The sequence below is a fragment of the Mannheimia bovis genome (assembly GCF_014541205.1).
Classification (GTDB): domain Bacteria; phylum Pseudomonadota; class Gammaproteobacteria; order Enterobacterales; family Pasteurellaceae; genus Mannheimia; species Mannheimia bovis.
The window spans coordinates 169,939-227,609 of record NZ_CP061280.1 but is presented as its reverse complement, the minus strand read 5'-3'; the positions used below and the strand labels follow the sequence as shown (position 1 = coordinate 227,609).

57 protein-coding genes (2 of these 57 only partly in view) are annotated in these 57,671 nt (G+C 38.0%); 38 read left to right on the top strand and 19 right to left on the bottom strand.

Features of this window, described 5'->3' with window-relative positions; all coding sequences use genetic code 11:
- Window positions 1-705, bottom strand: partial view of a ferrochelatase gene (hemH, locus tag ICJ55_RS01235; protein WP_188156988.1) — the 5' portion only. 255 nt of this gene lie to the left of the window's left edge; only the first 705 of its 960 coding nucleotides appear in the window; it begins with the start codon at window positions 703-705; the stop codon falls past the left edge of the window.
- 245 nt (window positions 706-950) lie between these two features.
- Here hemH and rpmH point away from each other — a divergent pair, with 245 nt between their 5' ends.
- The 3 genes from rpmH to yidD are packed head-to-tail and all read left to right on the top strand — an operon-like array spanning window position 951 to window position 1,771.
- Entirely contained in the window at window positions 951-1,085 is a 135-nt protein-coding gene (rpmH, locus tag ICJ55_RS01230; RefSeq protein ID WP_005599701.1) for a 50S ribosomal protein L34, read from the top strand.
- Window positions 1,086-1,121: 36 nt separating this feature from the next.
- On the top strand, window positions 1,122-1,496 hold the full coding sequence (gene rnpA, locus ICJ55_RS01225) for a ribonuclease P protein component (protein WP_188156987.1): 375 nt from the start codon (window positions 1,122-1,124) through the stop codon (window positions 1,494-1,496).
- On the top strand, window positions 1,445-1,771 hold the full coding sequence (yidD, locus tag ICJ55_RS01220; protein ID WP_188156986.1) for a membrane protein insertion efficiency factor YidD: 327 nt from the start codon (window positions 1,445-1,447) through the stop codon (window positions 1,769-1,771). Before rnpA ends, yidD begins: the two co-directional genes overlap by 52 nt.
- A gap of 56 nt (window positions 1,772-1,827) precedes the next feature.
- Here the strand turns inward: yidD and erpA are convergent, their stop codons facing one another.
- A complete protein-coding gene (gene erpA / locus ICJ55_RS01215; protein WP_188156985.1) occupies window positions 1,828-2,169 on the bottom strand; it encodes an iron-sulfur cluster insertion protein ErpA in 342 nt (113 codons plus the stop codon).
- A 186-nt stretch (window positions 2,170-2,355) separates the two neighbouring features.
- Here erpA and ICJ55_RS01210 point away from each other — a divergent pair, with 186 nt between their 5' ends.
- The 11 genes from ICJ55_RS01210 to ICJ55_RS01160 are packed head-to-tail and all read left to right on the top strand — an operon-like array spanning window position 2,356 to window position 14,523.
- Window positions 2,356-3,471: an LPS O-antigen chain length determinant protein WzzB gene (locus tag ICJ55_RS01210; RefSeq protein ID WP_188156984.1), complete on the top strand. Its 1,116-nt coding sequence runs from the start codon at window positions 2,356-2,358 to the stop codon at window positions 3,469-3,471.
- Window positions 3,472-3,487: 16 nt separating this feature from the next.
- Window positions 3,488-4,561: a dTDP-glucose 4,6-dehydratase gene (gene rfbB / locus ICJ55_RS01205; protein WP_188156983.1), complete on the top strand. Its 1,074-nt coding sequence runs from the start codon at window positions 3,488-3,490 to the stop codon at window positions 4,559-4,561.
- A 59-nt stretch (window positions 4,562-4,620) separates the two neighbouring features.
- Complete coding sequence (locus ICJ55_RS01200; protein ID WP_188156982.1) at window positions 4,621-5,892, top strand: oligosaccharide flippase family protein; 1,272 nt, start codon at window positions 4,621-4,623, stop codon at window positions 5,890-5,892.
- Window positions 5,868-6,971 (top strand): UDP-galactopyranose mutase, encoded by a 1,104-nt coding sequence (gene glf / locus ICJ55_RS01195; RefSeq protein WP_188156981.1) that lies wholly within the window; start codon window positions 5,868-5,870, stop codon window positions 6,969-6,971. Before ICJ55_RS01200 ends, glf begins: the two co-directional genes overlap by 25 nt.
- Before the next feature lie 13 nt (window positions 6,972-6,984).
- Window positions 6,985-8,052: a glycosyltransferase gene (locus tag ICJ55_RS01190; RefSeq protein ID WP_188156980.1), complete on the top strand. Its 1,068-nt coding sequence runs from the start codon at window positions 6,985-6,987 to the stop codon at window positions 8,050-8,052.
- Between the two features lie 6 nt (window positions 8,053-8,058).
- A complete protein-coding gene (locus ICJ55_RS01185; protein ID WP_188156979.1) occupies window positions 8,059-9,159 on the top strand; it encodes a glycosyltransferase in 1,101 nt (366 codons plus the stop codon).
- Between the two features lie 44 nt (window positions 9,160-9,203).
- Window positions 9,204-10,328 carry a non-hydrolyzing UDP-N-acetylglucosamine 2-epimerase gene (gene wecB, locus ICJ55_RS01180; RefSeq protein WP_188156978.1) on the top strand — a complete coding sequence of 375 codons (1,125 nt, stop codon included), beginning with the start codon at window positions 9,204-9,206 and terminating at the stop codon, window positions 10,326-10,328.
- Window positions 10,329-10,367: 39 nt separating this feature from the next.
- A complete protein-coding gene (locus ICJ55_RS01175; protein ID WP_188156977.1) occupies window positions 10,368-11,351 on the top strand; it encodes an EpsG family protein in 984 nt (327 codons plus the stop codon).
- 25 nt (window positions 11,352-11,376) lie between these two features.
- A complete protein-coding gene (locus ICJ55_RS01170) occupies window positions 11,377-12,477 on the top strand; it encodes a glycosyltransferase (RefSeq protein ID WP_188156976.1) in 1,101 nt (366 codons plus the stop codon).
- 15 nt (window positions 12,478-12,492) lie between these two features.
- A complete protein-coding gene (locus ICJ55_RS01165) occupies window positions 12,493-13,242 on the top strand; it encodes a glycosyltransferase family 2 protein (RefSeq protein ID WP_188156975.1) in 750 nt (249 codons plus the stop codon).
- A 9-nt stretch (window positions 13,243-13,251) separates the two neighbouring features.
- Window positions 13,252-14,523: a sugar transferase gene (locus ICJ55_RS01160; RefSeq protein ID WP_188156974.1), complete on the top strand. Its 1,272-nt coding sequence runs from the start codon at window positions 13,252-13,254 to the stop codon at window positions 14,521-14,523.
- A gap of 301 nt (window positions 14,524-14,824) precedes the next feature.
- Here the strand turns inward: ICJ55_RS01160 and ICJ55_RS01155 are convergent, their stop codons facing one another.
- Window positions 14,825-16,084: an O-antigen ligase family protein gene (locus ICJ55_RS01155; protein WP_188156973.1), complete on the bottom strand. Its 1,260-nt coding sequence runs from the start codon at window positions 16,082-16,084 to the stop codon at window positions 14,825-14,827.
- A 247-nt stretch (window positions 16,085-16,331) separates the two neighbouring features.
- Here ICJ55_RS01155 and rpsU point away from each other — a divergent pair, with 247 nt between their 5' ends.
- From rpsU to ICJ55_RS01130, 5 genes are all read left to right on the top strand, one after another.
- Complete coding sequence (gene rpsU, locus ICJ55_RS01150) at window positions 16,332-16,547, top strand: 30S ribosomal protein S21 (RefSeq protein WP_006252283.1); 216 nt, start codon at window positions 16,332-16,334, stop codon at window positions 16,545-16,547.
- A gap of 155 nt (window positions 16,548-16,702) precedes the next feature.
- Entirely contained in the window at window positions 16,703-18,451 is a 1,749-nt protein-coding gene (gene dnaG, locus ICJ55_RS01145) for a DNA primase (protein ID WP_188156972.1), read from the top strand.
- Between the two features lie 208 nt (window positions 18,452-18,659).
- Entirely contained in the window at window positions 18,660-20,531 is a 1,872-nt protein-coding gene (rpoD, locus tag ICJ55_RS01140; protein WP_188156971.1) for an RNA polymerase sigma factor RpoD, read from the top strand.
- 93 nt (window positions 20,532-20,624) lie between these two features.
- Complete coding sequence (locus tag ICJ55_RS01135; protein WP_188156970.1) at window positions 20,625-21,599, top strand: DUF3298 domain-containing protein; 975 nt, start codon at window positions 20,625-20,627, stop codon at window positions 21,597-21,599.
- 67 nt (window positions 21,600-21,666) lie between these two features.
- Entirely contained in the window at window positions 21,667-21,975 is a 309-nt protein-coding gene (locus tag ICJ55_RS01130; RefSeq protein WP_188156969.1) for a DUF3144 domain-containing protein, read from the top strand.
- 18 nt (window positions 21,976-21,993) lie between these two features.
- Here ICJ55_RS01130 and ICJ55_RS01125 read toward each other — a convergent pair whose 3' ends face one another.
- A complete protein-coding gene (locus ICJ55_RS01125) occupies window positions 21,994-22,533 on the bottom strand; it encodes a KdsC family phosphatase (protein ID WP_188156968.1) in 540 nt (179 codons plus the stop codon).
- Window positions 22,534-22,602: 69 nt separating this feature from the next.
- Here ICJ55_RS01125 and ICJ55_RS01120 point away from each other — a divergent pair, with 69 nt between their 5' ends.
- From ICJ55_RS01120 to rpoH, 6 genes are all read left to right on the top strand, one after another.
- Entirely contained in the window at window positions 22,603-23,280 is a 678-nt protein-coding gene (locus ICJ55_RS01120; RefSeq protein ID WP_188156967.1) for a YggS family pyridoxal phosphate-dependent enzyme, read from the top strand.
- A 206-nt stretch (window positions 23,281-23,486) separates the two neighbouring features.
- The gene (locus ICJ55_RS01115) at window positions 23,487-24,896 is read left to right on the top strand and encodes a hypothetical protein (RefSeq protein WP_188156966.1); all 1,410 of its coding nucleotides are present in this window, start codon (window positions 23,487-23,489) and stop codon (window positions 24,894-24,896) included.
- A gap of 69 nt (window positions 24,897-24,965) precedes the next feature.
- On the top strand, window positions 24,966-26,411 hold the full coding sequence (locus tag ICJ55_RS01110; RefSeq protein WP_188156965.1) for a surface lipoprotein assembly modifier: 1,446 nt from the start codon (window positions 24,966-24,968) through the stop codon (window positions 26,409-26,411).
- Between the two features lie 117 nt (window positions 26,412-26,528).
- Entirely contained in the window at window positions 26,529-26,846 is a 318-nt protein-coding gene (locus ICJ55_RS01105) for a hypothetical protein (protein ID WP_188156964.1), read from the top strand.
- A gap of 168 nt (window positions 26,847-27,014) precedes the next feature.
- Window positions 27,015-28,862 (top strand): translational GTPase TypA, encoded by a 1,848-nt coding sequence (typA, locus tag ICJ55_RS01100; protein ID WP_188156963.1) that lies wholly within the window; start codon window positions 27,015-27,017, stop codon window positions 28,860-28,862.
- A gap of 128 nt (window positions 28,863-28,990) precedes the next feature.
- Window positions 28,991-29,947: an RNA polymerase sigma factor RpoH gene (rpoH, locus tag ICJ55_RS01095; RefSeq protein ID WP_188156962.1), complete on the top strand. Its 957-nt coding sequence runs from the start codon at window positions 28,991-28,993 to the stop codon at window positions 29,945-29,947.
- Window positions 29,948-30,028: 81 nt separating this feature from the next.
- On the opposite strand, the gene ICJ55_RS01090 is transcribed toward rpoH, so the two are convergent.
- Complete coding sequence (locus ICJ55_RS01090) at window positions 30,029-30,937, bottom strand: 1,4-dihydroxy-2-naphthoate polyprenyltransferase (protein ID WP_188156961.1); 909 nt, start codon at window positions 30,935-30,937, stop codon at window positions 30,029-30,031.
- Between the two features lie 59 nt (window positions 30,938-30,996).
- Here ICJ55_RS01090 and tsaA point away from each other — a divergent pair, with 59 nt between their 5' ends.
- From tsaA to serA, 8 genes are all read left to right on the top strand, one after another.
- Complete coding sequence (gene tsaA / locus ICJ55_RS01085) at window positions 30,997-31,734, top strand: tRNA (N6-threonylcarbamoyladenosine(37)-N6)-methyltransferase TrmO (RefSeq protein ID WP_188156960.1); 738 nt, start codon at window positions 30,997-30,999, stop codon at window positions 31,732-31,734.
- Between the two features lie 60 nt (window positions 31,735-31,794).
- Window positions 31,795-32,547 carry an SIMPL domain-containing protein gene (locus ICJ55_RS01080; protein WP_188156959.1) on the top strand — a complete coding sequence of 251 codons (753 nt, stop codon included), beginning with the start codon at window positions 31,795-31,797 and terminating at the stop codon, window positions 32,545-32,547.
- Between the two features lie 186 nt (window positions 32,548-32,733).
- Window positions 32,734-32,874: a hypothetical protein gene (locus tag ICJ55_RS01075; RefSeq protein ID WP_188156958.1), complete on the top strand. Its 141-nt coding sequence runs from the start codon at window positions 32,734-32,736 to the stop codon at window positions 32,872-32,874.
- A 102-nt stretch (window positions 32,875-32,976) separates the two neighbouring features.
- Window positions 32,977-33,567, top strand: a complete 591-nt coding sequence (slyD, locus tag ICJ55_RS01070; RefSeq protein WP_188156957.1) for a peptidylprolyl isomerase — start codon at window positions 32,977-32,979, stop codon at window positions 33,565-33,567.
- 139 nt (window positions 33,568-33,706) lie between these two features.
- On the top strand, window positions 33,707-35,233 hold the full coding sequence (ilvA, locus tag ICJ55_RS01065) for a threonine ammonia-lyase, biosynthetic (protein WP_425168890.1): 1,527 nt from the start codon (window positions 33,707-33,709) through the stop codon (window positions 35,231-35,233).
- A gap of 15 nt (window positions 35,234-35,248) precedes the next feature.
- A complete protein-coding gene (gene glmM, locus ICJ55_RS01060; RefSeq protein WP_188156955.1) occupies window positions 35,249-36,583 on the top strand; it encodes a phosphoglucosamine mutase in 1,335 nt (444 codons plus the stop codon).
- A 68-nt stretch (window positions 36,584-36,651) separates the two neighbouring features.
- A complete protein-coding gene (gene rpiA / locus ICJ55_RS01055; RefSeq protein ID WP_188156954.1) occupies window positions 36,652-37,311 on the top strand; it encodes a ribose-5-phosphate isomerase RpiA in 660 nt (219 codons plus the stop codon).
- Between the two features lie 36 nt (window positions 37,312-37,347).
- A complete protein-coding gene (serA, locus tag ICJ55_RS01050; RefSeq protein WP_188156953.1) occupies window positions 37,348-38,577 on the top strand; it encodes a phosphoglycerate dehydrogenase in 1,230 nt (409 codons plus the stop codon).
- Window positions 38,578-38,663: 86 nt separating this feature from the next.
- On the opposite strand, the gene ICJ55_RS01045 is transcribed toward serA, so the two are convergent.
- The 4 genes from ICJ55_RS01045 to nadR all read right to left on the bottom strand — a co-directional run bounded on the left by ICJ55_RS01045 (window position 38,664) and on the right by nadR (window position 42,026).
- On the bottom strand, window positions 38,664-39,182 hold the full coding sequence (locus ICJ55_RS01045; RefSeq protein WP_188156952.1) for a porin family protein: 519 nt from the start codon (window positions 39,180-39,182) through the stop codon (window positions 38,664-38,666).
- Window positions 39,183-39,199: 17 nt separating this feature from the next.
- Complete coding sequence (gene arcA / locus ICJ55_RS01040) at window positions 39,200-39,916, bottom strand: two-component system response regulator ArcA (RefSeq protein WP_188156951.1); 717 nt, start codon at window positions 39,914-39,916, stop codon at window positions 39,200-39,202.
- 131 nt (window positions 39,917-40,047) lie between these two features.
- A complete protein-coding gene (locus ICJ55_RS01035) occupies window positions 40,048-40,740 on the bottom strand; it encodes a metallophosphoesterase family protein (protein WP_188156950.1) in 693 nt (230 codons plus the stop codon).
- Between the two features lie 17 nt (window positions 40,741-40,757).
- Window positions 40,758-42,026, bottom strand: a complete 1,269-nt coding sequence (gene nadR / locus ICJ55_RS01030; protein WP_188156949.1) for a multifunctional transcriptional regulator/nicotinamide-nucleotide adenylyltransferase/ribosylnicotinamide kinase NadR — start codon at window positions 42,024-42,026, stop codon at window positions 40,758-40,760.
- Between the two features lie 189 nt (window positions 42,027-42,215).
- On the opposite strand from nadR, the gene ribF reads away from it, so the two are divergent.
- Window positions 42,216-43,172 (top strand): bifunctional riboflavin kinase/FAD synthetase, encoded by a 957-nt coding sequence (gene ribF / locus ICJ55_RS01025; RefSeq protein ID WP_188156948.1) that lies wholly within the window; start codon window positions 42,216-42,218, stop codon window positions 43,170-43,172.
- A 49-nt stretch (window positions 43,173-43,221) separates the two neighbouring features.
- Window positions 43,222-46,032, top strand: coding sequence for an isoleucine--tRNA ligase (gene ileS, locus ICJ55_RS01020; protein ID WP_188156947.1), 2,811 nt, complete (start codon window positions 43,222-43,224; stop codon window positions 46,030-46,032).
- A 180-nt stretch (window positions 46,033-46,212) separates the two neighbouring features.
- Here ileS and ICJ55_RS10705 read toward each other — a convergent pair whose 3' ends face one another.
- Window positions 46,213-46,407 (bottom strand): hypothetical protein, encoded by a 195-nt coding sequence (locus ICJ55_RS10705; protein ID WP_244141781.1) that lies wholly within the window; start codon window positions 46,405-46,407, stop codon window positions 46,213-46,215.
- On the opposite strand from ICJ55_RS10705, the gene ICJ55_RS10700 reads away from it, so the two are divergent.
- From ICJ55_RS10700 to rlmB, 3 genes are read left to right on the top strand one after another with little or no spacing between them, the layout of a single operon-like run.
- Window positions 46,407-46,643: a tannase/feruloyl esterase family alpha/beta hydrolase gene (locus ICJ55_RS10700; RefSeq protein ID WP_244141780.1), complete on the top strand. Its 237-nt coding sequence runs from the start codon at window positions 46,407-46,409 to the stop codon at window positions 46,641-46,643. The genes ICJ55_RS10705 and ICJ55_RS10700 overlap by 1 nt on opposite strands.
- Before the next feature lie 49 nt (window positions 46,644-46,692).
- Entirely contained in the window at window positions 46,693-48,060 is a 1,368-nt protein-coding gene (pssA, locus tag ICJ55_RS01010; RefSeq protein ID WP_188156946.1) for a CDP-diacylglycerol--serine O-phosphatidyltransferase, read from the top strand.
- 53 nt (window positions 48,061-48,113) lie between these two features.
- Entirely contained in the window at window positions 48,114-48,857 is a 744-nt protein-coding gene (gene rlmB / locus ICJ55_RS01005) for a 23S rRNA (guanosine(2251)-2'-O)-methyltransferase RlmB (protein WP_188156945.1), read from the top strand.
- 83 nt (window positions 48,858-48,940) lie between these two features.
- Here rlmB and cysE read toward each other — a convergent pair whose 3' ends face one another.
- From cysE to rpsL, 9 genes are all read right to left on the bottom strand, one after another.
- Window positions 48,941-49,756, bottom strand: a complete 816-nt coding sequence (gene cysE / locus ICJ55_RS01000; RefSeq protein WP_025248209.1) for a serine O-acetyltransferase — start codon at window positions 49,754-49,756, stop codon at window positions 48,941-48,943.
- A gap of 1 nt (window position 49,757) precedes the next feature.
- Window positions 49,758-50,768 (bottom strand): NAD(P)H-dependent glycerol-3-phosphate dehydrogenase, encoded by a 1,011-nt coding sequence (gpsA, locus tag ICJ55_RS00995; RefSeq protein WP_025235281.1) that lies wholly within the window; start codon window positions 50,766-50,768, stop codon window positions 49,758-49,760.
- Window positions 50,769-50,863: 95 nt separating this feature from the next.
- Window positions 50,864-51,367: a protein-export chaperone SecB gene (gene secB, locus ICJ55_RS00990; protein WP_188156944.1), complete on the bottom strand. Its 504-nt coding sequence runs from the start codon at window positions 51,365-51,367 to the stop codon at window positions 50,864-50,866.
- Window positions 51,368-51,388: 21 nt separating this feature from the next.
- Window positions 51,389-51,841, bottom strand: a complete 453-nt coding sequence (locus tag ICJ55_RS00985) for a rhodanese-like domain-containing protein (RefSeq protein ID WP_188156943.1) — start codon at window positions 51,839-51,841, stop codon at window positions 51,389-51,391.
- A gap of 89 nt (window positions 51,842-51,930) precedes the next feature.
- Window positions 51,931-53,229: a trigger factor gene (gene tig / locus ICJ55_RS00980; RefSeq protein ID WP_188156942.1), complete on the bottom strand. Its 1,299-nt coding sequence runs from the start codon at window positions 53,227-53,229 to the stop codon at window positions 51,931-51,933.
- A 299-nt stretch (window positions 53,230-53,528) separates the two neighbouring features.
- The gene (tuf, locus tag ICJ55_RS00975; RefSeq protein WP_027073920.1) at window positions 53,529-54,713 is read right to left on the bottom strand and encodes an elongation factor Tu; all 1,185 of its coding nucleotides are present in this window, start codon (window positions 54,711-54,713) and stop codon (window positions 53,529-53,531) included.
- 59 nt (window positions 54,714-54,772) lie between these two features.
- Window positions 54,773-56,875: an elongation factor G gene (gene fusA, locus ICJ55_RS00970; protein WP_188156941.1), complete on the bottom strand. Its 2,103-nt coding sequence runs from the start codon at window positions 56,873-56,875 to the stop codon at window positions 54,773-54,775.
- Between the two features lie 94 nt (window positions 56,876-56,969).
- Window positions 56,970-57,440 carry a 30S ribosomal protein S7 gene (gene rpsG, locus ICJ55_RS00965; RefSeq protein ID WP_159629043.1) on the bottom strand — a complete coding sequence of 157 codons (471 nt, stop codon included), beginning with the start codon at window positions 57,438-57,440 and terminating at the stop codon, window positions 56,970-56,972.
- A 130-nt stretch (window positions 57,441-57,570) separates the two neighbouring features.
- Window positions 57,571-57,671 carry the end of a 30S ribosomal protein S12 gene (rpsL, locus tag ICJ55_RS00960; RefSeq protein WP_005708967.1) on the bottom strand. Its footprint extends 274 nt past the window's final position, so only the last 101 of its 375 coding nucleotides appear in the window; its start codon lies off the right edge, out of view; it ends in the stop codon at window positions 57,571-57,573.

Genomic DNA, 57,671 nt, shown 5'->3' with positions numbered 1-57,671 from the left:
ACGTGATTGGAAAGATAAAAGCCATTTATGCTTTGGTAAACCTAATTTTTCTGCCACTAATTCAGCGGTTTCATAGCAATGTCTTGAGTAAAAATCACCTTCATCTTCATAACGTTTTGGAATACCGTGAAAGGAGAAAAGTAACAGCTCATCTTGTTTCACATCAATAGAGTTAGCCAATGCTTGAATATAAAGTGGATCGTTATGATAGCTATGAATAAAATCAAACGGCACAATCTTACGCTGTGCTTTTAAACCGTTTGCGAAAGCATCAAATACCGACGCAGTTGTCGTGCTGCTATACTGTGGATAAAGAGGAAGCACGATAATTCGCTCAACGCCTTGTTTGATTAAGTTGTCTGTCGCACTTTCGATGCTTGGATTACCGTAAGACATCCCCAATTCCACCACTACATTTTTACCTTTTGCATCAAAATAACGTTGAACGGAACGTTGTTGCTCACGAGAAATAACCAATAACGGCGAGCCTTCTTCACTCCAAACCGATTGGTATAATTTTGCAACTTTTGGCGAGCGTTTTGGTAACACTATAAAATTTAAAATCGCCTGCCATTTTACTTTGGGTAAGTCGATAACACGAGGATCGCTTAAAAACTGTTTCAGATAACGCTTAACAGCAGGAGCAGTAGGTTCGTCCGGTGTGCCTAAGTTGGCTAATAAAATACCGATTTTTTGCTGGTTCATAGTATATTCCCAAAATTTATAACTAAATGAGTATGAAGCGATTATGCCATAAAGAAATATAAATTTCTGCGATTATTACAAGCGGTCGTATTTTTCAAAAACTTTGCAAACAATCTGATTTGTACTTAGATTGATTCTTGCTTTTTGTTTTGTTTGCCTGTAGAATTGCAACTCTTTTTTATGGTCCTTGTTTGGCAGAAACATTTTGTATGCCAACTTTTTAAATATATTTAGGTAGATAAGCAATGAAACGTACATTTCAACCATCAGTATTAAAACGTGCTCGTACACACGGTTTCCGTGCTCGTATGGCTACTAAAAACGGTCGTCAAGTATTAGCACGTCGTCGTGCTAAAGGTCGTAAATCTTTATCTGCATAATTGCAGAACTCAGCCAAAACACCTTTCTAATTAAGTGTGAAGAAGCTAAATTTCTCTCGGGAGCTGCGTTTGTTAGCTCCCATTCAATTTAAAGCGGTGTTTGAAGAACCTCTTCGAGCCAGCACCCCTCAAATGACCCTTCTTGCGAGAGAGAATACATTAGATAATCCTCGTCTAGGTTTAACTGTTGCTAAAAAACATCTAAAACGAGCTCACAATCGCAATCGCATTAAACGCATTGTAAGAGAAAGTTTTCGCTTACAACAGCACGAATTACCCAATTTTGATTTTGTATTTGTGGCAAAAGGCGGAATTGGCAAATTAGACAACGCAACGCTTTTCGAGACACTGGAAAAACTATGGGCAAGGCACATCCGTCTGAGCAAAAAGCCTGCTCAGAGCAATCAATAAGCGAGCCAAAACGCATCAGTTTATTGGCAAGATTACTCTTGCTGCCTATCTATTTCTATCGCTATGCAATCAGCCCATTGATTGGACCTCGCTGCCGATTTTATCCGACTTGCTCAACTTATGCCGTTGAAGCAATTAAAATTCACGGAGCAATCAAAGGGGGGTATCTCGCTTTTAAACGGATTTTACGTTGTAACCCAATGAGTGAGGGAGGAGAAGATCCTGTTCCGCCTTGTTGTTGCCAATGTCAAAACAACAAAAAACAGCCTAAATAATTGCTATTTAGGCGGTTTTCGTTTGATACAGGCGGTCAAATTTAGCGGTTTTTTTATTAGATACTAAAAGAAGAGCCGCAACCACAAGTTGAACTCGCATTTGGATTAGTAACCACAAAGCGAGAACCATCTAAGCCTTCGGTATAATCCACCGTGCCACCGATTAAATATTGCAAGCTCATCGGATCAACTACTAAGCCCACATTCTGGTTTTCAATAGTGAGATCGCCTTCATTTACCTGATCATCAAAGGTAAACCCATACTGAAACCCACTACAGCCCCCACCCGTAATATAAACACGCAAACGAAGATTAGGGTTCTCTTCGCCCTCAATTAAGGTTTTCACTTTACGAGCTGCTGCATCAGTAAAGATTAAAGGAATTTGGATATCGTTCATTTTGTTTTAGATCAAAGTTTTTGATGATTGGGTATTATCTAATAATTACATTGCAAGTGCAATCTCAAAAAAAGAGTAATATTTTAGATAGATAGATAGATAGATAGATAGATAGATAGATAGATAGATACATAGATAGATATGATGTATAATCAGCACAAAAATTTTACGAATTCAGAGGACGTTATGGCAGATTTACCAAAAACAGTTGAACAACATTCAGATGAGATCGATTTAACTGAGATTATCCGTGCTTTATGGGACAAGAAAATTTGGATTATTTTAACTACTTTTGTTACTACCTTACTAGCGGGTATTTATGCTTTTACTGCAAAAGAGCAATGGACTTCTAAGGCTACTGTTATTGCCCCGACATCAGTAGAGCTGGGTGATTACTTGAATATTCGCCGAGAATATAACCGTATATTACGTCAAGAAACTATAGAGCCAAAAAGCTTGTCTGAAAGTTTATTTAATAGTTTTAATCGTTTAGCACAATCTTCAGATATTAGAAATGATTTTTTCACAGGATCTGCAGTTTATAAAAAATTAACTCAAGGTAAAGATGAGCAAGCTCAACGATTAATTTTATCTAAGTTAAGTTCTGAGCTTACTAATTTCAAAGCACCAGATACAAAGAAAGATCCAAATGCTATTGGTAATACAATTACTTTTTCAGCAGATAACCCCATTGATGCTCAAGATACGTTAAAAGAGTTGATTGAGTTTATTAATACTAAAGCTTTGAAAATGGAATTAGATGATTTTCTAGTGGATTTTCAGAATTTATTGATATCACTAAAGTATGAAAGAACCCTTATTCAAGAAGATTTATCAGTTAATAAATCTGTAAAATTAGATAATTTAAATAAAGCGTATGAAACTGCGATAAAAGCAGGGATTAAGGAATATTCTAAAATATTGAATGATGATTCTAGAAATATTGTAGCAGCTTTAAGTGATACTAAAATCCCTCTTTCTGATTCACAATTAGCAGATAGTTCCTATTTGTTTATGCTAGGGGAAAAGTATTTAAAAGCCCAAATTGATGTCGCAAATGAAAAAGATGTTGTTTATCCTCCTCGTTATTATCAAATTGATTATCAAATTGAACAATTAGAGCTTTTACTCGAGAAAGTAAAGACTGTAACGACAAAAGCATATCGTTACCAGGCTTCTCCAGATTACCCTATAAATAAAGATAAACCTAAGACAGTAATTATTTTATTATTAGGTGTTATTGTTGGCTGTGTATTAGGATGCTTATTTGTATTATTTAATTCTCTTTTCAGAAAAGGTTAATAAGTAAGAAAAATTGATGTTAAGTAATAAATCAATTCTTATTACAGGTGGGGCAGGCTTTATCGGTTCTGCTGTTGTTAGGCATATTATTAATAGCACACAAGATAGTGTTATTAATGTAGATAAGCTAACTTATGCAGGAAACTTAGAATCTCTAATAGAGATTGAAGATAATTCAAGATATGTTTTTGAGCAGGTAGATATTTGCGATAGAAAAACACTAGAGCAGATATTTGATAAATATCAGCCAGATGCATTAATGCACTTAGCTGCAGAAAGCCATGTAGATCGCTCTATTGATAGTGCAGGTGAATTTATTCAGACTAATATCATTGGTACTTATACCTTATTAGAGGTTGCTCGTACTTATTGGAATGGATTATCTGAAAAGAAAAAAGCAGCGTTCCGTTTTCACCATATTTCAACAGATGAAGTTTATGGGGATTTGGAAGGAACAACCGCACTTTTTATAGAAACTACGCCTTACTCACCATCTAGCCCTTATTCTGCATCAAAAGCAGCAAGTGATCATTTAGTTCGTGCTTGGTTAAGAACATACGGATTACCAACCATAGTGACGAACTGTTCAAATAACTATGGTCCTTATCACTTTCCTGAAAAGCTTATTCCGCTAATGATATTAAATGCTTTGGAAGGTAAAAGTTTGCCAGTTTATGGTAATGGGCAGCAAATTCGTGATTGGCTATTTGTGGAAGATCATGCTCGTGCTTTATATAAGGTCGTAACAGAAGGGAAAGTGGGAGAAACTTATAATATTGGTGGACACAATGAAAAAGCCAATATAGAGGTTGTTAGAACGATTTGCCGTTTACTTGAAGAGCTTGTACCAAACAAACCTGTGGGCATTTCCAAATATGAGGATTTGATCACATTTGTAACCGACCGACCGGGGCATGATGTTCGCTATGCAATTGATGCAAGTAAAATTGAGCGTGAATTAGGTTGGAAGCCACAAGAAAGTTTTGAAAGTGGCATTCGTAAGACCGTAGAGTGGTATTTGAATAATAAAAAATGGTGGAGCAGAGTATTAGACGGCTCTTATAATCGTGAATGCTTAGGTGTTAAATAATAAGCGGTCGATTTTTTATAAAATTTTACAAAATAAGTAAACAATAGTTACTACAGAAAATGAAAAACTTATCTAATAAAATAAAAAATCTGATAGAGGGTAATAAAACGTTATTATCCAATTTTTCTTATTTATCTATTTTGCAAATTTCTTTATTATTTATGCCTTTGATTGCTTATCCATATTTAATTAGAGTGCTGGGTAAGGAACTTTATGGCTTAGTAATCTTTACTACGGTGATTGCTGGATATTTTACTATATTCATTTCTTTTGGATTTTCGATGACCGGGGCAAAAGAGGTAAGCATACATAGGGATAATTTCCAGAAACTTTCTGAAATAGTAAGTGCCATCTTAATTATAAAGTCAGTACTTTTATTAGTATGTTTTTTAGTTTTATATGGATACTTTATTCTTTACCCCAGCCCCTACCAAGTTTTATATTATTTAGCATTTGGAGCCTGTCTGTTAGATGTTATATTCCCCCAATGGTTTTTCCAAGGGATAGAAAAAATGAAATTTATTACAATGATTTCCTTGGGAGCAAGATTGGTTTTTTTAGGGCTTATCTTTGTCTTTGTTGAAGAACAAAGCGATGTTTTATGGTTTCCATTGGCAAATTTAGTTGCTACAGTAATTTCGGGGACGGCCTCTTTTTATCTGATTAAAAAGGAAGGGGTGAGATTTGTTACTCCTTCATTTTTAACTATAAAACACTATATTAAAGAGTCCTACCACTTTTTTCTGTCTAATGTATTGATACAGATTTATGTTAACTCGAACAAAGCAATTATCGGAACCTTTTTAGGAATGGGAGCTGTTGCGTATTACGATTTAGCGGAAAAAATAGTAAATTTAATTCGTATACCACAAGGGATTATTTCTCAGGTTTCTTTTCCAAGGATTAGCTCTACAAAAAGCACTTCTTTCATAAAGAAAATTTTTAGGGTTTCTCTTGTTATTAATATATTTTTATACATTCTTTTATTCTTCACAGCTGAGTATATTGTTCTGTTATTAGGTGGAAAAGAAATGCTTTCAGCAGTACCTATTGTGCAGATTTTAGGGCTTTTAGCTCCTGTAGTAGCGGTGAGCAATACAATGGGGATATTAACACTAGTTCCTTTTGGATTTAATAAACTTTTTACTAAAATGATAGGTTTTTCGGTAGTTAGTTATTTGGCAATGTTCGTTGCTGTTTGGGGGCTAGATATCATTTCTGTCTATTCTCTGAGTGTGGTTAATGTGCTGACAGAGGTTATAGTAACAATTATTTCAATTTATTTTGTTTATAAAACGGGTGTATTATGGAAAAAAAATACGATTATTTAATAGTGGGTAGTGGTTTGTTTGGTTCAATTTTTGCTTGTGAAATGACTAAAAAAGGCAAGAAATGCTTGGTTTTGGAGAGAAGAAATCACATAGCAGGGAATATTTATACTGAAGAGCAAGAAGGTATACAGGTACATAAATATGGTGCGCATATTTTCCATACAAGCAATAAAGAAGTATGGGATTATGTAAACTCTTTTGTAGAGTTTAACCGCTATACCAATACACCTATTGCTAATTACAAGGGGGAGTTATATAACTTGCCTTTTAATATGAATACTTTTTATCAGCTTTGGGGAGTAAAGACACCAGCCGAAGCCAAAGCAAAAATAGAAGAGCAAAAATTAGAATATAAACATATCACTGAGCCTAAAAATTTGGAAGAGCAAGCATTAATTTTAGGTGGAAAAGATATTTATGAAAAACTAATTAAAGGATATACTGAAAAGCAATGGGGAAGACCTGCTACAGAGATTCCGGCATTTATTATTCGCCGATTACCATTCCGTTTTACCTTTGACAATAATTATTTTAATGATTTATATCAAGGTGTCCCTATTGGAGGATACACTTTACTTATTGAAAAAATGCTCGAAGGAATTGAAGTACGACTCAATACTGATTATTTAAAAGATAAAGAGTATTGGGATAATTTAGCAGAAAAGATTGTTTATACAGGAAAAATTGATGAGTTTTTTGATCTACAATATGGAAGTTTAGATTATAGAAGCTTAAATTTTGAAACTGAGGTTTTGGATACAGAAAATTACCAAGGCAACGCCGTAGTAAATTATACAGAAAGAGAAATTCCTTATACAAGAATTATTGAGCATAAGCATTTTGAGTTCGGAACTCAACCTAAAACGATTATTACACGTGAGTATCCCGCTGACTTTTCTAAGGATAATGAAGCGTATTACCCTATTAATGATGATAAAAATCAAGTTATTTATCAAAAATATAAAACCCTTGCTGATCAAAACTCCAATGTTATCTTTGGTGGGCGGTTAGCCGAATATAAATACTACGATATGCACCAAGTAGTTGAGAAAGCGTTAGATGTAGTCAAGAATTTTTAATAAGGAAAGAAAAATGATAAAAGATAAAATTTTAATATTTGCTCCATATAAATATGATATCAATGCAGGTGGACCCTCTGGGTTTATTGCTCATAATTTAGTAAATAAACCAAATGATTTTTTTGTATTATCTCACAATATTTCCGATTCTTTCTTGGAAAGATTACAAAGAAAAATTTATTCTATAATAAGTAAGGATGAATATTTTTCTTTTTACTATAGAATGTTAAATGCACACAAATATAAATTTATCTATTTTCATGATTGTGTTTGTTTACAGCACTGCCTCAAATGGATTCCTAAAAATCAGGTAGTTATTTTGCAATCTCATAGCCCAGAGTTACCTTCACAAGAGTATCAAAGTGCTTTCCCTGAAAAAATAGAGTATATCAATTTTCTGAAAAAAGCTGAAAAAAACGCTTTTGAAAGAGCTGATATTGTGGTATTTCCTAACGAAGGTTGTATACCTTTATATAAAGAGGTTATTACACCAAATAATGAAATTAAGTTTATATTAAGTGGTGCCCAAAAAGGCTATTCAAAAGGTGATGTGCCTTCCGAAAATATTATTAAAAGTGATAAAATCAATCTAATGTATATTGGAAGAAGAAATGAAATAAAAGGTTTTGATATTGTGCTAAATACTTATCGAGAAGTCTATCAACAAAGAAAAGATCTTAATTTGATTATTATTGGCAAAGGTGAAAAAATATCAGAAGATGGAATTTGTGATATTGGTTTCTCAAATAATCCAGTGGGATGGTATAACTCGATAGATTATTTGATCAATGCTAATCGCCAAAGTTATTTTGATTTATCTATTATTGAAGCCCTTTCAACAGGGGTTCCAATTATAATGTCTGACAACTATGGTCATAAATATTATGAGAATAAAAGCCCTTTAATTCATACTTATGATGTTCAAAACCTAAATGCATTAAAAAATATTTTATTGGGCGAGTTGCGAAAAAGAGATTTTAATAGAAAAGATAATCAAGAATTATATCTAAATCACCTCACTGATGGGGATTATTATAATAGACTCAGGGACTTTACTCTATCTTTAATGAGGGGATTATAAAATTTTATGAAAAAGATTTTAATAATTGTTGAGGATTATACAAAATTTGGTGGTGTAGAAAAAGTGACAGCTAATATGTCATCAATGTTTGTAAATAATGATTTTCCAATATGGGGGGTGCTTTCTTTACATAAGGAAAATGATATTAGTCTAATTGATTATAATAAAAATTTAAATATAGAAGTTGTGAAAAGACAGAATGTTACTAACTTTATAGAAAGTAAAGGTATTACTGATGTAATTTTACAGATTGGTTCATTAAAAGAAGCCAGCTGTATTGTAAATAAATTATATGGGAAAGTAGCCATAATATCTATATTGCATAGCACACCTTATGCATATACTAAATATATTTTAGAAAAGTCGACTTGGAAAGACTGGCTGAGTTTTTTTAAAAAAGAACTTTTAGTGAGGTTTATTAATATTTTCTTTTTCAAAAATATAATTAAAAAGTCTAAATTCTTTCTTACCGTTAGTAAGAAGGGAGTAAAAGAGCTTGAAGATATTTTAAATAATTCTTATAAAAATGTGGATTATATCTATAATCTTATTCCTAATGTTTACACATCTTTAAAAAAATTCGGAGAAAAGGAAAATATCATTTTGTATGGCGGAAGATTAGATAAAAATAAAAGAGTCTTTGAAACTGTAAAGTATTTGTCTTCTCTATTAAAAAAGAGAGCTGCTTGGGAATATTATATTCTGGGTGATGGTGATGAATATGAAGAGATTCAAGAGTATATAACAAATAATAGTATAGAAAATATAAAGCTAATTGGTTTTAAAAAGAATATTTATGAGTATTTATCTAAATCTAAAATATGTTTATTGTACTCCTTGTATGAGGGGCTGCCTACAATTCTAGTGGAGGCAGGAATGTATAAAAATGTATTAATATCATACAACTCAACAAGTGGAGTTTCTGATATTATTTTAAATAATGAGAATGGTTTTATAGTTAATAATGAAAAAGAACTTATAGAAAAAATAGAATTATTAATGGATAATGAGGATTTGCTAAATAGAATGGCAGAAAGTAATTATATAAATGAGAATTTTCATTGCGATAAAATTCTAGATAAATGGAAAAAAATCCTTGATTTATAATATTTAAGTGATGATTAATTTTTACAATTCAAGAGATTAAAACTATGAAAAAAATCCTTATAATTTTTGGCACACGCCCAGAAGCAATAAAAATGGCACCTTTGGTAAAAGCGTTTCAAAAGGAAACTTCTTTTTTCGAAACTAAAGTCTGTGTAACTGCGCAGCATCGCCAAATGTTAGATCAAGTATTAGATTTTTTTGAAATCCAGCCAGATTATGACTTGGATTTAATGAAGCCAAATCAAAACCTCTATACACTTACGGCAGATATTATCACTGAGCTTAAAAATGTATTAGATGATTTTAAGCCTGATTTTGTATTTGTTCACGGTGATACAACGACGACGATGGCATCAAGTATCGCAGGGTTTTATTCAGGAGCAAAAGTATGTCATATTGAAGCTGGACTACGAACTTTTGATAAATATTCTCCATTTCCTGAAGAAATTAACCGAAAAGTGACCGGTTGTATTGCAGACTATCACTTTGCACCAACACAAAAATCCAAGGAAAATTTATTAGCAGAGCATGTTGCTGAAGAAAGCATTCTAGTCACAGGAAACACTGTCATTGATGCCCTGATATTTAGTTCTGAAAAAGTGAAAAATATTCATAATAATGAGATTGAAATACTCAAAAATATTGTAGAGAAAGATAAAAATAAAAAGCTAATTTTAGTAACTGGACATAGACGCGAAAATCATGGACAAGGTTTTATTAATATTTGTGAAGCTTTGAAAGAGATTGCGATAAGAAATACTGATGTACAAATCGTATATCCTGTGCATTTAAATCCGAATGTGAAAGAGCCTGTGTATAAGATCTTATCAGAAATTAGTAATGTTAAATTAATCGATCCATTGAGTTATCCTGCCTTTGTATGGCTAATGAATGAATCATTTATGATTATTACTGATAGTGGTGGTGTACAGGAAGAGGCTCCAAGTTTAGGTAAACCTGTATTGGTAATGAGGGATACTACTGAGAGACCAGAAGCGGTAGAAGTAGGAACAGTGATTTTGGTTGGTACGAATAAAGAAAGAATTGTTTCTGAGTGTGAGAGATTACTCCAAGATGAAACAGAATATAGAAAGATGAGTACTTTGCATAATCCGTATGGTGATGGTAAGGCATGTCAGCGTATTATTGAATTTATTAAAGGGAAGTAGTTCTATTCTTTTTACGAGTAGACTAATCAAAAAGAAATTATGGTATCATTGTACGCTTTTGCATCTCTTGCATTTATAACATTTTTTATTGCTCTCTTTAAGAAGCAGAGAAAAGTATTATATTGGATAGCTCTTTTTTCACTACTTTTATTTTCTTTTATATTAAGGGATAGTGGTTTTATAGGAGACTTTTTAGTTTATAAGGATGCGCTTAAAAGTGATATAAAAGAAATGTTGAACTCTCCATATTACTTAAGGGAAATAGGATATTGGGGAGGTAGTACTCTTTTTTATCAAGTTTTACAAGATGAAGTACTAACTTTTTTATTTATAGATTTTCTATTTTTCGCATTTTTTACTTGCTTTTGTTATAAAAATAAAATACCTGCTTATTATGTATTACTATTTTTTATTATATTTCCTTCCATTTTAGGAATACAAAATGTATATAGACAACATTTAGCAACTATTTTAATTGTAATCTCTATTTTTTCACAAATGAAAATTCCCTATAAGTTGTTGTTAATGTTTTTTGCTTCATTATTACATAATGTAACAATATTATTTTTGCCTTTTGTTTTTATTTTAAGAAAAAAATATCTATATGCTTTAGTTACATCTTTAGGTGTCTTATATATACTATTTTTTTTAGGTGGGGAGAAATCAAATCAAGAAACGGGTGAGTTTCCTCCAATATTATATATGGTTTTTATATTTGGTCTTTTCTTTTCTTTTCTTTTATTACACAAGCTAAAAATTAGATTATCTGAACTTAATAAGATATATTTTTACTTATATGCAGTAATTTTGCTCTCTTTATCATTAATTACGATGGGGGGAGGGCAAAGTAAACGGGTAGGTATGATGTTGTTTTTAATTCTTTTAACTGATATTATTTTTTTAGTAGAGAAAAAATCTAAGAATATACAAACCTTGAGACTACTAAGGAGTGCACTTGTTATTTTAGGAACTTTAAGTACTATTATACTGCCGGCATCGTATAATATGTTAATTATTGTATGATTGAAGTAAATTATGAGAGCATAGAATGAAAAAAATTTTAATTATAGATACTACTTGGCCTATAAATTCTAGAACGCAAAGATTTAAGAATAGCTTGGACTCTATTTTTAGAACGGTCGTTGTTGCTTGGAGTCGTAATGGAATTCTAGAAAATATCCCTCGGGATCATTATATATTAGAGGGTAATATAGGCTATGGAAAGCAACTAAAGAAGTTACTTTATCTTCCTATTTTTATATATTATACATATAAGGTTTCGTGTAAAGAAAAACCTAATGCTATATTTGCTAGTCATTGGGATTCGTTGATTTGTGCAACTTTTATTAGATTATTTATTAAAGGAAATACTAAGGTTATCTATGATTGTCTTGATCTACCAACCACATCAAACAGATGTTTAAAATTTATCTTGGATAAAGTAGAAAAATTTTGTTTACGCTATGTAGATTTAACTATTTTTGCTTCACGATATTTTAAGCTACTTTATTCGAATCACTTAAATAGCTATGTATTTGAAAATTATCCTTCACTAAATTCATTTCAAAAAAAAATTAATGAGCCTGAGTTTTTCAAACAGCATAAAGAAATTGATTTTAACAATATAAGAAGTGTTTCTTGGATTGGGGTTGTTCGCTATTTTGATGTTATCGAAAATATCCTGTTGGCAATAAAAAGTACTGATATTTATCTTCTTGTATTTGGTGATGGTCCAGAGCTGGATAAGTTGAAGAAAGCCGTTGACAAGCATCACTTGAATGCTCAGGTATTATTTTTTGGTAGATATAACCACTCAGAGCTTCCTTCTATATACAATATCTCTCAATGTATTTGGGCAGCCTACCCAACTAATGATTTTAATGCTGTGTATGCTATTTCAAATAAATATTTTGAGTGCTCGTTTTTTGAAAAAGATATTGTTTTATCTCAAAAAACAAAGATGGCGAAATCATTATATAATCATAAAAATGTATTACTAGTTGATGAATATTCAGTCTCTGATATAAGAGATAAATTAATGAAGTTCATTGAAAAAGGTAAAGGAAAGTATAGTAAGTATGAGCCTGATATTTTTTGGGAAGATAAAGAGAAAGAGATGTTACAGATAATCTCAGAAATAGTTGATTGATATAGGTATGTATTTATGAAAGTTAGTATAATCACACCTGCATATAATGCAGAGAATTTTCTACATAGAATCTATGACTCTTTAAAATTACAAACATTTAAGGATTTTGAGTGGATTATAATTGATGATTTTTCTCAAGATAAAACAGTTTCGATCATAGAAGACTTTATTTCAAAAAAAGAATTAAATATCATTTTCCTAGAAAATAAGGCTAATCAAGGTGTTGCTTATAGTCGAAATAGAGGTTTAGATATGGCTAACGGAGAATATATTTGTTTTTTAGATGTTGATGATACTTGGGAGCCAGATAAACTAAGTATACAGAAAGAGTTTATGGAAAAGAGTAGGGTTTTTCTATCATATATGGATTATAACCAAGTAAATGAAAAAGGTGACTTATTAAAGACTATCAAGGCACCAGATGAATGTGATTATAAAAGCTTATTAAGTTCTAATGTATTAGGTAACTTAACTTGTATGGTTGATAGAAAAGTTATCTCTAATATAAGATTTATAAAGCATGGCCATGAAGATTATATTTTTTGGTTGAATGTTTTATCCAAAATACCTAGGGCAATTAAAGTAAGTAGTGATCTTGTACATTGTAATTATATGATATCAAGTAATTCTATCTCATCTAATAAATTAAAAACTGCCATATGGCAATGGAAGATTTATAGGAATATTTTGAGGTTAAATTTCTTTGATAGTGTTGCTTATTTTATAAGTTACACTTTAAAGGGTTTAAAGAAGCATAAATTTTAGGTGGATAGCATGATTTTTAAAGATAAGAAACGCCATTCTCGTTGGTACGAACGACTATTTTTTAATACTCTGATACAAGGTGTTTTGGGTATTATCCTTACAAGTCTATTCCCAGCTTTTTATCTTTGGGGAAGCGAGTTTACTTTGCTCAATACTCGTTATAATACAATTATTGCGGCAGCTTTGGCTTTTGTAATGATTGCAATTAGTTTAAGGATGTTAATGAAATACCCAGGAAATAAATCAGCCAGTTTTGTAGTTTCTACTGTGGTTGCTTGGTATTTTATTGTACTTATAATATTAACGCTGTTCCGTTTAGACTATTCAAATATTCTGTTAGGAACAAGCTTTTCGTTAACAATGCTATTTTGCTTTATTGGTTATTTTCTATCAAGAAGGTGGATTATTCCTAAAATTGCATTTATTCCGTTTGGGCGTGCTGCTGACTTAAATAAAATTAAAAATGTAGAATGGGTTGAAATAAGAGAGCTTCAGTTAGGCAAGCAAAGAATTAATGCGATTGCAGTTGATCTTCATTATCCTGGATTATCTCCGGAGTGGAATAAATTTTTAGCTAAATGCACCTTAAATGGTATACCTGTTTATAATGTTCGTCAGTTACAGGAATCCTTAACTGGGCGTGTAAAAATTCATCATATGTATGAGAATGATTTAGGCTCATTATTGCCTTCTCCGATTTATTCTCTTATAAAACGAGTGATTGATATCTCACTTATTATACTAACTTTCCCAATAACCCTACCAATTATGGCAATTACTGCGATTGCGATTCGCCTAGAAAGTGAAGGTGGGGCTATGTTTATTCAAAATCGTGTTGGTCAAGGTGGTAAAGAGTTCCGTATCTATAAATTTAGAAGTATGTGTAAAGATTCGGAAAAAGATGGTGCACAATTTGCTTCAAGCGGAGATATGCGTGTAACCCGTATCGGGAAATTTATCCGTAAAACCCGTATTGATGAATTACCTCAATTCTTTAATGTATTAAAAGGAGATATGAGCTTAATTGGCCCTCGTCCTGAACAGAAAGCCTTTGTAGATAAATTTGAGGAAGAAATTCCATTCTACAATTATCGCCATATCGTGAAGCCGGGGATTTCCGGTTGGGCGCAAGTTGTGCATGGCTATGCAGCGGATGTTGATGATACGCGTGTGAAAGTTGAACACGACTTCTATTACATTAAAAATTTTTCTCTGTGGTTGGATATTTTAATTATTTTCAAAACATTAAAAACAATGTTAACAGGGTTTGGTGCAAGGTAAAATTCAGGTTTCTAGTCAAATCGTAAGCGATAATTTCGTCATTAGATAAGTTTTGTGATGTGTAAATTTTCTGCTATTTTTTACAGACTTTCCCTTGATACTAAAGTTTTAGTGTCGGCTCTACAAGCTGAAAATGCTGATGGGTCAGGTCAATAAATGATTTTTCCCATTTCGAAGATCAAAGTTTATCACTTATTATTTGGAAGATGAGTTGTATTTAGTCATACTAATCTGCACCTTAATTAGTTGGTTGTTTAGTCCAGCTTTTGGGGTGCAGATCAATATATATAGTGTTTTTTGATTATTTGGTATTTTCCTCTTTCTGCTTTATTAAGTGGTATAATACAATCAAAGTAAAACAGTAAAATATTGAACCTGAATTATGGGCTAGGAAAGATTGTGTTAAGAAAAAAATCATATGTGATATGATATGAATAACTCCTAATATAGCTATGCATTTTACTGCATCATTTTTGCTTTTTAGACGTCGTGCAAAAATAATTAATGGAATAAATAAAACAGCAATTAATGCAGAAAATCCGATAATACCTCGTTTAACAAAGGCTTCTAAATATTGGCTATGCAAACTGTTATAGTTTAATGTTGTTGGAGCCATCTGTTGAGACTCTACTTGTTTCTTTTGGAATTGAGTGTAACCTGAACTTCCATGTCCGAAAATTGGCTTTTCGCTTATTGCAATGAGGGCGTTTTCCCACATATCTAAACGACCACCTTGAGATGAATCTTTGATTCCTTTTTCTATATAATTTGTTATATCTGATCTGGCTGATAAGTATCTCTGTTCTAACTCAAATTCAGGCCTTGTTATAAATAATGAAATAGTGGCAATAAATATTGTACTAATTAATAAGAATATTTTTTTATTAAGCTCTTTATAGTAACAGCTCAAAATAAATAAGATGCAGAATGGAAAAGAAATCCATCCTCCTCTAGCACCTGAAAGAATACTGGCAGTTAGTCCGAATATTGCAAATATTATGTATAGAATGGCGATTCTATTTTTAGATTGATTAAACCAATAGATTGAAATAACTAAACTAAGCATAGCTAACGTAATGGAGATATCTCCTGCTTGAATACTGAATATTTCTGGAAATGGTCTATATAAGCCGAGCGCAAATCTCTGATAAACGGCTAAAACTCCTACAACTAATGCCCCAATCGGCACAAAGTGGAAAAGAGTAATTTTCTTAATTGGGTAACGTGAGAAGAAAAAAATCAACGGAATAAAAAGCAAAATTCTACTTGGATTATCAATTTCACGGAAACCATCTCCATTAAAAACTGCTGACATTACAAATGTGAGGAAATAGGCAATAAGCGAAAATACAAAAAATTTATCTTCTTTATCAAGCAACCAGCGTTGTTTTAATTTAAAGTGATAAAATAAGAAACTAAGTGTAGCGATAATACCCAATGCCATTGGTACATAGCTATAACCTTTTTTAAAGGTTAAAACAGTAACAAAAAATGTAGCGACTAGTACATTGCAGAAAAGAGTAATGTGTGATCTGTCTATTTTTTTTAAGTTAAGATGCATTGAAATATCCTAAAAAATGAAAAAATTTTTGTCATTCTACACTAAGGGCATTATGCCATCTATCTATTTTGGGTAGAAAATACTAAAATTCTGATTAGGTTGAGCATTTACAAACGAGGGTTTCAGGGTGCAAATCTGCTCTTTACTTTAATTTTTAGTTAAGGTAGAATGCACTACCTTTTTTGTTCTATGCCGCCAAAATTGTGTGCGGTTAATAATTTAATCTATTTTTCTGAGGTGATGGCACATGCCAGTAATTAAAGTTCGTGAAAATGAATCATTTGACGTTGCATTACGTCGTTTCAAACGCTCTTGCGAGAAAGCAGGTATCTTAGCAGAAGTTCGTGCTCGTGAATTCTACGAAAAACCAACTACAATTCGTAAACGTGAAAAAGCATCACTTGCTAAACGCCACGCTAAACGTAATTTCCGTGAGAACGCACGCAACACACGTTTATACTAATTAGTTCGCTAATTGGCACAAATATATCGAAACCGTGATTCCTATTTGGTTCACGGTTTTGGTGTTTTTAACGTTTCTATTTCAAGCGGTCATATTTTGGTAAAATTTTACGATAAATTATCCGCTTGTATCATTCAAAGAGCAGGAGGCAATCAATGAAAGGCACAATTCCACGTTCGTTTATTGATGATCTCATCGCTCGTACCGATATTGTTGAGGTCATCAACAGTCGGGTCAAGCTCAAAAAAGCAGGACGAGATTATCAAGCCTGTTGTCCTTTTCATCACGAGAAAACCCCTTCATTTTCGGTAAGCCAATCGAAACAGTTTTATCACTGCTTTGGTTGTGGCGTTCACGGTAATGTCATCACTTTTTTGATGGATTACGACAAATTAGAATTTCCGGAGGCAATTGAAGAGCTTGCGGCTATGCACGGGCTAGAAGTGCCGAGAGAAAATATCATTAGTCGTGATGGTAAACCGCAAGCGAATTTTAAAACCAAGCGTAACCTCTATGAGTTAATGGAGGCGGTAGCGAAGTTTTATCAGCAAAATCTTACCCATCAAATTGAGCCACAAAGTTATTTGCAACAGCGTGGTTTATCGGCGGAGATTATCGAACGTTTTGAAATTGGTTTTGCCCCTAATGCCTTTGATGCTGCATTACGCACTTTTGGGCAATCGCCTGAAGAAACACAAAAATTGCTCGATACGGGGATCTTAACCAAAAATGATAGCGGTCGAATTTACGATAAATTTCGCAATCGGGTAATGTTCCCTATTCGGGATAAGCGTGGACGTGTGATCGCTTTTGGTGGTCGAGTGTTGCCAAATGATGAGCAAGGGGCGAAGTATATGAACTCGCCTGAAACGGTAATTTACCATAAAGGTAGTGAGCTGTACGGTTTATATCAAGCACTCAAAGTGAATGAAAACCCCGATTATCTCTTTGTAGTGGAAGGCTATATGGACGTAGTGGCTCTGGCTCAATTTGGAGTAGATAATGCTGTGGCTTCATTAGGTACAGCCACCACAGGTGAGCAAATTCAGCAAATGTTCCGCTGCACTGAGCAGATTATCTGTTGCTATGATGGCGACAGAGCAGGGCGAGATGCAGCGTGGCGAGCGTTAGAAAATGCCTTACCTTACCTGCAAGATGGTCGTCAGCTCAAATTTATTTTCTTGCCTGATGGCGAAGATCCGGATACTTTCATTCGTTCACAAGGTAAAGCGGGATTTGAGCAGTATTTAGCGAAGAATGCCAAATCACTAAGCGATTTCTTGTTTGATAGTTTGCTTGCTGATGTCGATCTCTCCTCAAAAGAAGGAAAATCAAAACTGGCAGCTTTAGCGGTGCCGCTAATTAACCGCATTCCGGGTGAAATGCTGCGTGTTTATTTACGCAATATTTTAGGGCAGAAGTTAGGTATTCTCGACCCAACACAGATAGAAGCCTTATTGCCGAATAAAAAAGCGGAGGAGAGAGCGGCTCATCAAGCGGTTAAAATTAAACGAACCCCAATGCGATTACTGATAGCGTTATTATTGCAAAACCCATATTTAGTCAAATTTGTGCCTGATGTGAGTTCTCTGAACGCATTAAAAGAACCGGGTTTTGAATTATTAACGGATATTGTGGCAATTTGCCAGCAAAATGCCGGTATTAGTATGGGAGGGCTACTTGAACATTACCGAGAGAGTCCCCAATATAAAATAGTTGAAACACTCGCAAGTTGGGAACATTTAGTGTTGCCGGAAAATGTTGAAACTACCTTTATTGAAACGCTCGATTTTCTCTATGCAAAATTAGTGGAATTAAGAAAAGAAGAGTTAATTGCCAAAGACCGAACGGTGGGTTTAACTGACGATGAGAAAAAAGAGTACGTTTTATTAATGTTTCAATAGTAGGAATACACTGAGTGAGCCCACAACAAGCGGTCAAAAAAAGCATTGCTTTTTAAACGTTGGCTTTGCCAACGGCAGCGAAGCTGCGAACAATCCTTACAAGGATTGTGAGTAAAATTCATAAATTTTTTGCAAATTTACCAAGCCAAGCTGAATTTAGTGATATAATCCATTACTATTTTTTGCTCGCATAATAAACGGATAAACTATGGAACACCAAGCAGATCAACAATTAGAACAGCAATCCCAATTAGAACTTCTGATTACACAAGGGCGTGAACAAGGTTATTTAACGCTTTCTGAGGTGCACGATCATTTACCTGAAGAATTAGTCGATGCAGAGCAGATCGAAGATATTATTCAGATGATCAACGATATGGGAATCCAAGTATTAGAGGTTGCCCCTGATGCGGATGATTTATTACTTGCTGAAAATATCGCTGATGAAGATGTGGTAGAAGAAGCCACTAAAGTGCTTTCAACCGTAGAATCAGAGTTAGGTAGAACGACTGATCCTGTGCGTATGTATATGCGTGAAATGGGTACGGTAGAGCTTTTAACTCGTGAAGGTGAGATCGATATTGCAAAACGTATTGAAGACGGTATTAACGAAGTACAGTGTGCGATTGCTGAGTACCCGGAAGCCTTAGTTGGGCTTTTAGAATGCTACAGCCAAGTAGAAACGGGCGAAATGCGTATTTCTGATTTAGTTACAGCCTTTGTTGATCCGAATGCATCAGAGCAAGTTACGGAAGAATTAGAGGTAGATCTCGATGATGACGAAGAATCGGATACTGTAGCTGATGTTGAAGATGACGAAAATGAAGACGAAGAAAGTGATAGCAGCTCAGACAGCAGCGATGACAGCTCTATCGATCCTGAATTAGCACGGGAAAAATTTGAAGCTCTGCGTAACCAGCACGAAAAAGTGGTATTAGCAATTCAAAAACACGGTAGAACCAGCAAAAAATCAAGAGAGCAGATTGAAATTTTATCGAATATTTTCCGTGAGTTCCGCTTAGTACCGAAACAGTTTGATTTATTAGTTGCTACTATGCAAAAACTAATGAAGCAAGTGCGTGCGGAAGAACGTCAAATTCAGCGTTATGCGGTTGAATATTCGGGTATGAAGAAAACCGATTTCTTAAAAGCATTCCAAGGGCACGAATTAAGCGAAGCGTGGATTGAAAAAGCGATTAATGCGAAGAAAAACGCCGCACCAAAATTAGCTAATTATATTGATAACATTCGTGTCAATATTGCTAATTTACAGCAATTGGAACAAACTTCAGGCTTAACCATTGCTCAAATTCGTGAAATTGGCGGTCGTATTTCTAACGGTGAGCTAAAAGCACGCCGTGCGAAAAAAGAGATGGTTGAAGCTAACTTACGTTTGGTTATCTCCATTGCGAAAAAATATACCAACCGTGGTTTACAGTTCTTGGATTTAATCCAAGAAGGGAATATCGGCTTGATGAAAGCGGTAGATAAATTTGAATATCGCCGTGGTTACAAATTCTCAACCTATGCAACTTGGTGGATCCGTCAGGCAATTACCCGTTCGATTGCGGATCAGGCTCGTACTATCCGTATTCCGGTGCATATGATTGAAACCATTAACAAACTTAACCGTATTTCCCGCCAATGCTTGCAGGAAATGGGGCGTGAAGCTACACCGGAAGAGTTGGCAGAACGTATGGGAATGCCGGAAGATAAAATTCGTAAAGTATTGAAGATTGCCAAAGAGCCGATCTCAATGGAAACCCCAATCGGTGACGACGATGATTCACATTTAGGCGATTTCATTCAAGACGAAAGCCTTGAATTACCACTTGATTCCGCAACTGCTGAGAGCCTACGTATGGCAACCAATGAAGTGTTGGAGGGTTTAACCCCGCGTGAAGCGAAGGTGTTGCGTATGCGTTTTGGGATTGATATGAACACCGACCACACCCTCGAGGAAGTAGGTAAACAATTTGATGTAACCCGTGAGCGTATTCGTCAGATTGAGGCAAAAGCGTTGCGTAAACTTCGCCACCCAAGCCGTTCAGAAACTTTACGCAGTTTCCTAGATGATTAATGATTTCCCCTGTGCCTTGTGGTACAGGGGTTTTTGTCTTAAGATGAACAACAAGCGGTTGTTTTTCTTAAATTTTTTACAAGAGGGAGAGATATGAAGAAATCACTATTAGCACTTTTAATTAGCTCAGTATTTGTGATTGCGGGTTGTGAAGACGGTAAAATGACACAAACGGTATTAGAAGCTGAAAAACAAATTGTTCATTTAGGCACAGAATTAAAAAATGCTCAGTCGGAATTGGCAAAAAAAGAAGCCGAAGTTGCCGAGCTTTCAGGCGTGAAAGCGGAGAATGAAAAATTAAAAGCAGAACTAGAGAAAGCCCAACAAAACACCGCATTAAACGTTGAGATTGTGAAAATCTTCGATAAGAAAGAAGTGATTAAACACAAGGTTGATCCAAAAGAAGAATTTGCAATTGAAGAAAGTACAGTGAGTTCGATTGTTACGCTTCCAAAAACAAATTTTGATTGGCTCAATCAGCTGTTGATTAATCAGGCGTATGATTACAATGAAGAGCAAGGTAGAAAGCTGAAAAACCCAACCGAAGATGAGTTTAAAAAGCACAGTGAAGAAGTTTATCAAGGTTTAGTTGAAAGTGTGAAAGCAGAGCCTACAATTGGCTATGATGAACATATTCATAGTACGTTTATGGGACAACGCAATAATATTGCTACTTTTTTGATGACGCACTATAGCTACACAGGCGGTGCTCACGGTATGCACTATACCCAATATATCAATGTGGATTTAGCTAAAAAAGCAGCCATTGGCTTGAATGATTTAATCAGCCAAAAAAATCAAGCTCAATTGAAAGAAATCCTTTGGGAAAATTACAGCCGTGAGCGAGTTGATGAAAATGGCAAATATAATGGATTTGGAGATAAGAAAGCGTTCCGTATTTCTGACCAATTCTATTTCACCCCTGAAGGGATTATCTTTGTTTATCCTCCATACGAATTGGGTGCTTATGCAGAAGGCGAGATAGAGATTGAAGCTGATTGGCATAGTATCAATAAGTTACTAAACTCAGATTATCAACGTGGTGAAAAAGATGGGTTCGACCTATAGTTCTAGCTTTCGGAAATTATACAACACAGGAATAACAATTAACTAATTAGCAAGGATTGAAAATGTTATGATTAATATTTCAGACAAACAAATCGACCCTACTTTTTACCAACGTGCGGATGGCTTTATCAATATCGCCAACGCTCATTTGCAAAACATCGCCCCAACTCAAGTGAGCAATGCAATGCTGTTTGCCTGTGCCCGATTCAACGCCTATGTTGCCGCCAGCAAAGCAGAATACAAGCAACAACTTGCCGATTCCAGAGAAGAGGTGATTAATTATTTTGTTGAACAATACAAAGAAATGCTGACCGCCAATTTAGACGAATACATCCACCATTTCGAGCGTTATATTGAACGGAAAAAGGCGGATTAACCGCCTTTGTTTTTTTGACTACTGTGCCATTTTCTCTGCAATTTTCAAAAATCCGTCAGCGGTTTTAAAAATTTCGTCAAAGCCTTGGGCTTCTAAAATTTTGTCAGACACTTCACGGAATGCCCCCTCACCACCGGCTTTTTCTAACACCCAATCAGCTTGGGCTTTGATGTAATCGTGAGCGTTGCGAGGGGCGATGGCTAAACCACATACCTCAAAAGCGGGCAAATCTAAGGTATCGTCCCCGATGTAGGCAGTTTGTTCCGGCGTAACGCCTGCTTTTTCCATCAGTTCAAAACAGGCGGAACGTTTTTCCATTTTGCCGAGTAGAGCTAAATCAATTTTCAACACCTCTAAGCGTTTACGAAGTAGTGCGGTATCGCCCCCTGAAAGCACTGCCACTTTAATGCCGCAACTTTGCAACATTTTCACCCCTAAGCCATCGTGAACGTGGAAGCGTTTCATCACTTCGCCTTGGTCGGTATAGTACATTCCGCCATCGGTTAAAACGCCATCAACATCGGTAATTACGAATTTAATCTTGGTTAGGTCTAACATTTTTTTGCCTCAAATATGGTATGATTTTGCCATTATAGCGTTTTGCTTTTAGTTTACAAAGGAACGGAAATGTCGATTTCAGCGAATTTAACGCAAATTCATCAAAAAATTCAGCAAATTTCAAGCGAATATCAACGAGAAAATGTCCGATTATTGGCGGTGTCAAAAACCAAACCTGTTACGGCAATTCAAGAGGCGATTGAGGCAGGTCAGCTTGCCTTTGGCGAAAATTACGTGCAGGAAGCGGTCGAAAAAATCGAATTTTTTGCAAATCGCCCTGAATTGGAGTGGCATTTTATCGGGCCATTGCAATCGAATAAAACCAAGCTAGTGGCAACGCATTTTGATTGGATTCAAACGGTGGACAGGCTCAAAATTGCCGAGCGTTTAAACGAGCAACGCCCAGTGGATAAAGCTCCGCTCAATGTGTTGATTCAAATTAATATCAGCGATGAAAATTCCAAATCGGGCATTCAGCCTGAAGAAATGTTGCCACTTGCCCAAGCGATTTCGCAATTACCGAATTTGAAACTGCGTGGATTAATGGCGATTCCTAAGCCGGAAAGCGAGCCGGAGAAACAAAAAATCGCCCTTCGCAAAATGCAGCAACTTTTTAACCGCTTGCAAACGGAATTTGACGGCATTGATACGCTTTCAATGGGAATGTCAGACGATATGCAATCGGCAATTGAATGTGGCTCGACAATGGTGCGAATTGGCACTGCAATTTTTGGGGCGAGAAGTTAGCTACTGAACTTTTACAATAACACTATACAAGCGGTCATAATTTGTAAAAAATTTGCAAATTATGACCGCTTGTTTATTTTCTAAACAATTAAATGTAATCGTTTGCTTATTGCTCGACAATCGTTTTTTTTTTGTACAATTACGCTGTGTTTTTACACGATATTATCTATTTGATTTTCCATTCATACTATAAATAGAGGTCTAATATGAAACCAGTATTTAAAACAACCGCATTAGCGATTTTAGTTGGGTTAGGGGTTACTGCTTGTAAAAGTAATGATGAGCATAAGCCTGCCCCAACTCCAAGTTCCGCGAATCAACAGGCGAACCAAAGCCAAGTAAATCAAACTCAAACTAATAACGGTAATGTAGAAAAAGAGAAAGCGGAATCTGAAAAAAAAGCAAAAGAAGCTGCTGAGTTAAAAGCGAAAGAAGAAGCTGAAAAAGCTCGCTTAGAGGCGGAAAAGAAGGCGAAAGAAGCAGAGAAAGCTCGTTTAGACGCTGAGCAAAAAGCGAAAGAAGAGGCAGAGAAAGCTCGCTTAGCTAAAGAAAAAGAAGAGAATAAATGGCGTGGAGAAGTAGATACGCCTAATAATTGGGTTGAAAATACGGGTGTGGTTGGATTGACATATAAAGTAGGTGATATAACTTCTCCTGCACCAAAAGCGATATTAGATAGCGGCAAAAGTCTTTGGGATTTACAAGATGGTAGAGAGAAATTACATAAAGAAATTTCTATAGTTACTGATGAAGTATATGTTGATGGTTACTCTGGTAATAAAGAGAGGGCTCCAATATCTCATAATAACAATGGGAATTATAAGTTAGATTACTATAAATTAGCAGTTGAAGATGCAAATAACCCCTCTCTTTTAGGTCTTCATCAAGGTGAAATAAAATCTGGTGGGATTAATGGTTCTGTTATCTCTTCTTTAACCGAAGATGGAAAAATTGCAGAAAGAACTTATTTAGAGAAAGTGGATTATATTTTTAAAAATACGCCATATTCAACTTATGGTGCAGTTTATAATCCTCACGAGACAAAATTATTTGTATCTTCAGAAAAAGGTGTTGTTATTGGTGGTGTTCCTGATGGAAAAGATAGCCATCTGTTTGGTATTGGTGAATATGAAGTGGTTGATGGGAATGTAACCACTAAAATTAAGTATACTGATGCAGTAAAAGGTTCAGCTACTTATAAAGGGGAGATAATTGCTCAATTACAAGAGATTAAAGAGCCTGGAGAATTGGTATATAGAAAGGTTAATAAAGGAACACCTTTTGTAGATGGAACAATTCAATTTGATGTTAATTTTGGAGAACGTGCAGAGCAAAACTATGCTTCTGCTGTATTAGATAGTAAAACGGTAGGAAAATTAGAGTTTGCTCAAGAAGCATTTGATGTTAAAAACTTTAATATTAAACGAGGTCCAGTAAATATATATGACGAAAATAATGATAAAGTGGGCTTTTATAGTTTAAATGCAAATGTTGTTGGTAAAGAGGCAAGTGAAGTTGCTGGTTCTGTTATTTATGAAAAAAGTAAAGGTGCATATGGATATGATGGAACTTTAATTTATAACGCCGTCTTCGCAGCCGAAAAACAACCTAAATAATCACCTTTAATTTCCTTTTAAAGCCATTGCTTCGGCAATGGCTTTTTAATAATAGATCTCAAATAATCAATGAAACACCCTATTATTTTACTTTTAGCCCTTTTCCCTGTGTTGGTTTTTGCAGAAGCCTTTAATCAGCCAATCACCGAACGCACTACGCTTGAACCATCATTAAAAGTAGCACAACCCGTCGCACCTGCACCTGTGGTGGTCATTCGTAATCAAGAAAACCAACCGATTGAGCTTTCGGAAGCACAGTTAAAAGCCAATCCTGCACTCACTCAGCAACTACTCAGCCAAGCAATTTACGCTCGTAATCCAGAGATTATTAGTAAGCTATTGGCAGTGTACCAAACTTTTCCCCATACTGACCCGATTTTAATTCAGTTTGCTCAAGGCAAAATGTTTGCCTTAACCGGTGAGCCTAGTAAAGCGGTAGAGCAGTACCGCTCGATTTTGTCTAAACATCCTGAACTTAACCCCGTTCGTTTTGAGCTTGCCACTTCGCTATTTTACGACAAGCAACTTTCTGCCGCAGAAGATCAGTTTAACAAAGTGAAAACCGACCCGAATATGCCTGCTAGAGTGCAACAAATGGCAGATACTTACCTTGAAAATATTCAAAAAAGTAGCGAGTGGCATTTTAGTGCGAGTAGCCATTATGTGCGGGATAGTAATGTCAATAATGTCTCCAGTAGTCGCAATATTGAAAATACTGGCTATGTGAAAAATGACAATATGATGCCTGAATCAGCACAGGGAATCGCATATAGTCTTAATTTCGGTAAAGATTTCAACCTGTTTGGCAGACATTACCTCGCTTTTGATAATGACCTTTACGGCAAAATTTATTGGAGCAATCACGATTATGACGATATGAATAACCGCACCTCGTTAGGTTATCGTTATAAAACCGCAAAATCGACATTAAGCTTGCTGCCTTTTTACGAAAAGCGTTGGTATGGAGATGAAAGTTATCAATGGCGTAATGGCGTGCGTGCGGAGTTATCCCATTGGCTTAGTAGCAACTGGCAAATGGTAACGGCGTTAGAACATAGCAAACAACGCTATTTTGACAGCACTGCTCAAAATGGTAATAGTAAACTTGCCTCTCTGACTTTAGTGTGGCTACGTAATCCAAACCAATTTTTTACTTTAGGGGCTGATTTTAATCGGGAACGTACTTGGGTGAAGCAATACAGTGCCGATACCAAAGGCTTACGCCTAAGCTGGGGGCAAGAGTGGGAGCTTGGCGGTATTTCCAGCCGTTTAAGTTTCGGTATTTCCGAACGCCAATATAAAGACCAAGCCAGATTAGGTGGGTTTTTAGCTCTCGGTAAAATCAGACAAGATAAAATCTACTCCGCCGCTTTAACTCTTTGGAAGCGTGATTGGCATTTATGGGGCATTACACCGAAATTACAACTGAGTTGGCGGAAAAACGACAGTAATTTGCCGACAATGTACTCTTATAACCGTAAAAATGCGAACGTGATTTTTGAAAAGACGTTTTAGTTTCTAATACAGGGGGTAAAGTATTTCTTTAATGAGTCATTAGAATTTAATGGCTTGTTTTGAAATAAGTTAAGTTATTTAACTTGAATTTATTAACTCATCTCTTAAGGATTTTTTATGAAAAAATTAATTTTAAGTGCAATTTGTGCATCAGTGTTATCTGGTTGTGTTGCTGTAGATAGAAATGTAGCTATTGTAAAATTACAAGCTCATACAGCCAATATGATCGGTTTAAGTTCTTCAGATGAAGTAACATTATCGAATGTAAACTTTGGAGAAAGTAATCCACTAACGGGTCAAGAGGTTACTTATAAAGCAACAACTGCAAAAGGTCGCACATTCCAATGTAATGCACGCATTGTTGATGGTACGATTTTAAGTGAAGCTCAAATTAAGTTGCCAAGCTGTAAGCCATTAAGTGTCTATAAAAAATAATTTTAATCATACCCAAGCGGTGTAATTTGCAAAAACTTTTACAAATTACACCGTTTGTTTTGTAGTCAAATTCGGAAAAAGTCTGTATAATTCGACCTCCAATTTCTAGACTCTCGCCAGTTTTGATGGGCGGGAGTTTTTATTTTCACTTAACTTAAAGATATTCAAATGCAAAATGTAGATATTAATAAATTGCGTAACATCGCAATTATTGCACACGTTGACCACGGTAAAACCACGCTGGTAGATAAACTTTTACAACAATCAGGCACTTTTGAATCAACTCGTGGTGATGTTGATGAGCGTGTAATGGACTCAAACGATCTTGAAAAAGAGCGTGGCATTACCATTCTTGCGAAAAATACCGCAATTAACTGGAACGGCTACCACATCAATATCGTAGATACTCCGGGGCACGCAGACTTCGGTGGTGAAGTTGAGCGTGTACTTTCAATGGTGGATTCTGTTTTATTAGTGGTAGATGCTTTTGACGGCCCAATGCCACAAACCCGTTTCGTAACCCAAAAAGCATTCGCACACGGTTTAAAACCGATTGTGGTCATCAACAAAGTTGACCGTCCGGGTGCTCGCCCTGATTGGGTGGTGGATCAAGTGTTTGACTTATTCGTGAACTTAGGTGCTACCGATGAGCAGTTAGATTTCCCGATTATCTACGCATCAGCGTTAAACGGTGTTGCCGGTTTAGAACACGAAGAGTTGGCGGCAGATATGACCCCGCTTTACGAAGCGATTGTTAAACACGTTCAGCCACCGCAAGTGGAATTAGATGCACCATTCCAAATGCAGATTTCGCAATTAGATTACAATAACTATGTGGGCGTTATCGGTATCGGTCGTATCAAACGTGGTTCGGTTAAACCAAACCAAGCGGTAACGGTTGTGGATAGTGAAGGCAAAACCCGCCAAGGTCGTATCGGTCAAGTTTTAGGGCATTTAGGTTTACAACGTTTTGAAGCAACAGAAGCCTTTGCGGGTGATATTATTGCAATTACCGGTTTGGGCGAATTAAATATCTCGGACACTATCTGTGATATTAATGCGGTGGAGGCTTTACCTGCATTAAGCGTTGATGAACCAACTGTAACAATGTTCTTCTGTGTAAACACCTCGCCATTCTGCGGTCAAGAAGGTAAATTTGTAACCTCTCGCCAAATTCTTGAGCGTTTAAACAAAGAGTTAGTACATAACGTAGCATTGCGTGTGGAAGAAACCCCTAACCCGGACGAGTTCCGTGTATCTGGTCGTGGTGAACTACATTTATCAGTATTAATCGAAAATATGCGTCGTGAAGGTTACGAATTAGCGGTATCTCGCCCGAAAGTAATTTACAAAGAAGAGAACGGTAAAAAACAAGAGCCGTTTGAACAAGTAACCATTGATATTGAAGAACAGCACCAAGGTTCAGTGATGGAAGCACTTGGTATGCGTAAAGGCGAAGTACGTGATATGATCCCGGACGGCAAAGGTCGTACCCGTTTAGAGTATGTGATCCCAAGCCGTGGCTTAATTGGTTTCCGTAACGAATTTATGACAATGACTTCAGGTACAGGTTTACTTTACTCAACATTCAGCCACTATGATGATGTGAAACCGGGTGAAATCGGTCAGCGTAAAAACGGTGTGTTAATTTCTAATGCGACAGGTAAAGCTCTCGCTTATGCGTTATTCGGCTTACAAGAGCGTGGTAAGTTAATGATCGACCACGGTGTGGATGTTTACGAAGGTCAAATTATCGGTATTCACAGCCGTTCAAACGACCTAACGGTAAACTGCTTGCAAGGTAAAAAATTAACCAACATTCGTGCTTCAGGTAAAGACGATGCGATCGTATTAACGACACCGGTACGTTTCACTTTAGAGCAAGCATTAGAGTTTATTGATGACGATGAGTTAGTGGAAGTAACACCACAATCTATCCGTATCCGTAAACGCTTATTAACGGAAAACGACCGTAAACGTGCAAGTCGTACTACGACAAGTACCAGCACTCAATAGCCTGAATTAGATATTGACTAAAAAGTTGAGTTTCTTACGGAACTCAACTTTTTTATTTTCCTCTAATAAAAGACCTAGCGTAACACTGTTATAATGGACAAATTGGCTTAGGGATTGAGAGAAATAGAATGAAAAAATTTGATGAAAACGAAATTGAAGATGCAGAAATTGTAGATGCTGAGCCGATAGAAGCAGATGATATAGAAGAAATATCAACACTAGAGGCAATGCACCCTGCGTTAGTGTCGGGCTCAATGCCTGTACCACAAGGGAATTTGGACAGCTATATCCGAATGGCGAACCAATATCCGATTCTAACTGCAGAACAGGAAAAAGAGCTTGCAGAGCGTTATTACTATGATGAAGATGTTGAGGCAGCAAAACAGCTCATTCTTTCTCATATGCGGTTTGTGATTCATATTGCACGTGGTTATTTAGGTTATGGTTTGCCATTAGCGGACTTGATTCAAGAAGGTAATATTGGTTTGATGAAAGCGGTAAAACGCTTTGATCCGAATGTTGGCGTGCGTTTAGTTTCTTTTGCAGTGCATTGGGTAAAAGCAGAAATTCACGAATATGTATTAAAAAACTGGCGAATTGTGAAAGTGGCAACGACCAAAGCCCAGCGGAAATTATTCTTTAATCTACGCAAAAATAAAAACCGTTTAGCGTGGTTTAATGAAGAAGAAATCAAAAAAGTAGCAGATGATTTAGGCGTTTCGGTAGCAGAAGTGAGAGAAATGGAATCTCGTATGACGGGGCAGGACTTAGGCTTTGATCTGCCGGCAGGAGACGATGATGAAGATAGCTACGCTCCTTCAATGTACATTGAAGATGATAGTTCTAACTTTGCGGATGATCTGGAAGATGAACAACACAATGGGCAGGCGACTGCTCAGCTTGCGTATGCCTTAGCCACGCTTGATGAACGCAGCCAAGATATCATTAAAACCCGCTGGTTAGATGATAATAAAGCGACATTACAAGATTTGGCGGAAAAATATAATATTTCGGCAGAGCGTGTACGCCAGCTTGAAAATGCTGCACTTAAGAAAATCAAAGAGGCAATTTCAATCGAAGACTAAGTGCAACAAGCGGTTGTTTTTTAATAAAATTTTGCAACTATAAAAAGGGCTTGTGATCTTATAGATCGCAAGCCCTTGCTATTACCCCAGCATAATTCCCAAACTAAACAGCAGATTGGTGATTAATGCCAAGCCTGCCATTTGTCCTAGAATTGGGTAAAGCTCTTTTGGATCTTGGTGTTGATAAACAAAAAGTGCGTGTTTTGCGAGTAGCGGTACACCAAGCAAGAAGATGAAACTGTACCAATGCTCGAATTCTAAAATAGCAAAAATGAGATAAGATAGGACTGCTAGTACCAATAAGGCAATATGGTATTTTCGCCCGTTTTGGCTGCCAATTCGCACAATGAGCGTATTTTTACCTGTTTGTCTGTCTTGATTGATATCTCTTAAATTATTGATATTTAATACCGCAACAGAAAGTAATCCGCAGCCGAAAGCGGGTAATAAAATCATTGGCGGGACATTATGAGCTTGCAAGTAAAACACGCCGATAACCGCCACAAAACCAAAGAAAATCAGCACGAACAGATCGCCTAATCCTAAATAACCGTAAGCCTTTTTGCCGACGGTATAAGTGATTGCGGCAACAATCGACACCACTCCCAGCCCAATAAAAAAGAACAAGTCTTGAATGGTTTCAAAGGCATAAATGCTTAATACTACGCCTGAAATAAAGGAGAGTAGGCTTAAAATAATGACTGCGTGTTTAAGTTGTTCGCCACTAATTGCTCCTTGTTGAATAGCTCGTAGAGGACCAATCCGCTCTTTAGTATCAGAGCCTTTAACGTGGTCGCCGTAATCGTTAGCGAAGTTTGACAAAATCTGCAACAAGATGGTGGTAATAAACGCCAACAGGGTAGTAATAAAATCAAATTTTCCAGCCCAATGAGCCAGTGCAGAGCCAACAATAATTGATGCCAACGCCAGTGGTAACGTTTTAGGGCGGGCAGTCGTAAACCAGATCGAAAAAAGAGAATTTTTGTTCATTGTTTATATTTCATTTAAAATAATCGTAAATCACCATTATTTTAACAGAAAAAAGCCCGATGAACTCTACCTCTATGCAATTAGCTTCTATTGAATTAAATCCTATCGGTTTTGTGCAAAGTCCTTACGATGAAAAATTTTCCGTGCCTCGCCAGCCTAATTTGGTAGCGGAAGGAAAGGGAATTTTGCGTTTAGTGCCACCCTATAATAGCCCTGATGCGGTTCGAGGCTTAGAGCAGTTTAGCCATATTTGGCTGATTTTTCAGTTTCATCACATTCCCGAGCGAGATTGGCACGCAACTGTTCGCCCGCCTCGTTTAGGCGGGAATGAACGAGTGGGCGTCTTTGCCAGCCGAGCTACTCATCGCCCTAATTCATTGGGCTTGTCAAAAGTGAGACTAGAAGAAGTGGTGGTTGAGAACGGCGACGTTTATCTGAAATTAGGCAGTGTAGATTTAGTAAACGGCACGCCGATTTTGGATATTAAGCCTTACATCGCCTATGCGGATAGCGAACCTGAGGCAGTTTCGGGCTTTGCACAAGAAAAACCGGAGCAGAAGCTATCTGTTGTATTTAGTGAAGAAGCCCAACAAGCGGTGGAATTTTGCCAAAACTTTGCAAAATTTGGCATTGAGCAGCCACTTACTTTTATTCGTGATGTGATTGCTCAAGACCCCCGACCTGCTTATCAACAAGGAAAAGTATCGGATAGAATTTATGGTATGAACCTTGCGGGCTATAATATTCGCTGGAAAATAGAACAAGGTGAGCAAGTACTTGTCCTTTCGATTGAGTAAATGAACTTTCTGAAGGTAGGGATATCTAATAAGTGAATTTTATCCCTTTAAGGACTGATTATGAAATTGAAAAATTTTTTCACAATTCTACCGCTTGCACTCACAACGATAACGGCTTTTGCTGAAACGGCTACCACAGAGGCAGCAACTGCCGGTACGGTTGTTTCGGTAGAGAAAAAACAAGCCTCAAACTTTAGTTTTTCAACCAAAGTAACTCGTAGCGTTGAACAAGATTTAATGCAGGCAACGGTTTATAGCCAAAAATCAGGTAAGTCATTACCTGAACTGAAAAAAAGTGTTTCGCAAAATTTAAATCAAGTGATAGAAACAGCCAAAAAACACTCCGCTATTGAGGTGCAAGCAGAAGGAATTAGCAATAACGCCAATTACAATAACAAAGGGAACATTGACGGTTGGCAAGCCTACGGTAGCGTGAGCTTGAAAAGTAAAGATTTCAACGCTATGGCTGAGGTGTTAGAAAATTTAGGTAAAGACGTGGCAATCCAATCTATTTACTTTGGTGTATCGCCTGAGAAAGTTGCATCATTGGAAGAAGAGATGCTACTTGAAGTCATTAAAAAATTCCAAGCTAAAGCGGAAATTATTCAAAAAGCTTTAGGGGCGAAACAATATCGATTAAGTATGGTTAATCTACAAACACCGAGTGATGGTGGTTATGAGTATGGCTCTCGTATGGCAAGTGCGATGTATGCAGCAGAGAAAGCTGCAATGGGAAAATCTGCAGATATGCCGTTAGAAGCAGGTAAAACCACCATTTCTGCCTCAGCTTCTGGCAGTGTTGATTTTGAATAGAATTGTATAGATTTGCATTTTTGCTTTAGTTTTAATGGAAGAACTGGTTATACTATTCTCCGAAATATGAGTATTGATGGCTCTGCCGTAATACTCATATTTTTTATTGGCTATTTATTGGCACATTTAAGTTAGTGTGGTATTAGCGGCGGGTATCCTTAGGCTAGGAATTAGGAAGATTTACAAGTGAAAAAATTGATTAAATTATGTGGTGTAATTTCTGCTACTGTTTTGCTAAGTGGTTGCTTAGTTACTTCGGTTGTGGGCGGCGTAGTCGGTACGGCGGTAGATGTCGTTGATGCGGTAACCCCCGATATTGTCGATTAATAATTATTACAAGCGGTTAAAATTCGCCGATAGATTGCAAATATAAAATAAAGCGTTACAATGGCTTGTTATTTTTAACTAAACGTGGATAAAGGATTCAATATGAAAATTACAAAAGATTTAGTGCCAAGCATTGCTTACCAAGTACGTACCCAAGAAGGTGTGTTGGTTGATGAAGCACCGGTAAATCAACCCTTAGAGTATTTGCACGGTCATAACAACTTAGTGGAAGGTTTAGAAAAAGCTCTTGAAGGCAAAGTGGTAGGCGATGTATTTGAAGTGCGTGTAAAACCGGAAGAAGGTTACGGCGAATATAATGATAATATGGTTCAACGTGTGCCAAAAGACGTATTTATGGGCGTAGATGAGCTAGAAGTAGGTATGCGTTTTATTGCAGATACAGACTTAGGTCCATTACCTGTTGTGATTACTGAAGTGGACGGCGATGAAGTCGTGGTTGATGGCAACCATATGTTAGCCGGTCAAGAGTTATTATTCTCTGTAGAAGTAGTTGGCGTGCGTGAAGCAACCGCAGAAGAAATTGCACACGGACACGTTCACGGTGGACACGAGCACGGTTGTGGTTGTGGCGGACACGATCATCACGATCACGAAGGCTGCTGTGGTGGACACGAGCACGATCATCACCACCATCACGGACACGGTGGTTGCGGCTGCGGCGGTCATCACTAATTTTTATGTTCTCCCTCCCTCTTGGAGGGAGAGCTGTTTTCAGAATTTCCCTTTTAAAGCCATTGCTAAATAGTCAAACAAGCGATCAAATTTCTCTGAAAATTTACCAATGTCTTTATAAAATATAACCTTTCAAATGATGAGTGAAACCAAACAAAACGAATCTGTAGATTATTTACGTTCGATTTTAAGCTCGAACATTTATGATCTCGCCCAAGTTACCCCTCTGCAAAAAATGGAAAAGTTTTCTGAACGTTTAGGCAATAATGTATTTATTAAACGTGAAGACCGCCAGCCTGTGCATAGTTTTAAATTGCGTGGTGCGTTTGCAATGATTTCTAATCTATCTAAAGCACAAAAAGAAGCCGGTGTGATTGCCGCTTCTGCAGGAAATCACGCTCAGGGAGTGGCACTTTCAGCAAAACATCTAGGTTTAAGAGCCTTGATTGTAATGCCACAAAATACCCCGGCAATTAAAGTAGATGCGGTGCGTGGTTACGGCGGCGAAGTATTACTCTACGGGGCGAACTTTGATGAAGCAAAAGCTAAAGCGATCAAACTTTCAACCGAATTAGGAATGACCTTTATTCACCCGTTTGATAGCCCGGCGGTGATTGCAGGGCAAGGCACTATCGGTTTGGAATTAGTGCAGCAAAAGCCGGACTTAGACTATATTTTCATTCCTGTTGGTGGCGGTGGATTAATTGCAGGCATTGCAGTATTCATTAAGCAAGTTTTACCGAATATTAAAGTGATTGGGGTAGAGTCTAAAGATTCAGCCTGTTTATATCACGCCTTGAAAAACGGTCAGCCAACCGATTTAGAGCGTGTGGGCTTATTTGCCGATGGTATTGCGGTTCGTCGTATTGGTGATGAAACTTTCCGCTTGTGCCAGCAATATGTTGATGATGTTGTATTGGTGGATAATGATGAAATCTGTGCTTCAATGAAGTTGATTTTTGAAAACGTGCGGGCAATTTCAGAGCCATCGGGGGCAACTTCATTGGCTGGTTTAAAAAAATATGTAAAACAGCACCAATTACAAGAAAAGAATTTAGCTTGCATCCTTTCCGGGGCGAATGTTAATTTCCACACGTTGCGTTTTGTGTCTGAGCGTTGTGAAATCGGTGAAAAACGTGAAGCATTATTGGCGGTAACAATCCCTGAACAGAAAGGTAGTTTCTTAACTTTCTGTGAGATTTTAGGCAATCGTGCGGTAACAGAATTTAACTATCGTCATTCCGATGATCAAAATGCGTGCATATTTGTTGGCGTAAGAATTTCAGGTTCGGCAGAGAAGTTAGAGATCATTAAAGAGTTGCAACAAAATGGTTATGATGTAGCCGATCTCTCTGATGATGATATTGCCAAAACCCATATTCGTTATATGGTTGGTGGTAGAGCTGCTTCTATCAAAAATGAACAGCTATATAGTTTTGAATTCCCGGAACAGAAAGGGGCGTTACTGAAATTCTTGCAAATGCTCACAAATTGGGATATTTCTTTGTTCCATTACCGTGCTCACGGGGCAGATTATGGTGATATTCTCGCTGCATTTGCACTAAATCAAGGTGATGAAGTAGAATTAAATCAACATTTAGAACAGCTTGGCTATCGTTTCCAAAATGTTAGCAATAGCCCTGCATATCAATATTTTTTGAAGTAAAAGTTAGGAATTAAAATGGCTCGTAAATATTTCGGTACAGACGGTGTGCGTGGAGAAGTAGGTAAATTTCCGATTACTCCTGAATTTGCCTTAAAGCTCGGTTGGGCAGCGGGTAAAGTGCTGGCAACACAAGGCACGAAAAAGGTGTTAATCGGGAAAGACACCCGTATTTCAGGTTATATGTTGGAATCAGCCCTTGAGGCAGGTTTAACAGCAGCCGGTTTATCGGCAGTATTTGTTGGTCCGATGCCAACCCCTGCAATAGCCTATTTAACCCGTACTTTCCGTGCTGAAGCAGGTATTGTGATTTCAGCTTCCCATAACCCATATTATGATAATGGGATCAAATTCTTCTCATCAGTAGGTGAAAAATTGCCTGATGAAATCGAAGAAGCGATTGAAGCAATGCTTGATCAGCCGATGGATTGTGTAGATTCGGCAAATTTAGGACGTGCAAGCCGTATTAATGATGCAGCAGGGCGTTATATTGAGTTTTGTAAAGGAACTTTCCCGTCTGAATTAAGCCTCGAAGGTTATAAGATAGTGGTGGATTGTGCCAACGGTGCAACTTATCACATTGCCCCAAGTGTAATGCGTGAGCTAGGGGCAGAAGTGCTTGAAATTGGCACGAAGCCGGATGGTTTAAATATCAACGAAAAATGCGGTGCGACAGATATTAAAGCACTACAAAAAGTGGTGGTTGAAGCAGGAGCAGACGTTGGTTTAGCCTACGATGGTGATGGTGACCGTTTAATTATGGTTGATCACTTAGGTAATAAAGTTGATGGCGACCAAATCTTGTTTATTTTAGCCCGTGAAGCCTTGCGTTCAGGCAAATTACAAGGTGGTGTAGTTGGCACATTAATGAGTAATATGAGCTTGGAATTAGCCTTAAAAGAGTTAGCAATTCCATTCTCTCGTGCTAACGTGGGCGACCGCTATGTGCTAGAACAACTCAAAGAAAAAGGCTGGAAACTCGGTGGCGAAAACTCCGGACATATCATCGTACTTGATAAAAATACAACAGGCGATGGCGTAATTGCCTCACTGCAAGTTTTAGCAGCAATGGTTAGCCATAAATTAAGCCTCAATGATTTAGCCAAAGCTGTACCGCTATTCCCTCAAGTTCTCCTGAATGTTCGTTTTGAGAAAGGTGCTGCAAATCCGCTCGAAAGCGATGAAGTGAAAGCCGTTGCCGCTGAGGTAGAAAAACGTTTGGCAGGCAAAGGGCGTATTTTATTGCGTAAATCAGGCACTGAGCCATTAATTCGTGTAATGGTAGAATGCGAAGATGGACAACTTGCACAAAGCTGTGCAGAAGAAATTGTTGAAGCAGTAAAACGTAATTAATCGCAAGCGGTTATATTTTGTAAAAAATTTGCAAAATATGACCGCTTGTTGTTTAAAAGGAGCAAAAAATGGATCAACAAGAAATGAAAAAAATTGCAGCTCAAGCTGCATTAAAATTTGTAAAACCGAATACGATTGTAGGCGTGGGTAGTGGCTCAACGGTAAACTGTTTTATTGATGCCCTCGCTTCAATGAAAGAAGAAATTAAAGGGGCAGTTGCTGCATCAAAAGCCTCAGAAGAACGCCTGCGTGATATCGGCATTGAAGTCTTTAGTGCCAATGAAGTTAGCGAGCTTGATGTTTATATTGACGGGGCTGATGAAATCACGCCTCAAGGAGCAATGATTAAAGGCGGTGGTGCAGCATTAACTCGTGAGAAAATTGTCAGTTCGTTAGCGAAAAAGTTTATTTGTATCGTGGATAGCTCAAAACAGGTGGACGTATTGGGTTCAACTTTCCCACTGCCGGTGGAAGTTATTCCAATGGCTCGCTCTTATGTGGCTCGTCAATTAGTGGCTCTTGGCGGCTCGCCGGAATATCGTGAAGGTGTAGTAACCGATAATGGTAACGTAATTTTAGATGTACATAATTTTAAAATTATCGAACCATTGAAAATGGAGCATACAATCAATAATATTGCAGGTGTAGTTACAAATGGTATTTTCGCACAGCGTTATGCTAATGTTACCATTGTTGGCACACCTGAAGGTGCAGTTATATTAGAATAATTTATCATCGCAAACACATAATACTAGGAGCAAAAAATGGCTAAAATCTCTTTGGATAAATCAAAGATCAAATTTCTTCTACTTGAGGGCGTGCATCAAAACGCAATTGATGTACTCTTAGCGGCGGGTTATACCAATATTGAAGTACATAAGAAGGCACTTGATGGTCAAGAGTTAATTGATGCAATTAAAGATGCACACTTTGTTGGTATTCGCTCACGTACCTTTTTAACAGAAGAGGTGCTGGCTCAAGCTCCGAAATTAATTGCGATTGGTTGTTTCTGCATCGGTACAAACCAAGTGGATTTGAGTGCGGCGAAAAGACGAGGTATTCCGGTATTCAATGCACCGTTCTCTAATACCCGTTCTGTGGCAGAATTAGTGCTTGCAGAAATGATTTTATTAATGCGTAAAGTACCGACTGCCAATGCTGAAGTGCATCGTGGGGTGTGGAATAAATCTGCTGCCGGTGCAAATGAAGTGCGTGGCAAAAAACTAGGTATTGTAGGTTATGGGCATATCGGTTCGCAGTTAAGTGTGCTTGCTGAAGCAATCGGTATGCAAGTTTATTTTTACGATGTTGAAAATAAACTACCGCTTGGTAATGCACAGCAAGTACCGACGTTGGAGCATCTACTTTCAACTTGCGATATGATTTCATTACACGTTCCGGAGATCGATTCTACCAAAAACCTAATGAGTGCAGAACGTATTGCTCAATTAAAAGAAGGTTCGGTATTAATTAATGCGGCTCGCGGTACAGTAGTTGATATTGATGCGTTAGTAGCCCGTTTGGAAGCAGGCACATTGCGTGGTGCGGCAATTGATGTATTCCCGGAAGAGCCGGCATCAATTAACGATCCGTTTGTATCACCATTATGTAAGTTTGATAATGTGATTTTAACGCCACATATTGGGGGCTCAACTTCTGAAGCACAAGCAAATATCGGTACTGAAGTAGCGAATAAATTTGTGAAATATTCAGATAATGGTTCAACTGTAACTGCCGTAAACTTCCCGGAAGTTTCATTACCGATTCATAATCAAGCTAAACGCTTATTACATATTCACGAAAATCGTCCGGGTATCTTAAATCAGATCAACCAAATCTTTGTGGATCTAAATGTAAATATTGCAGCACAATACTTACAAACCGACCCAACTATTGGTTATGTCGTGATCGATGTGGAATGTGATAATGTTGATGATGCATTGCAACGCTTAAAAGCAATTGAAGGTACAATTCGAGCACGTGTACTTTACTAATTAAGCAAAGAGCCTGAATAATATTCAGGCTCTTTCATTACAAGCGGTTATATTTTTAAAAAATTTTACAACCGATTAATTTATGCTTAGAAACGATAAGTGGCATTTGCTGTGAAAGAGTTGCCTCTTAATTTTGTACCACTGCGTTTTAAGTTATCACGGGTGTATTCTGCAGTAAGTTCTACATCGCTTGATACAGCATATTTTGCCCCTGCACCAAAGCCGAAGCCACGATAGGTTTCGTTGCCGACTTTAGTTGAGCTCGCATCAACTTTTACATAAGGAAGTAAGTCTGAACCAACACGATAACCTTGTTGATAAGCAACGGTATATTTATTTTTTTGTTTTACATCACTAAATACTTTGGTGCTGCCTACTTTTGCTTTACCTTGCACAACACCTACAAAGTTATTGCCTTGATCGATACCGTAATCAACAACTAAGACCGGACCTGTTGAGTCTTTACCTTTTACGCCATCTACGTTGTATTTGGTCGTTGTTACATCAACACCTACGCCAATACCGGTAAATGTATTACCAACAGGGGCTGCAAATAGATTTGCAGAGAATAAGCAAGCAAGTGCTGCAACAGTTAATTTATTCATATATGACTCCTCTTTAACTAAGATTCAATATTACCGCAGAAGCGATAACCTTCACCGTGAATGGTTACGATCATTTCCGGCGTATTTGGGTGATCTTCAAAATGTTTACGAATACGACGGATTGTTACATCAACGGTTCTATCGTGAGGTTTTAATTCACGTCCTGCCATTTTCTTCAGTAAATCTTCACGAGTTTGGATTTTACCCGGGTTTTCACAGAAATGTAATAATGCTCTAAATTCACTACGCGGCAATTTTGTTGCTTCGCCTTCCGGATTAATAAGGCTGTGGCTGTGAATATCTAATGTCCAGCCGTTAAAGTGATAACTTTCTACATCAGATTGTGCTTTTGCCTCATTTTTTTCGCCCATTGTGCGTTGAAGTAAATTTCTAGCACGAATAGTTAATTCTCTTGGGTTAAATGGTTTGGTAATATAGTCATCAGCACCAATTTCTAACCCCAAAATTTTATCAATTTCGTTATCACGACCAGTTAAAAACATTAAAGGCAGTTTACGGTTCTCTCGAATTTCACGAGCTAAAATTAAGCCGTTTTTACCCGGTAAGTTGATATCCATTAACACAAGATTGATTTCTTGAGCATTCAACACTGCGTGCATTTCTTCGCCGTTAGATGCTTGAAATACTTGATAACCTTCACCCTCAAAAATGCTTTTAAGCATATTCCGTGTGACTAATTCATCCTCAACAATTAAGATTTGTGGGATTTTCATTTTTTAACCTCTGATCTAATTTATAAATTCTGTTTATAACCTTTATGTTACAAATTATTTAAATTCTACTTATAAATTTCTAAATGGAAAGCATAAAAATGACAATTTGTTTAATTCAATCAAATTTTTAGCTATTTCTCTCTATCATCAACACCTAAAATTAAGTAATTACCGTTAATATCGGCAAGGCTACGGAAACCGATGTTATAAATATGACAACCATATTTAGAATTTTTATTGTCGTAATGAAAATTATCGTGATGATGTCCGTGAAAAATCTTAGTTGCTCCTAATTTTTTAGCTAGTTGGTTTATTACCGAAAAACCTTGCGGGTGTGGCTTAGGTGCTTCGTGTGTAATTAAAATATCAGCTGTTTCGTTTTCCAATGCTTCAAAATCGGAAGGAAAAATAGAAGATCGATGTCTTAGTGGCACTCCTCCTCGCCAAATTTTCTCTTGCGGAGTATATTGGCAAAAATGAATAGGGTCAAAAAACATAGGTCGGTTCGGCGGCATCCAGATATGCCCTCGAAACACGCCGCCAATCCCCGCAATTTTTACCCCTTGAATTTCCACTACTTTGCCGTGAATATTGCGTTCTTTCCAATGGCTATTCCAAACAGAATCAAAAGCAGCAACGGTTTTGCTATCGTGATTACCGTGAATAAACCAAATATCGCAATATTGTGAAAGTTTATCTAATTCATCGGGGGTAGTGAGTTGGAGATCGCCTAGAATCACCAGAGCCACTTCCTCTGTTTGTTGTTGTAAAACAGGGTAAAGATGCTCATAGCTGCCGTGCGGATCGCCTGCAAAAAGTATCATCTTGTATTCCGTTACTCTTAATCGTTAAGGTTATATTGTTTAAATTGTAATGGGATAGGCTCTTCATTCAAAATCGCTTCAACCACCTCTTTTGCCTGATTATATCTGTCCAAATAACTTGGTGATTCAATTTCAATATAAGGAATACGGTATTTTTCCAGTAATTTTTTCAATAATTGTTGGAATTGTTGGCGTTGTTTTTTAGAACCTAAACTACGCAAGCCGTCCGCTACCCATTTGGTATTGTTTGAAAGCAAAATAGTTACATCAAACGGATATTCACGAATCATTGAATCTAAGAATGGGTGAGCTTTTCCTTCGTATTGAATACAAAATGCTTGGGTAGTGATGTAATCGGTATCAATAATGGCGACTTTGTGGGCGTGCTTCATCGCATAATCCACATAACGCTGATGTCCTAGAACCATTTGAGGGTAATCGGAATATTGCATTGCTTGCTCGTTGCCCCCAAGTTGCTCAAACACAAATTCACGCCCGTATTCCCAAGCGGAAGTGGTATTAAATACATTCGCTAATTTGCTCACTAGCACTGATTTACCGCTACTTTCGCCACCTAAAATAGCAATAGTTTTCACAAAGAACGGGCGAACTTCTTTCGGAATAAAACGCCAGTATTGGAACGGATTATTACGAATTTGTGTGGCGGAAACATTAAACGATTCACGAGCAGGATCAACTAAATGTACTTCTAAATTCAAATATTTTTCGTATGGCTCTTTGTCTTGCATTTCGCTACTAAATACAATAGTCGGATTAATATTTTTTTCTGCAAATAATTCTTTCACACGAGCAGACCAACCTTCCCATCCATTCGGGTAGCTTGGAATGCCATCTTCAACTAAATGGTGGATAAAGATCTGTTTTTGTTGATATTTGAAGATCTGCTGCACCCAACGAAGTCGATCTTCGTTAGTTGGCATACGCTTCATTTTACTTTGTTGGAAAAGGCGTAAATCACGCTCGGAATCGGTACAAACAATAACGTGCAATACATCAACTTTACTGAATGCTTCATAGATCATATTAATATGACCTGTATGAATAGGGTAAAATTTACCAAAAATGACACCGGCACGCTGATTGCTATCTTCAACAATCTCTAAAACCGAATGTAACGCTTTTAGCTTATTTGCACTCGGATTTTTAATTTTACCGCTCACCAGCTGATTAAAATAAGCTCGTGTTACACCGGCTTGCTCACAAATATCATTGACTTTAAGTTTAAGCTGTTTACGTTTTTGTTGAAGATAAGCAAAATCTGCCATAACTGTTCCCCCGATTTTTGGTTGCCATCATATAGTAAAATGTAGCATTTGAATATCTTTTTATGCAAAAAAGCCGTGCTGATGTTATATTCGTGCATTAATTGATAACACATAGGATTTTTTTTCCTTTTTTGTTGATTTCTCGCTATAATCACAGCAATTTTTACTCATAAAACGGTTTATATTTTTATGCAGCTTATTCGAGGTTTTCATAATTTAGATAAATATAGTGCTTTAAATAAAGGCTGTGTTCTTTCTATTGGTAATTTCGATGGCGTACATATCGGGCACCAAAATATTTTAAGCCGTTTGTGTGATAAAGCCTTAGATTTAGATTTACCTTCGGTGGTAATGCTATTTGAACCGCAACCTCGCGAATTTTTTGCAAAAAAAAGTGGAAATTTGACCGCTTGTACACCACCTGCAAGGTTAATGAGACTGCGTGATAAGTTGAAATATTTAGCCGAAGCAGGCGTGGACTTCGTGTTATGTGTTCGTTTTAGCGAAAAGTTTGCTCAAATTTCAGCAGATGACTTTATTAGTGATTTATTAGCTAAACGACTAAAAGTTCGCTATTTAAGTGTGGGTGATGATTTCCGCTTCGGTGCTAAACGTGCAGGCAGTTTTGAAACCCTACGCAATGCAGGGCTGAAATACCGTTTTGCGGTGGAAGAAAGCCATACGCATAGTTTAAATGAAGAACGTATCAGTAGCTCGCTCGTGCGAGAAGCCTTACAAAATAACGATTTAGCCTTAGCCGAAACATTATTGGGTAAGCCTTATTCTATTCACGGGCGAGTTGCTCACGGTAATAAGCTCGGTAGAACCATCGGTTTTCCAACCGCCAATATTATGCTCAACCGTTTAGTAACCCCTATTCAAGGCGTGTTTGCAGTGAAAGTAAACACGAAGATCGGAAGTTATAATGGCATTGCAAATGTAGGAAACCGCCCAACTATCAACGGCACAAAACCGCTATTAGAAGTGCATATTTTTGATTTTAATGCCTCTATTTATGGTGAAGCGATTGAAGTCGTCTTTCTGCAAAAAATCCGTAATGAAACAAAGTTCGAAAGTTTTGATGCGTTGAAAGCACAAATTGAGCAAGATGTAATGGCTGTAAGAAAGTATTTTCAAGCGGTCTGATTTGGCAAAAATTTTGCAAAATAATTTTGATTAAAATTGGTAGATAACAATGACAGTTGATTACAAAAACACCCTAAACCTGCCTGAAACAGGCTTTCCTATGCGTGGTGATTTAGCCAAGCGTGAACCGGATATGTTGAAAAATTGGTATGACAAAAATTTATACCAAAAAGTGCGTGAAAGCTCTAAAGGCAAGAAAACCTTTATTCTGCACGATGGTCCTCCGTATGCAAATGGTAATCTGCATTTAGGGCACGCAGTAAATAAAATTTTAAAAGACATTATTATGAAGTCTAAGACTTCATTAGGTTATGACACTCCTTATGTGCCGGGTTGGGACTGTCACGGTTTACCGATTGAGTTAAAAGTAGAAGGCATCGTCGGCAAGCCGAATGAAAAAGTTTCTGCGGCGGAATTCCGTCAAGCGTGCCGTGATTATGCAAAAGAGCAAGTGGAAGGGCAGAAAGCCGATTTTATCCGTATGGGGATTTTAGGCGATTGGGATAACCCATACCTGACAATGAACTTCGATACTGAAGCAACCATTATTCGTACACTTGGAAAAGTCATTGCGAACGGTCATTTATATAAAGGTGCAAAACCGGTTCATTGGTGCTTGGATTGTGGCTCTTCTTTATCTGAAGCAGAAGTGGAATATGAAGATAAAGTTTCCCCTTCTATTTATGTGCGTTTTAATGCGGTAGATGAATCGGAAGTGGCTGCGAAATTTAATGCAAAAGGTCAAGGCAAATTATCGGCAGTGATTTGGACAACCACCCCTTGGACTATTCCGTCTAACCGTGCGATTGCCATTAACCCGGAACTTGAATACGCATTAGTGCAATTAGGCGATGAGCGTGTAGTACTAGCGGTTGATTTAGTCGAAGATGTTGCAAAAGCCGCAGGCGTAGAATTGTTTGAAATTTTAGGTACTACCAAAGGTGAAAACCTAGAGTTATTACGTTTTAATCACCCATTCTATGACTATAGCGTGCCGTTTATTTTTGGCGACCACGTGACCACAGACGGTGGTACAGGCTTGGTACACACTGCCCCTGACCACGGTGCAGACGACTTTGTGGTGGCTCGCAAATATAAAATTGAAATGGCGGGCTTAATTTCGAATGATGGTAAATTCAAAGCCGACACCCCATTCTTTGCCGGTTTAGGTGTATTTGAGTCGAACGACAAAGTCGTGGAAAAATTGCAAGAAGTAGGGGCATTACTGAAATTATCTCGCATCAAACATAGCTACCCACACTGCTGGCGACACAAAACCCCGATTATTTTCCGTGCTACTCCACAATGGTTTATCGGTATGGAAACCCAAGGCTTACGCCAACAAGCGTTAGGCGAAATCAAAAAAGTGCGTTGGATTCCGTCTTGGGGTGAAGCTCGAATTGATACAATGGTAGCGAACCGTCCGGACTGGTGTATTTCACGCCAACGTACTTGGGGCGTGCCAATGGCGATGTTCGTTCACAACGAAACCGAAGAGCTACACCCACGCACATTAGAATTAATTGAAGAAGTGGCGAAACGTGTTGAGCAATCGGGCATCCAAGCGTGGTGGGATTTAGATCCTGCTGAATTATTAGGTGAGGAAGCCAAAGATTACCACAAAGTACCTGATACGCTAGATGTATGGTTCGATTCAGGATCGACTTATGCTTCGGTGGTAGAGCAACGTCCAGAGTTCAACGGCAACTCTGCGGATATGTATTTGGAAGGTTCAGATCAACATCGTGGCTGGTTTATGTCTTCATTAATGCTTTCCACTGCAACTAACGGCAAAGCCCCTTATAAACAGGTTTTAACCCACGGTTTCACGGTAGATGAAAAAGGCAGAAAAATGTCTAAATCGCTTGGTAATGTGATTGTACCTAGCGAAGTTTGGAATAAAAACGGTGCCGATATTCTGCGTTTATGGGTTGCTTCAACTGACTACACCGGTGAAATTGCCGTTTCGCACAATATCTTAAACAGTGCTGGTGAATCTTACCGCCGTATTCGTAACACTGCTCGTTTCTTATTGGCAAACTTAAACGGTTTTGATCCGGAACGTGATTTAGTGCAACCGGAAGAGATGATCGCACTTGATCGTTGGGCGGTAAGTTGTGCGTTAGATGCCCAAAATGAGATTAAAGATGCGTACGATAACTACCAATTCCATACCGTAGTACAGCGTTTAATGCGTTTCTGCTCGATTGAAATGGGGTCGTTCTATTTAGACATCATCAAAGACCGCCAATATACAACCAAAGCGGATAGCCTTGCTCGCCGTAGTTGCCAAACCGCATTATGGCACATTGCTGAAGCCCTTGTGCGTTGGATTGCACCAATTTTATCCTTTACCGCAGATGAAATTTGGGGCTACTTGCCACAAGTTGAAGGTAGAAGCGAATTTGTCTTCACCGAAGAGTTTTACGATGGTTTATTCGCTTTAACTGAGCAAGATAAATTAGACGATGCTTACTGGCAACAAATCTTAAAAGTGCGTGCTGAAGTAAACCGTGTGTTAGAGCAAGCCCGTAAAGATAAAGTGATTGGTGCAGGCTTGGAAGCTAAAGTTACGGTGTACGCGAATGATGACATTCGCCCATTGTTAGAGCAACTTGGTAATGAATTACGCTTTGTATTAATTACTTCACAAGCAATTGTAAAACCACTTGCGGAAGCCGATATTGCCGAAGGCGAATTAGCTGGTTTGGCGGTGAAAGTGGAAAATGCAGATGGCGAAAAATGCCCTCGTTGCTGGCACTATGCAACCGACATCGGCACGCACGCAGGACACGAAGAAGTTTGTGGACGTTGTGTTGAGAACGTTGCAGGTAGTGGTGAAAAACGTTTGTTTGCGTAATCATTTCATATATTTTAAGGCAGGGAAAACCCTGCCTTAGCTTTTTCAGCGATAGATAGACACCCATCTTAAAATTTGCAAAAATTTCCTAAAAAATAACCGCTTGTATCGCTATAAAAAATGAAAAAAATCATTCTTTTCTCCTTCAAAGCAAGCCAATAGCTCAAATTTTTCTCTATTTTACAAACTGAAATTGACAAAATCTAATGGGTAGAAACTCTCTGCGTTCCACAAGGCAGGGCGAAAAAATGCTGATTTATCAAGGTGTTTCAGATCCGATTTTTTCGGCTGTTGATCTAAGAGATTGGTATCAAAAGGTGTAACAAGCGGTTGAAAATCCGCAAAACTTTGCAAAATTGTTTTTTGTGCCGGCAATGAATCATTGTAGACGAGGGGAAACAATCAATGATTTTGATATGCTGACAACCCTTGAAAACTGGGTGGAAAAAGGGACATCTCCAGAGCAAATAATAGCTAAAGCGGGTGAATTATATCCGAATAAGGAAAACAGCTCCTACGTTGCCCTTATCCAAAAGTGGCTTATTACCAGCAAGGCGAGCCAAATAACCCTAAAAGTTATAAGTGTTGTTAATGTAAAATCGCTTTATTAATCATTTCGGTGTAAAATAGTGGGTAGTTATTAAAAATCGGGAATCATTAATGTTAATTTTGAATAAACAACGCAAAGCTGAAAAGCTGATAGAAAGTTTACCTTTCTTGCCACAGCAGGCGGAACAGGTGATTTTTCTTAATTCAAGCCAAGCGTTTAAACAGCAAATTTTACAGCTGATTCAAACGGCAAAAAAAAGAATCTATTTGACCGCACTTTATTTTGAAAAGGACGAAGCCGGGCAAGAAATTTTAACTGCCCTTTATAATGCGAAACGAAGTAACCCGGATTTAGAGATGAAAATCTTAGTCGATTGGCATAGAGCTCAACGTGGACGGATTGGCGAAGCGGAAAGCCTCTCGAATGCTGATTGGTACACTGAATTTAAAGCAGAGCAAAATCTCCCAGGCGGACAAGAAATTGAGTTCTACGGTGTGCCGATTAACGGGCGAGAAGTGTTCGGTGTGTTGCATCTAAAAGGTTTTGTGTTTGATGATACGATTTTGTATAGCGGAGCAAGCATCAACAATGTTTATTTGCATCAGTTAGATCGTTACCGTTACGACCGCTATCACGTTATTGAAAATAAAGCTTTAGCAGATAGTTGGGTGAAATTTATTCAACAAAATATTTTATCAAATGGAGTGGTAAGCCGTTTAGATACGGCAAATCGTCCGAAAACCATTGAAATCCGCCCACAAATTAAAGCATTCCGTAAGCAATTAGGGCGAGAGCAGTATCAATTTAACGGTATTGCGAAAAGCGACGATTTGTTGGTTTCGCCATTATTTGGTTTAGGTCGCCGTAGAAATCAGCTCAATAAAGTTATCGAGGCATTGTTCTATCAAACAGAACAGAAATTAACGATTTGTACGCCTTATTTTAACTTTCCGCTTTCGCTAAGAACTCGCATTGAATGGTTGTTGGCAAACGGCAAATCAGTAGAAATTATTGTGGGTGATAAAACCGCTAATGATTTCTATACTAAGCCTGATGAAAAATTTACAATGGCATCAGCTCTGCCTTATCTGTATGAGAAGAATTTGCGAGCATTTGCTAAACGGTTAGATGGCTATATTCAAAATGGACAGCTTACTATTCGTTTATGGAAAGATGGCGAAAACAGTTACCATCTGAAAGGTGTATGGGTAGATAACCGTTATATTTTGCTCACCGGGAATAACTTAAATCCTCGTGCGTGGCGATTAGATGCCGAAAATGCGATTTTAATTTCTGACCCGAAAGCAGAGCTAAGTGAAAAAGCGGAAATGGAGTTGAGCCAAATTCGCCAATATACGCGGGTTTTAAGCCATTATAGCGATTTAGAAGTGCTGACGGATTACCCTGAAAATGTACGTAAATTGCTGAAAAAATTTGGCAGAGTGAAACTTGATAAAATTGTGAAGATGTTACTATAAAATAGTTAATGTAGGGGCGAACTGATGTGTTCGCCCAATTATTAAGGGAAAATATGAGCGAACAAATTTATGGCATTCACGCCGTAAAAGCCTTTTTAGACAATGCTCCGGAGCGTTTAATTGAAGTATTGGTGCTTAAAGGACGTGAAGATAAAAGATTACTACCGTTATTAAATGAGTTGCAACGCTTGGGTGTTTCTATTCAACAAGTTAACCGCCAAACCTTAGATAACAAATCGCAAGGCGAAGTGCATCAAGGTATTATTGCGAGAGTTGTACCACAAAAAGAGCTAAACGAACACGATTTAGAAGCGATTTTAAGCCAAAAGCAAAATCCGCTACTGCTCATTTTAGATGGTGTAACCGATCCCCACAATCTTGGTGCGTGCTTGCGTACCGCTGACGCAGCCGGTGTAGATGCAGTGATTGTACCGAAAGATAAATCAGCTCAACTGACCTCAACTGCCCGTAAAGTGGCGTGCGGAGCCGCAGAGGTGATGCCTCTTATTCGAGTAACTAATCTCGCACGCACAATGCGTGATTTGCAAGAACGCCACAACGTTTGGATTGTTGGTACAGCAGGTGAAGCTACATCGGGTATTTATGAAGCGAAATTAACCGGCTCAATTGCTTTAGTGATGGGGGCAGAGGGCGATGGAATGCGTCGTCTAACCCGTGAGCATTGCGATCAACTTATTAGTATTCCAATGGCAGGATCAGTTTCGTCATTGAATGTGTCGGTTGCAACAGGGGTTTGCTTGTTTGAGATAGTTCGCCAAAAGTTGCTAGGACAGTAAGCAGATAAAAAATGCGAAGAAATGTTACTTCGCATTTTTTGTATAGATTTGCAAAACATAGGTAAAAAATAACCGCTTGCAACTTAAATCCCATCACCAAATAATCCTTGTTCATCTTCAAAGTATTGGTTCATATCAAATGCAGGTTTTTGTTCTGAGGATTTACCGATAATGCGTGCCGGTACTCCTGCCGCGGTAGCGTGTTCCGGAACAGGTTGTAGTACCACTGAATTTGCCCCGATTTTGGAATAGCGTCCGATTTCAATATTGCCGAGAATTTTCGCCCCCGCACCAATCATCACCCCTTCTCGGATTTTCGGATGGCGATCGCCATTTTCTTTGCCTGTTCCACCTAGTGTTACGCCTTGTAGAATAGAGACATCATTTTCAATCACTGAAGTTTCGCCCACCACAATGCCTGTTGCGTGGTCAAACATAATGCCACAGCCTACTTTGGCGGCTGGGTGAATATCTACATCAAAAGCAACTGAAATTTCGTTTTGTAAATAAACAGCAAGAGCCTTTCTGCCTTGATTCCATAGATAATGAGTTACTCGGTAGCTTTGTAGTGCGTGAAAACCTTTTAGATAAAGCAGTGGAGTACTCCATTTATCTACCGCAGGGTCTCGTGTGCGAACCGCATTAATATCGCAGGCAGCACTTGCAATAATTTGAGGCTCTGCACGGTAAGCTTCTTCTATAATCTCTTTTAGTGCAATAGCTGGCATAATCGGATTTTCTAGCTTATTGGCTAGAATATAGCTTAACGCATCACCTAAATTATGATGCTTTAAGATGGTTGCGTGGAAAAAACTTGCCAGCATTGGTTCACTGTTGGCAAGCTCTTTTGCTTCTTCTCTAATAGATTGCCAAATCTGATCAATTTCGTTTTGCTGCATATTATTCTCCCTTTCGCTCACGTCCTAATAATGTTTTAACTACATCTAGAGCATTTTTTCCCTCAAATAACATTTGGTAGATCTGCTCTACTATCGGCATTTCAACACCTTGTTTTTGGGCGAGCAAGTAGGCTTCTTTGGTATTGTAAAAACCTTCTACGACTTGCCCGATTTCTTGAATAGCAATTTCAGGCGATTTCCCTTGCCCCAAAGCTAAGCCAAAACGACGATTACGGGATTGGTTATCGGTGCAAGTTAGCACTAAATCTCCTAAACCTGCCATTCCGGTGAAGGTTTTTGGATCAGCCCCGAGTGATACTCCCAAACGGCTAATTTCAGCAAGCCCACGAGTAATTAAGGCAGTGCGTGCATTTGCCCCAAAGCCCATTCCATCTGAAATACCAGCACCAATCGCAATCACATTTTTAATTGCTCCGCCTAGTTGCACGCCGACAATATCATTATTGAGGTAAACACGAAAAGCCTTTGAACAGTGAATACGTTGTTGCATTTCATCAGCAAATACAGGATCGGTAGAGGCAAGTGAAATAGCGGTTGGTAAACCTGCAGCAAGTTCTTTTGCAAAAGTTGGACCAGAAAGCACCGCTAGTGGGTAAGAGTCTCCCAAAATTTCTTGCGTTACTGTTTGCAATAACCGCCCGGTATCTCGCTCAAGCCCTTTAGTTGCCCACATAATACGATGATCTTTAGATAAAAGAGGCTTAATCTGCACTAAGACATCAGAGAATACGTGGCTCGGCACAACAATGAGCAAATCTTTAACATTTTGCAATGCTGTTGATAAATCTGAAACCACTTCCAACGCCTCAGGAAAAACAATATCCGGCAAAAAGTCTTGATTCATTCGAGCCTTAGCAAGCTCTGCCATTTTTGCCGGATTATGCCCCCATAAATAGGTTTTATGACCATTGCGAGAAAGGGCAATTGCTAGTGCCGTACCGTAAGAGCCTGCTCCTAATACGGCGATTGGTGCGGAATAAACTTCTCTCATATATCTTCTCAAATCATTTGCAAAAAAATCATTAAAAACAACCGCTTGTAGATAAAAAAATAGGTATGCAGTGCATACCTATTTCTCTGAAATGCTTAGTTAGCTAATGGCTGCTCTGCACTTTCTTCTTGTTCTTGACGCTGGAGGTAGTCCATAAATAACGCATCAAAATTTACCGGAGAAAGATTTAACGCAGGGAATGTACCGCGATTTACCAGGCTTGAAATTAACTCACGTGCATAAGGGTAAAGTACATTCGGACATTGCGATGCTAAGCAGTGAGCAAGCTGAATACCTTCTAAGCCTTTAATGGTAAACACGCCGGCTTGTTTTACCTCACAAATAAATGCCACATCACCACTATCTTCTAACGTGGTTTGAACTGTGATATGTAATGTTACTTCATATAAATCTTCGCCAATCTCTTTGGTTTCAGTATCAAGTTCAAAACCTAATTGTGGTTTCCACTCTTGATGGAAAATAGTCGGCAAATTAGGGGCTTCAAATGAAACATCTTTCACATAAATACGTTGAATTTGAAGCTCAAAAGGAGTTTGAGCAGCTTCTTCTGTTGAAGCGACTTGATTTTCTTCTGACATAAAATTTCCTTAATAAATAGATTATTTATGTTTCTTAACTGTTGGTAGGCTTGCTGCACGCCAGCCTGCAATACCTTCTTTCAATACATAAAGCTTGCTAAAACCTTGTTTAGCAATAGCATCAGCAACACCGCCTGAAGTAAAACCATTAATATCGACTAAAATTACAGGGCGATCTTTATATTTGTCAATTTGATGCGTTTTGCCTGCTTTTAATTCTGAAGGTAAAACGTGAATACTATCAATAATATGACCTGCCCGAAACTCTTCGTCCGAACGCAAATCAATTACCACTGCTTCTTCTTTATTAATAAGCTGAGTAGCTTGTGCATTATCCACAATAGTATATTTACGGGTTGCGTTTTTATAAAAACTGAAAATTACCGCAACAAATAAAGCTATCCACGCAAACACCATAATCGTATGGTTTGCGAAAAATTGCTGTAATTGCTGGGCAAAAGTAAGTTGTTCCATAATTTAATTTCCTTAAAATTGAAAAATAAGCGGCTTTTTGACCGCTTGTAAAAGCAATAAAAGGTGAGCATAAGCCCACCCTAAGGAAATTATTGAGCTTGTTGCGACATAACTTCGTCAAAAGACATTGTTTTTTCAGTTACTTTTGCTTTCGCTAATACTGCATCAACCGCTTGCTCTTCTAATACCACATTACGGATATTTTCCGTTAATTGACGATTTTTCGCATAGTGAGCAACAACTTCTGCCGGTTGCTCGTAAGCTGATGCGATATCTGCAATCATATCTTCAACACGTTTTTCATCTACTTTTAACTCGTTAGAACCGATGATTGAAGAGAGTAATAAGCCTACTTGAACACGGCGTTTAGCTTCTGCTTCAAATAATTCAGCCGGTAATTGTGCTGCCATTTCTGGTTTACCACCAAAGCGTTGAACTGCTTGTTGGCGTAACACATTGATTTCTTCTTCAACTGCTGCAGCTGGTACTTCAACATCGTTTTGTGCAATTAAGCCGTTGATTACTTGTGTTTTAACACGTGAAGTTACCGCATTTTTCAGTTCACGTTGCATATTTTTCTTGATTTCTGCACGTAACTCTTCAACTGATTTCGCATTACCGAATTTTTTCACAAACTCTTCTGTTAATTCAGGTAATACCATTTCTTCTACTTTTTTCAAGGTAATAGCGAATTTCGCTGCTTTACCTTTTAAGTTTTCTGCGTGGTATTCTTCTGGGAATGTTACATCAATGTCGAATTGCTCACCTGCTTTACGACCAACAATACCGTCTTCAAAGCCTGGAATCATACGACCTTGACCCATAAATAATACGAAGTCAGATGCTTTACCGCCTTCAAACTCTTCGCCATCTACAGAGCCAACGAAATCAATAGTTACACGTGATTCAGCTTTTGCTGCTTCTTGGCTTTCTGTCCAAGTTGCTTGTTGTTTACGTAACACATCCACCATTTTGTCTAAATCAGCATCAGCGATTTCAACAACCGGTTTTTCTACTTCAATGTTTTCGAAACCTTTTAATTCTACTTCCGGGAATACTTCAAAAGTTGCAGTGAAGCTGAAATCTTGACCTGGTTGATAGTTGTTTGGGGTGAATGTCGGACGACCTGCTAAGTTGATTTTCTCCGCAATTACAGCTTCAAAAAATGCACGTTGCATTTCATCAGATAATACATCTTGACGAGCTGCGATACCGAAACGTTGTTCGATGATTGAATGAGGTACTTTACCTTTACGGAAACCATCTACGCGAGCATTTTTCGCATAGCCTTTTAATTGTTCTTTGTATGCTGCTTCGATTTTGTCAGCTGGTACGTTAATTGTTACGCGGCGTTGTAAGCCTTCTAATGTTTCGATTGAAAATGACATTCTTAAACCTCAGTTTAGGGATATAAAAGATATACAAATAGACGGCTATTGTATCGATCTATAAGAGAACTGTCGAGAAGAAAGTCATTGAGAGGTGGAGAAAATAGAACTGTTTCTGCAAAAAATCAGAAAATTTAACCGCTTGTAAATATCCCTTACCACAAGCGGTCTTTTTTCATCTATATTTTGCAAATTAAGCTTTATCCTATTCTCCCTTGAAGCAATAAAAAAGAGGCATATCTTTCGATATACCTCTCTTTCGCTTTGTTCGCTTATCTCAAATATAAACTTGCGTTTAATTATTTGATGATTTTCGCAACAACACCTGCACCTACTGTACGACCACCTTCACGGATAGCGAAGCGTAAACCTTCGTCCATCGCGATTGGGTGAATTAAGCTTACAGTCATTTTGATGTTATCGCCAGGCATTACCATTTCTACACCTTCCGGTAACTCGATAGTACCAGTTACGTCAGTTGTACGGAAGTAGAACTGTGGACGGTAGCCTTTGAAGAATGGAGTGTGACGACCACCTTCTTCTTTTGATAATACGTAAACTTCTGATTCGAAGTCTGTGTGTGGAGTGATTGAACCCGGTTTCGCTAATACTTGACCACGCTCGATTTCTTCACGTTTAGTACCACGTAATAATGCACCAACGTTCTCACCCGCACGACCTTCGTCTAATAATTTACGGAACATCTCAACACCGGTTACTGTTGTTTTTGTGGTATCTTTGATACCTACGATTTCAACTTCATCACCAGTACGGATGATACCACGCTCAACACGACCTGTTACTACTGTACCACGACCTGAAATTGAGAATACGTCTTCGATTGGTAATAAGAATGGTTTATCAATCGCACGCTCAGGCTCTGGAATGTAAGTGTCTAAGTGGTTTGCTAATTCAAGGATTTTTTCTTCCCATTCTGCAACGCCGTTTAATGCTTGTAATGCAGAACCACGTACGATTGGAGTGTCATCGCCCGGGAAGTCGTATTGAGATAGAAGTTCACGTACTTCCATTTCAACTAATTCTAATAACTCTTCGTCATCTACCATATCGCATTTGTTTAAGAATACGATGATGTATGGAACACCTACTTGGCGACCTAATAAGATGTGCTCACGAGTTTGTGGCATTGGACCATCTGTTGCTGCTACTACTAAGATAGCACCGTCCATTTGTGCCGCACCGGTAATCATGTTTTTAACATAGTCCGCGTGTCCCGGGCAGTCAACGTGTGCGTAGTGACGAGTTGCTGTATCGTACTCAACGTGTGAAGTGTTGATAGTGATACCACGTGCTTTCTCTTCTGGTGCGTTATCGATTTGGTCAAATGCACGAGCTGCACCACCGAAGTGTTTCGCTAATACAGTGGTGATTGCTGCTGTTAAAGTTGTTTTACCATGGTCAACGTGGCCGATTGTACCCACGTTTACGTGCGGTTTTGTACGTTCAAATTTTTCTTTAGACACTTTAATATCTTCCTAAAAAATGAGCCACAGCCCTATTGCTCCGGCTCAGGTTAAACAAATTATTTTCTACGAGCTTCAATAATAGCTTCCGCCACGTTTTTCGGTGCTTCAGCATATTTTAAAGGTTCCATTGAGTATGATGCACGACCTTGAGTTTGTGAACGTAAGTCTGTTGCATAACCAAACATCTCTGAAAGTGGAACTTCAGCATTGATTTTAACAACGAACTCGTTCGCTTCTTGACCGTTTACCATTGCACGACGACGGCTTAAGTCACCGATTACATCACCCACGTAGTCTGGTGGAGTTTCCACTTCAACTTTCATAATTGGCTCTAAAAGAACAGGGTTTGCTTTAGCGAATGCAGCTTTAAATGCTAAAGATGCTGCTAATTTAAACGCTAATTCTGATGAGTCAACATCGTGGTATGAACCGAAGTGTAAACGTACACCTAAATCTACTACCGGGTAACCCGCTAATGGACCAGATTTAAGTTGTTCTTGAATACCTTTATCAACTGCAGGGATATATTCACCAGGGATTACACCACCTTTGATTTCGTTTACGAACTCGTAACCCGGACCTTCCGGATCTAATGGGTAAAGGTCGATCACAACGTGACCATATTGACCACGACCACCAGATTGTTTTGCGTGTTTACCTTCAACATCGTTTACACGAGTACGGATAGCTTCACGGTAAGATACTTGTGGTTTACCGATGTTTGCTTCCACTTTGAATTCACGTTTCATACGGTCAACGATGATATCTAAGTGTAACTCACCCATACCTGAGATGATGGTTTCACCAGATTCTTCATCAGTATGAACACGGAATGAGGGGTCTTCTTGTGCTAAACGACCTAACGCTAAGCCCATTTTCTCTTGGTCAGCTTTAGTTTTTGGCTCAACCGCTACAGAGATTACTGGCTCTGGGAATTCCATACGCTCAAGAATGATTGGTGCATCTAATGCACATAATGTATCACCTGTACCAACATCTTTTAAGCCGATAGCCGCAGCGATGTCGCCCGCACGAACTTCTTTGATTTCGTCACGTTTGTTTGCGTGCATCTGTACGATACGACCTAAACGCTCACGCTTCATTTTCACTGAGTTATATACAGTGTCACCTGAGTTTACAACACCTGAGTAAACACGGAAGAAGGTTAAGTTACCTACGAATGGGTCAGTTGCAATTTTGAACGCTAATGAAGAGAATGGCTCATCATCGCTTGCGTGACGCTCACCTTCAGTTTCATCTTCGTTGATACCTTTAATTGCAGGGATATCAGTTGGTGCCGGTAAGTATTCGATTACCGCATCAAGCATTGCTTGAACACCTTTGTTTTTGAATGCAGAACCACAGCAAACAGGGATTACTTCACCTGCTAATACGCGTTGACGTAATGCTGATTTGATTTCTTCTTCAGTTAATTCTTCACCAGAGAAGAATTTATCCATTAATTCATCAGATGCTTCAGCTGCCGCTTCAACTAGGTTGTTACGCCATTCTTCACAAGCTTCAACCATATCTGCTGGGATGTCTTCATAAGTGAAAGTCATACCTTGGTCAGCGTCATTCCAGTTGATTGCTTTCATTTTGATCAAATCAACTACACCACGGAAGTTTTCTTCTGCACCGATTGGTAATTGTAGAGGTACTGAGTTACCACCTAAACGGGTTTTGATTTGCTCAACAACACGTAAGAAGTTAGCACCTGTACGGTCCATTTTGTTTACGAATGCGATACGTGGAACTTCATATTTGTTAGCTTGACGCCATACTGTTTCAGACTGTGGTTGAACACCACCTACAGAACAGTAAACCATTACCGCACCGTCAAGAACACGCATTGAACGTTCTACTTCGATGGTAAAGTCAACGTGTCCCGGAGTATCAATAACGTTGATACGGTGTTCAGGGAATTGTTTAGACATACCAGACCAGAATGCTGTTGTTGCAGCAGATGTAATGGTGATACCACGCTCTTGCTCTTGTTCCATCCAGTCCATAGTTGCTGCACCATCGTGCACTTCACCTAACTTGTGGCTTTTACCTGTATAGAAAAGGATACGCTCAGAGGTCGTTGTTTTACCTGCATCGATGTGAGCAGAGATACCGATATTGCGGTAACGCTCAATAGGAGTTGTACGAGCCATTATTATTACCTTTTGGGTTTAAATTGAAATTCTTAATAAGGGTAAGGCTTCACCGCACATTTGGATGAAGCCTTTAATAAGTTTGCTTAAACGATTACCAACGGAAGTGAGCAAACGCTTTGTTAGCTTCAGCCATACGGTGAACGTCTTCACGTTTCTTCACTGCTGAACCTTTGTTGTCTGCTGCATCTGATAATTCGTTAGCTAAACGTAATGCCATTGATTTGTCACCACGTTTACGAGCTGCTTCTACAATCCAACGCATTGCTAAAGCATTACGACGAGTTGGGCGAACTTCTACCGGTACTTGGTAAGTAGAACCACCCACACGGCGAGATTTAACCTCAACAGTTGGACGTACGTTTTCTAATGCGATTTCAAATGCTTCTAACGCTTCTTTACCAGAACGTTGTGCTAAAGCTTCTAATGCACCGTAAACGATTTTTTCTGCAGTAGATTTTTTACCATCTACCATTAAAACGTTAATAAATTTTGCAAGTAATTCTGAACCGAACTTCGGATCTGGAAGAATTTTGCGTGGTTCAATACTACGACGACGTGGCATTGGAAATTTCTCCGTATAATAAATCTTCAGGATATCCAAAACTCATCTAATCTGCCTTAAGGCATATTGACTGGAGTTTATGGTTTAAATATTAAAATTTAGACGTTTGGCCTTACTCAACGGAGAACCATTAAGATTTAGGACGTTTAACGCCGTATTTAGAACGACCTTGTTTACGATCTTTAACGCCAGCACAGTCTAATGCACCGCGTACAGTGTGGTAACGCACAC

What these genes read in the sequence shown, in the direction of transcription:
- rpmH (WP_005599701.1), top strand. Translation starts at nt 951, where the DNA reads ATGAAACGTACATTTCAACCATCAGTATTAAAACGTGCTCGTACACAC.
- yidD (WP_188156986.1), top strand. Translation starts at nt 1,445, where the DNA reads ATGGGCAAGGCACATCCGTCTGAGCAAAAAGCCTGCTCAGAGCAATCA.
- erpA (WP_188156985.1), bottom strand. Translation starts at nt 2,169, where the DNA reads ATGAACGATATCCAAATTCCTTTAATCTTTACTGATGCAGCAGCTCGT.
- ICJ55_RS01210 (WP_188156984.1), top strand. Translation starts at nt 2,356, where the DNA reads ATGGCAGATTTACCAAAAACAGTTGAACAACATTCAGATGAGATCGAT.
- rfbB (WP_188156983.1), top strand. Translation starts at nt 3,488, where the DNA reads ATGTTAAGTAATAAATCAATTCTTATTACAGGTGGGGCAGGCTTTATC.
- ICJ55_RS01200 (WP_188156982.1), top strand. Translation starts at nt 4,621, where the DNA reads ATGAAAAACTTATCTAATAAAATAAAAAATCTGATAGAGGGTAATAAA.
- glf (WP_188156981.1), top strand. Translation starts at nt 5,868, where the DNA reads ATGGAAAAAAAATACGATTATTTAATAGTGGGTAGTGGTTTGTTTGGT.
- ICJ55_RS01190 (WP_188156980.1), top strand. Translation starts at nt 6,985, where the DNA reads ATGATAAAAGATAAAATTTTAATATTTGCTCCATATAAATATGATATC.
- ICJ55_RS01185 (WP_188156979.1), top strand. Translation starts at nt 8,059, where the DNA reads ATGAAAAAGATTTTAATAATTGTTGAGGATTATACAAAATTTGGTGGT.
- wecB (WP_188156978.1), top strand. Translation starts at nt 9,204, where the DNA reads ATGAAAAAAATCCTTATAATTTTTGGCACACGCCCAGAAGCAATAAAA.
- ICJ55_RS01175 (WP_188156977.1), top strand. Translation starts at nt 10,368, where the DNA reads ATGGTATCATTGTACGCTTTTGCATCTCTTGCATTTATAACATTTTTT.
- ICJ55_RS01170 (WP_188156976.1), top strand. Translation starts at nt 11,377, where the DNA reads ATGAAAAAAATTTTAATTATAGATACTACTTGGCCTATAAATTCTAGA.
- ICJ55_RS01165 (WP_188156975.1), top strand. Translation starts at nt 12,493, where the DNA reads ATGAAAGTTAGTATAATCACACCTGCATATAATGCAGAGAATTTTCTA.
- ICJ55_RS01160 (WP_188156974.1), top strand. Translation starts at nt 13,252, where the DNA reads ATGATTTTTAAAGATAAGAAACGCCATTCTCGTTGGTACGAACGACTA.
- ICJ55_RS01155 (WP_188156973.1), bottom strand. Translation starts at nt 16,084, where the DNA reads ATGCATCTTAACTTAAAAAAAATAGACAGATCACACATTACTCTTTTC.
- rpsU (WP_006252283.1), top strand. Translation starts at nt 16,332, where the DNA reads ATGCCAGTAATTAAAGTTCGTGAAAATGAATCATTTGACGTTGCATTA.
- dnaG (WP_188156972.1), top strand. Translation starts at nt 16,703, where the DNA reads ATGAAAGGCACAATTCCACGTTCGTTTATTGATGATCTCATCGCTCGT.
- rpoD (WP_188156971.1), top strand. Translation starts at nt 18,660, where the DNA reads ATGGAACACCAAGCAGATCAACAATTAGAACAGCAATCCCAATTAGAA.
- ICJ55_RS01135 (WP_188156970.1), top strand. Translation starts at nt 20,625, where the DNA reads ATGAAGAAATCACTATTAGCACTTTTAATTAGCTCAGTATTTGTGATT.
- ICJ55_RS01130 (WP_188156969.1), top strand. Translation starts at nt 21,667, where the DNA reads ATGATTAATATTTCAGACAAACAAATCGACCCTACTTTTTACCAACGT.
- ICJ55_RS01125 (WP_188156968.1), bottom strand. Translation starts at nt 22,533, where the DNA reads ATGTTAGACCTAACCAAGATTAAATTCGTAATTACCGATGTTGATGGC.
- ICJ55_RS01120 (WP_188156967.1), top strand. Translation starts at nt 22,603, where the DNA reads ATGTCGATTTCAGCGAATTTAACGCAAATTCATCAAAAAATTCAGCAA.
- ICJ55_RS01115 (WP_188156966.1), top strand. Translation starts at nt 23,487, where the DNA reads ATGAAACCAGTATTTAAAACAACCGCATTAGCGATTTTAGTTGGGTTA.
- ICJ55_RS01110 (WP_188156965.1), top strand. Translation starts at nt 24,966, where the DNA reads ATGAAACACCCTATTATTTTACTTTTAGCCCTTTTCCCTGTGTTGGTT.
- ICJ55_RS01105 (WP_188156964.1), top strand. Translation starts at nt 26,529, where the DNA reads ATGAAAAAATTAATTTTAAGTGCAATTTGTGCATCAGTGTTATCTGGT.
- typA (WP_188156963.1), top strand. Translation starts at nt 27,015, where the DNA reads ATGCAAAATGTAGATATTAATAAATTGCGTAACATCGCAATTATTGCA.
- rpoH (WP_188156962.1), top strand. Translation starts at nt 28,991, where the DNA reads ATGAAAAAATTTGATGAAAACGAAATTGAAGATGCAGAAATTGTAGAT.
- ICJ55_RS01090 (WP_188156961.1), bottom strand. Translation starts at nt 30,937, where the DNA reads ATGAACAAAAATTCTCTTTTTTCGATCTGGTTTACGACTGCCCGCCCT.
- tsaA (WP_188156960.1), top strand. Translation starts at nt 30,997, where the DNA reads ATGAACTCTACCTCTATGCAATTAGCTTCTATTGAATTAAATCCTATC.
- ICJ55_RS01080 (WP_188156959.1), top strand. Translation starts at nt 31,795, where the DNA reads ATGAAATTGAAAAATTTTTTCACAATTCTACCGCTTGCACTCACAACG.
- slyD (WP_188156957.1), top strand. Translation starts at nt 32,977, where the DNA reads ATGAAAATTACAAAAGATTTAGTGCCAAGCATTGCTTACCAAGTACGT.
- ilvA (WP_425168890.1), top strand. Translation starts at nt 33,707, where the DNA reads ATGAGTGAAACCAAACAAAACGAATCTGTAGATTATTTACGTTCGATT.
- glmM (WP_188156955.1), top strand. Translation starts at nt 35,249, where the DNA reads ATGGCTCGTAAATATTTCGGTACAGACGGTGTGCGTGGAGAAGTAGGT.
- rpiA (WP_188156954.1), top strand. Translation starts at nt 36,652, where the DNA reads ATGGATCAACAAGAAATGAAAAAAATTGCAGCTCAAGCTGCATTAAAA.
- serA (WP_188156953.1), top strand. Translation starts at nt 37,348, where the DNA reads ATGGCTAAAATCTCTTTGGATAAATCAAAGATCAAATTTCTTCTACTT.
- ICJ55_RS01045 (WP_188156952.1), bottom strand. Translation starts at nt 39,182, where the DNA reads ATGAATAAATTAACTGTTGCAGCACTTGCTTGCTTATTCTCTGCAAAT.
- arcA (WP_188156951.1), bottom strand. Translation starts at nt 39,916, where the DNA reads ATGAAAATCCCACAAATCTTAATTGTTGAGGATGAATTAGTCACACGG.
- ICJ55_RS01035 (WP_188156950.1), bottom strand. Translation starts at nt 40,740, where the DNA reads ATGATACTTTTTGCAGGCGATCCGCACGGCAGCTATGAGCATCTTTAC.
- nadR (WP_188156949.1), bottom strand. Translation starts at nt 42,026, where the DNA reads ATGGCAGATTTTGCTTATCTTCAACAAAAACGTAAACAGCTTAAACTT.
- ribF (WP_188156948.1), top strand. Translation starts at nt 42,216, where the DNA reads ATGCAGCTTATTCGAGGTTTTCATAATTTAGATAAATATAGTGCTTTA.
- ileS (WP_188156947.1), top strand. Translation starts at nt 43,222, where the DNA reads ATGACAGTTGATTACAAAAACACCCTAAACCTGCCTGAAACAGGCTTT.
- ICJ55_RS10700 (WP_244141780.1), top strand. Translation starts at nt 46,407, where the DNA reads ATGAATCATTGTAGACGAGGGGAAACAATCAATGATTTTGATATGCTG.
- pssA (WP_188156946.1), top strand. Translation starts at nt 46,693, where the DNA reads ATGTTAATTTTGAATAAACAACGCAAAGCTGAAAAGCTGATAGAAAGT.
- rlmB (WP_188156945.1), top strand. Translation starts at nt 48,114, where the DNA reads ATGAGCGAACAAATTTATGGCATTCACGCCGTAAAAGCCTTTTTAGAC.
- cysE (WP_025248209.1), bottom strand. Translation starts at nt 49,756, where the DNA reads ATGCAGCAAAACGAAATTGATCAGATTTGGCAATCTATTAGAGAAGAA.
- gpsA (WP_025235281.1), bottom strand. Translation starts at nt 50,768, where the DNA reads ATGAGAGAAGTTTATTCCGCACCAATCGCCGTATTAGGAGCAGGCTCT.
- secB (WP_188156944.1), bottom strand. Translation starts at nt 51,367, where the DNA reads ATGTCAGAAGAAAATCAAGTCGCTTCAACAGAAGAAGCTGCTCAAACT.
- ICJ55_RS00985 (WP_188156943.1), bottom strand. Translation starts at nt 51,841, where the DNA reads ATGGAACAACTTACTTTTGCCCAGCAATTACAGCAATTTTTCGCAAAC.
- tig (WP_188156942.1), bottom strand. Translation starts at nt 53,229, where the DNA reads ATGTCATTTTCAATCGAAACATTAGAAGGCTTACAACGCCGCGTAACA.
- fusA (WP_188156941.1), bottom strand. Translation starts at nt 56,875, where the DNA reads ATGGCTCGTACAACTCCTATTGAGCGTTACCGCAATATCGGTATCTCT.
- rpsG (WP_159629043.1), bottom strand. Translation starts at nt 57,440, where the DNA reads ATGCCACGTCGTCGTAGTATTGAACCACGCAAAATTCTTCCAGATCCG.